We start from the raw sequence: 57,671 nt of genomic DNA, 5'->3' as shown, positions 1-57,671 counted from the left end.
ACTGTTTTCGGGATGCCATAGCGTAGGCTGATGCGACTATATTCTAGAATAAATTTCTGGACTAAAAATACAATGATCTCTTCATGATCGCCTGTGGGTTGCGGCATCTCTACTATTACTCCATCATGCAACTCATAACGTTTTCCTGTGTTGTCAGGATATTTAGCAACGAATTCATCGAATGTAACTAGTTTGCGTAAGGCTTGAATCATAAATTATTGTCTTCTATCGTGTTTGTGAAGTATTCATTTTTCTCAATCCTAACTTAATTCGTAATTGCTACAGGAGAAGAGGCTTTGAGGCTTATTCTCTTCGCTTTTTAAAACCTAGTTTGCTTATGAAGCGCAATATCTCTAGTCCTTCGAGATCGCAGTCTAGGAATTTGAGCGCTTGAGACAGAATAAAAAATATCTCAACTCCAAGTCAGATCATATTGCCAGTAGAACCGAGATCACACTTCAATTATTTTATCTCAGTTAAACTAAATACTGCTATTAAATATAACAAAAAATTACGTAAGCATATAAATTATGGCAATGAAGAGAGGCGATCGCAGAGATTCTAATCATGACAACAATGTTAATAATCCTCGTTCACGGCAGAAGGAACCAACTCCTCCTCGTGAGCTTCAACAGCTATTGATGACTGTTCGTGCCCAACGCGATGAATGGCAACAACGTGCAAAAGAAAATGAGGAAGCTACATCTCAACTGGTTCATATTAAGCAAGAGATTCAAACTTATCAAATCGAGGCTAATGAGCTAAAAGAGCAAGTTACTCAAAATTATCGCTTTTATATTGATGAGCAAGAAAATCATCAAAAGACGCTCTACCTTTATAACGAAGAAAAAGCAAAAATATCCCAGCTAGTTCATGTTCACCAACGAGAGATTCAAACTTATCAAATCGAGGCTAATGAGCTAAAAGAGCAAGTTACTCAAAATTATCGCTTCTATATTGATGAACAACAAAGTCATCAACAAACACTCTGTCTCTACAATGAAGAAAAAGCTAGAGCAACTGAATTTATTACCAAATATGATGCAGCCAACTCTGAACGAGAAATGTATTTGACTTTATACAATGAGGCTAAAGCAGAACTCAAGCATGAGCGTCGTTCCAAAGCTAGTATTAAGGGATGGGAAACTCGCCGGAAAGCCGAGAATGAAAAACTAAAACGAGAAATTGCCCAGATGGTTGTGCTATTGCGTGACTCTTTAACAAGTAAGGATGAAGCAGTAAACAGTCTTTACATTGTCGCAGAGCGTATGGATCGGATTCAGTCTCTAGTTGATTCGGTGGAAGAAGAAACAACTAACAATCCTATGGGTTTGGTACAAAAATTTAAACGCATCTGGCTGGCAATTAAAGATATACTTTCTGAATAAATAAGCATACTCATGAGCAAAAAATCACTCCCAGCTACGCAAAAACAAGGTAAAGCAAGGCTGGGAGATCAAATTCGCAGTATTGCCGATCGCCTTAAACAAGAGACTGATGTACAGATAAAAACAACTTCTAGGATTTTAGGAGCTGCTGCTCAAATTGCCGAAAATCATGACCGACTTATTAATGAAGTAGTTGATATGGTTGAGTCAGACCTGAATGCAGAAAAACAGGTATCTCAGAAGCATATTTATACTGTTGATATTCTGAAACAAGAGTTTAAAACATTACGGGATGCAAAAGCTTACTTTAACTTGAAAGTTAGTAGTTGGGAATCACTAATTAATAAATTAAATGCTCCATCTAACCAAACAAGCATAATACAGCATAAAAATCAATTAAATTATGGCTTGACGGACAAGAATATGATAGTTAGTGAAGACAATTTTAATAATATTGAAAAATTGACAGTTATTTTAGAACCTGATGTTGCAGAAATGTTTCCTAATTCGGAAGCAGTAAATGAAGCTCTGCGTTTTTTAATTAGAGTTACTAGTAAAAATAGCTTTTGAAAGCGAATAGACAATATTTGATATCTGGTGAAGGCTACATGAGAAAGTTCTCATGTAACTTTCATTCTCTTCTCATAAAGCTTTAGTTAAACTTACGTTAAGTTCAAGTTAAACGGTACGCGAAAATTGTGACAAACAAAGTTAGGGTTGGAAGAAAATCAGTATCAGTAAAAACTTTAGTTCTGCCTATAGAGCTACGTTTAAAAGAAGAATTGTATCGATAGCGAAGCGTTAGCGACGTAGGAGCGTCGCAGAAAGTGCCGCGAGATACAAAGCAAAGCCACTGCTGTGGGCAGGTTCCCCGACTTCCCTACGGGAAAGCAAGCTACGCGCTGTCTCCCTTTGAGAGAAGCAACTGCCATCAAATGGCGCTGCTTGCTTCAATTCCACGTTTTTAAATGTGGGTTCCCTTCTGTCTTCTGAATTTTAAAAACTCCATAAATGTGGTGTGTTTTCATGAATTATTTCAGATTGCTAGATAAAAAAGGGGATTAGATTCTGTGGGAAAAATTAGTCAGGAGTGCAAATGAACAACTTGTTATCCCACTCTGGAGAAATCATCAGAACATCGCATAGCATCATGTCTTCGGAGAATAGTAGTTTATCTAGCAATACTCGGAAGTGGCGCATTGCTTTATATTCCCACGACACAATGGGACTAGGACATAAACGCCGTAATTTGTTGATTGCTCAAACTTTAGGATGTTCACCCCTAAAAACTGATGTTTTAATGATTAGTGGCATTCAAGATGCCAGTAATGTACCAACACCTCCAGGGGTAGATTGTTTGACGCTCCCGGCTTTGCACAAAAATATTGATGGGCGATATCAGGCAAGAAGATTGGATCTATCATTGCAGGAAATTATTACACTGCGATCGCAAGTGATACTAACTACTATTAAAACATTTAAACCTGATATTTTTATTGTGGATAATGTACCGCGAGGAGCAGTCAGAGAGCTAGATCCAACCCTAAATTACTTGCGTACTCAAGGAAAAACATACTGCATTTTAGGTTTACGGGATATTTTAGATGAACCTGCTTCTGTGCGTCGAGATTGGAAGGACGGAGGTAATGAAGAGGCGATTCAAGCTTACTACGATCAGGTTTGGGTGTATGGCGATCGCAACATCTATGACCTAGCAAAAGAGTATCACTTCCAGCCAAAAACTGTTGCCAAATTCCGCTACACCGGCTATCTTGACCAACGCAGTCGCCTCAAACATCTGGATTTAGACAGCGTTCAAGCATTTAAATCGCTCAATCTGTCATCTGAACGACTGGTATTGTGCTTAGTGGGAGGCGGACAAGACGGAGCGCAGTTAGCAGAAACATTTGCTCATGCTGAACTACCACCAGAGATGAACGGTATCATCTTGACAGGCCCGTTTATGCCGCGAGAAGTTCGGCAAAAACTCCAGAACTATGCAGTGCAACGTGACAATCTGCGCGTGTTGGAATATTTAGCCGAGCCGACGCTGTTACTAAATCAAGCCGAACGTGTGATTGCAATGGGTGGTTACAACACAACTTGTGAATTGTTGTCATTTGCAAAGCGATCGCTCATTTTACCCCGCATCAAACCCCGACGAGAACAATTAATCCGTGCTGAACGATTACAAGCACTAGGCTTAATCGATGTAATACAACCACGTCAACTGACACCTACTGCATTAAGCAACTGGCTAACCCTTGAGGTAAAACCACCACAAGTCCGTAATTTCGTCGATCTCAAAGGACTTACCCGCATTCCTCAATTCGTTAATGAAATCCTCGTATCAGTTATTTGTCATTAGTCATTGGTCATTTGTCAAAGACAAAAATTTCACCTCATTAATTACGAATTACGAACTTGTACTGAGCGACTTGCCTTGAGCGTTCGCGTAGCGTCTCGTAGAGAAGTCGAAAGGAGTCGAATTATTACGAATTACGAATTATGTCAATCCGTATTGGTTATGTTCTCAAACGTTATCCCCGCTATTCTGAAACCTTTGTTGTCAATGAAATTTTGGCTCATGAAGCGGCTGGCTTAGATATAGAAATTTTTGCCTTACGACCACTATGTGACACTCACTTTCAAAATATTATTTCCCAAGTGCGTGCGCCTGTAAGTTACATTCGGAGGCCAATTCAAGGGCGGATTAGTGAATCACTCAATAGTCTTGCACCAACAGCCGCTAGCTATTTTTGGGCAGAATTACAAGAAGCAAGTAAAGTTATCCCTGACTTTTGGACAAAACTGGCCTTTGCTCAAGGTGAACAAGCTAGTACTGTCTACCAAGCCGCATGGTTAGCACGAGAAGCGCGACTCAAAGGAATTACACATTTACACGCTCATTTTGGTACTGTGGCAACTAGCGTAGCTCGGCTAGCATCCCACTTTACAGGCATTCCCTATACCTTTACGGCTCATGCTAAAGACATATTTCATGAAAGCGTGGAATTTGAAGATATGCAACGTAAACTACAGGATGCAGCTAGTGTAGTAACTGTCAGTGACTATAATCTCAGATATCTGCACAATACATATAACTTAGCCGCAAAGCAAGTTCAGCGCATTTACAACGGGTTAGATTTACGACAATTGCAATATTCTTCTCCGGCTGAACGTCCGCCATTAATTATCTCAGTCGGTCGATTAATCGAGAAGAAAGGGCTATCTGTTTTGATTGATGCTTGTGCCATTCTCAAGCAGAGAAATTATCAGTTTCAGTGTCAAATTGTCGGTACTGGTTCTTTAGAATTTGCCTTGCGTCAGCAAATTATAGATTTAGAACTGCAATCTATTGTGGAAATTGTCGGCCCGCGTCCACAAAATGAGGTGTTTCAATTAGTACAAAAAGCTGCTGTGTTTGCCGCACCTTATGTTATTGGCAAAGATGGTAATCGGGATGGACTACCTACAGTTTTACTCGAAGCTATGGCTTTAGGAACGCCCTGTGTAAGTACTGATGTGACGGGTATTCCTGAATTGGTGCGTGATGGGGAGACTGGGTTAATTGTGCCACAACATGATGCCGAGAAATTAGCCGATGCACTTGGGCAATTCCTGACTAATTCAGCTTTGCGGGTTAAGTTGTCAACCCAGGCTAGGCAATTAATTGAGTCTGAGTTTGATGTTCATCGCAATACTGCAATGTTACGGAAATTATTCTCTACGGGAATCAAACCCCGGCGATTAGAAATCGCGGCTACACAAACAAAGTCCGCCTGCGCGGACTAACGCCAAAATAGGGTTTCAAATTTAATCTGACGAGAGTAATAAAAGAGTGCTAAGGGACTTCCAAGACAAAAATTATCCATCTTGTGGGGTGGGCAACATGAGCGCTCTAAATCTGGGACGGGCAAGATGCCCATCCCACAAGAAAATTTGGGATGTTTTTTTATTTGGTAACTAATTCAGGAGGTGTGAAAATGCGAATTGCATACATTTGTGCTGATCCGGGTATACCTGTATTTGGTCAAAAAGGATGCTCGATTCATGTCCAAGAGGTGATTCGAGCGTTGCAAAAGCAAGGTAGCCAAGTCACATTATTTGCTACTCGGATTGGGGGAGAATTACCCGCAGATTTAGCTAATGTTGTTCATCAACTCCCAGTTATCCCTAAATTAGAACGGGCGGTGCGAGAGCAAGTTGCTTTAGGTATGAATCCTGATTTACGTTTAAATTTGGAAAGATTTGGCCCCTTTGACTTCATTTATGAGCGTTATTCTCTTTGGAGTTATAGCGCGATGGAATATGCCCAAGCTATGGGAATTCCGGGTTTGTTGGAGGTAAATTCGCCTCTGATTACAGAACAAGCACAGCATCGGGGTTTGATCGATCGCCAAAGTGCGGAAGAAGTCGCAAATCGAGTGTTTTCAGCTGCTACAACACTGATTGCTATTTCAGATGCAGTGAAAACTTACTTAATGAATTATGTGGACAGTAGCAAAGTTCATGTCATCCCTAATGGTGTCAATCCTCACCGCTTTTCTACCCTTCGTCCGGTAACTCAACCTGAAACCTTTACAGTGGGATTTGTTGGTACGTTGAAACCGTGGCATGGATTGCCAATTCTCATAGAAGCTTTTAGTTTACTGCATCAACGTGTTCCCAATGCCAAACTTTTAATTGTTGGCGATGGCCCCGAACGCGAAAATCTACAAATGGAATTAGCTGCACGGAGATTAGATGCTCACACTCAATTTACTGGTGCGGTGAATCCTGATGAAGTTCCTCAATTTTTAGCAGCAATGGATGTCGCCGTTGCACCCTACGCCGCGCAATCTGATTTTTACTTCTCACCATTGAAAGTGTATGAATATATGGCGGCTGGTTTGCCTGTAGTTGTGAGTCGGATTGGGCAATTGGCAGACTTAATTGATCCAGGGGTGAATGGTATTCTTTGTCCTCCAGGTGATGCGATCGCTTTAGCAGAGGCATTAGAAAAATTGTGGCGATCGCCTACTCTCCGTCATACTTTAGGACAGGCGGCGCGGCAAACGGTGATCGCACATCATACTTGGGATGCGATCGCTCAAAAAATTCTCTATATAGCATCTCCATTGCTGATGGAGGTGAAACGATAAATGTCAAAAGCTCAAAATGTTTCTGGTTTGTGGGGAATCCTAGTTTATTTCTGGTCTGACATTCGTCCACAGTTCGGACTACTTTTGATTTCTGCGATCGCTTTAGTTGCAGATGTCGGACTCCGCGTATTAGAACCTTGGCCGCTCAAGTTTGTCTTTGATTATGTTCTTCTTCGCAGCGAAAAGCTAAATAATATTCCCGTCATTGCTAGTCTAGAACCGATAACATTACTGACTTTCTCAGCCGTTGCAGTCTTACTCATTACAAGTTTACGCGCCCTTGCTGCCTATTGGAGTACCGTCGGATTAGCAACAGTTGGTAGCCGAGTCATGGCGAAAGTGCGTAATCATTTGTATTGTCATCTGCAAGATTTATCTTTGGCATATCACACCAAAGCACGTAGCGGCGATTTAATTATTCGCGTCAGTAGCGATGCTAGCCGTCTCCAAGAAATTATGATTACGGCAGCATTACCGCTAGTAGTCAGCATTCTGACTCTATTTGGGATGATTGGGGTAATGTTTTGGATCAATCCCAGCCTCACCCTACTTTCACTATTCACGCTACCGTTATTTTGGCTAGTTGCTAACCGACTCAGCCAGCGAATTAAAGATTCCTCATTAAAGCAACGCCAACAAGAAGGTGCTGTGGCGGCGACGGCGGCTGAGTCCATTGCTGCCATTAAATTAGTTAAAGCCTTATCCTTGCAAGACGCTTTTGCACGCGTATTTGCTCAACAAAATCAACGTAGTCTCAAAGAAAACGTCAAAACCCAACGGCTGGCGGCTCACTTAGAACGTACCGTTGATGCTGTGATTGCATTGGGAACAGCGATCGTTTTATGGTATGGTTCTTGGCTGGCGTTGCGGGATGCGTTAACACCTGGGGATGTGCTGGTATTTCTCACCTACCTGAAGAATGCTTTTAAGCCAGTGCAGAACTTTGCTAAGTACACTGGACGACTAGCGAAAGCTGCGGCTTCTAGTGAGCGTATTTTAGATGTATTAAATCAGCAACCTGATGTCTATGATTTGCCGGATGCAATCCCAGCCCCGATTTTCCGAGGTGCAGTGCGTTTTGATCGCGTCCACTTTGGCTATCAATCAGGACAAGTTCTACTGCAAGACATCAACTTAAACATTCAACCAGGACAGCAAGTAGCGATCGTTGGGACTTCTGGTGGTGGTAAATCTACATTAGTCAGCCTATTATTACGGCTTTATGACCCAACAGCAGGGCGCGTAATGATTGATGGGCGGGATATTCGAGAATATACATTGGCATCATTACGTCCACAAATTAGTGTAGTTTTGCAAGATAGTCTTTTATTTGCTGCTAGTATTCGAGAAAATATTAGCTACGGGATTGCAGGGGTTTCTGATGCTGAAATCGAAGATGCAACTCGTTTAGCTAATGCTCATGATTTTATCCAAGCTTTACCACAAGGATACGACACCCTTGTAGGGGAAAGAGGCGCAACTCTTTCTGGAGGACAAAGACAAAGAATTGCGATCGCTCGTGCTGCTATTCGTCAAGCTCCTATCCTGATTTTAGATGAACCTACAACAGGGTTAGATCAGGGTAATGAGAAGGCTGTGATTGATGCGCTGCAACAGTTGTCAGAAAATCGCACTACTTTTTTAATTACTCATGATCTTTATCTGGCAACTCGCGCAGATATGATTCTTTATTTGGAAAATGGGCAGGTGGTGGAACAAGGTACTCATCTGAAATTGATGCAACAGAATGGGCGTTATGCGGCTTTGTATCAAGTGCAGGCTTCTTTGAGGGTTTAGAGTTTTTTAACGCAAAGGGACGCTGAGGTAAGCGCAGAGGTACGCAGAGTATGGGGTTTAGTGATGGGAAGATGCCTTTTTTGGCGGATGCGGTTGATCGGTTGCGGGTGGAAGAGTGTTTTGGGCGGTGTTTAGCGATCGCTGCAAATTGTCGTGTGCAGAAAGTCCGGGTTATTCGTCATAAGTTGGGGCGGCGTTGTTTGATTGAATACGAATTGATTAATGATGATGGACAAATAATTACGCTCATTGGTAAGGTTAGGGCTAAGGGAACGGATTTTCATAGTTATGAGTTACAGAAATCTCTATGGTCTGCGGGATTTGGTGATGATAGTCCTGATGGAATTTCTGTACCTGAACCTGTAGGCGTAATTCCCCAATGGCAAATGTGGTTACAGCGTAAGGTTGAAGGGGTTATTGCTACTCAATTTTTATCACCAACTGACAGTATTTTACCCCCAAAACTAATTGCTGAAGCTGCCCATAAATTGCACCAAGCTAATATTCTTCCTCATCGTTCTCATACTATGTCAGATGAACTGCGAATTTTGCATGAGCGGATTCCATTAGTTACGCAACAATATCCACAATGGGAAGAACGCTTAGAGAGAATATTAGAAGCAAGTAATCATTTAGGAGAAAACACGCCCGAACCAAAACGCTGTGGTATCCACCGTGATTTTTATCCCGATCAAGTGATTATTAATAATTCTCGTTTGTATCTCATTGACCTAGATTTATATTGTGAAGGTAATCCAGCACTTGATATCGGTAATTTCATTGGTCATATTCAAGAATACAGCCTTCGTACTTTTGGTAATTCCCAAGTATTACAAGAGTATGAAAATTTTTTAACTGAAAGATTTATTCAGCTTACAAGCGATAAATTCCTCAGTGCAATTCAATCCTATACAACCCTAACTTTAGTTCGACATATTCATATCAGCACCCAATTTGCAGAACGTCGTCCTTTTACAGAAGCACTATTAAATCTGTGCGAACAGCGACTTGGGGTAATTTGTAATTCGTAAATATAGGGCTTGTGAGTTAAGTGCAATACAATAACCCCCAGTCAATTTAAATACAGTTGAGATAACCCCAAAGCCCTCATATAGAGACGCGATTTATCGCATCTTGAAAGACCAATAACCCCTACCTGAAACGTATTGCAGCTAATTTATAGCGATTCTCAGTTGAGTCTAATACCTACGGTGTACACACAAGTCTGGAGTCGTTTACGAATCTGGTTTTTACCCCACCCTAACCCTCCCTGTATGCATTGGGGAGGGAATTAGATTTCTGGCTTCCCCCCAATGCATCGGGGGGATTGAGGGGGGTAATTCGACTTGTGTGTACACCGTAGCTCCTAAAAGGAGAGAGGTCAAAGTCTATTGTATACAAACGAGAATCGCTATATCTGTCACCCTATTTTTGCGGTAGTATTTTCAGGAGATAGTATTGATGGGTTTGATTTTTTGGCAGAAAATTCGCTTGATTAGTTTAATCATTTTGTTTGCTTTTAGTAACCTAAATAAAGCTAATGCAACGATTAATGCAGCAACAATAGAAAATAATCAATTAAATAATATTACATCAGTCTCTCAATTATCTGATATTAGTGCTGATAGTTGGGAATTTCAAACACTACAAGCTTTAATTAAGCAATATAATTGCGTTAATAATGGTAATATCAATAACAATAAAAGCCTGAACAGATATCAGTTTATTATTAAATTAAATGCTTGCATTGTAAACATAAATGAGCTAACAAGTAATGGTAAACTAAATCGAGAAACGTTAACTAAAATTCAAAAATTACAAGCAAAATTTTCGGCAGAATTAGTAACTTTTAGAAATCGCATCGATTTATTAGAAAACAAAGTGAATGCATTACAAACACAACAGTTTTCGCCCCAAGTTGAATTAGAGGGAGAGATTATTTTTGCTATGACTGGTGTTGCTGGTGGAAAAAAAGCCAATAGTAGAACCAAGCAAATCAATGAGAATTTAGTGTTGAGCGATCGCGTCCGTCTTAGCTTAGAAACAAGTTTTATCGGCAAAGACAACTTACAAATACGTTTGCAAGGTCGAAATACACCAGAATTGTCAGATTTTACTGGAACTAAAATGGTCAATTTGGGATTTGATGGCGACGATGACAATGAGATGGAAGTAGATGAGATAAATTATAAATTTCCACTAGGTAAGCAAACTCGCATAACGTTCTATGCTTTGGGAGGAGGATTAGGCGATTTTGTTCCTACTGTCAATCCTCTTTTTAGCGGTAGTGGAGACGGATCTATTTCTACATTTGGACGAGAAAATCCGATTCGACGACAAGGTGGCGGTGCAGGTATCGGTATTTCTCATAATTTAAATGACTCTCTGAATCTGTCATTGGCATACGTCACCAACGATGCAGCTAATCCAGAGAGGGGAATTTTTGCTAGTCCTCATGGTGCGATCGCTCAAATCACACTTGAACCCACCAAAACAACAGCACTTAGCGTTACCTATATCTACTCTTACAATAATGTGAATACCGGAACCGGCAGCGAATTAACTAACAATCCCTTTAATAATCAGGCAGATGCCATTACTGCGAATTCCTTTGGTGCAGAAGCCGCTTGGCAACTTAACCCAAGTATCACTCTTGGGGGCCGAGTTGGTTTTATTCATGCCAAAGCAGAAGATTTAGCAGCAACCCCAAATGCTTTTATCTCCACATGGGCGTTATTACTATCGATCAAAGATATTAGCAGAGAAGATAGCTTTGCCGGATTTGTGGTGGGTCAACCGCCTAAAGTGATTGATAATAGTTTCGGTAATACCTTTGAAGATGAGGATACATCTTTACATCTAGAAGCTTTTTACCACCTGCAAATCACAGATAATCTAGCGATAACTCCGGGTTTATTTGTCATCACGAATCCCGAAAATGATAATAGTAATGACAAAATTTATGTTGGTACAGTTCGTACAACATTTACCTTTTAACTACAAAAAAGGGTATCTTTTTCTCCTCGCACTGTTAACTGATCAGGCGTAACACCATCAGAGAGCGATCTGTAACTGGTACAGTTTGAGAGCCTGAAACTAATTTTCCCCGCTCTAAAAATCGAGGTTCATTAGTGTCAATTACTATCTCCCATACCTTTTCTTTAAATTCATTGGGCAAAGCAAAGTCAATTAACTCGTAGTGAGCGTTAAAAAATAATAGAAAACTTTCATCAATAATCCGCTCACCACGATCCCCTGGAGTAGCAATTCCCTGCCCATTCAAAAAAATCTCCATTACTTTGGCATAACTAACTAGCCACTGCTTCTCGGTCATTTCACTGCCATCAGAATTAAACCAAGCAATATCATTAATACCTAAACCGTGAATGGGGCGACCTTGAAACCACTTACGCCGCCGAAACACTGGATGTTGATGGCGAAAATTAATTAGTTCGCGTGTAAAGTCTAGTAAATCCGAGTTCGCTTTATGCAAATCCCAATGCCGCCAAGAAATCTCATTGTCTTGGCAATAAACATTATTATTACCCTTTTGACTACAGCCAATTTCATCCCCTTCTAATAGCATTGGGACACCTTGAGATAGCATTAGGGTTGCTAAAAAGTTTCGTCGTTGTCGTTCGCGCAAACGCATCACTTCTGGATCGTCGGTTTCACCTTCTACACCACAATTCCAGGATCTATTATGGCTTTCACCATCTCTACTGTCTTCCCCGTTTGCCTCGTTATGCTTTTCGTTGTAGCTGACTAAATCATTTAACGTAAAACCATCATGAGCAGTGATGAAGTTAATACTTGCATTGGGGTTACGCCCGTTTGTTTGATACAAGTCAGGGCTACCGGTAAAACAGTAAGCAAATTGTCCTAAACTATCGTCTACACCACGCCAAAAATCTCGTACTGTATCCCGATATCTACCATTCCACTCAGACCAACGCAGTGGAAAGTTCCCGACTTGATAACCGCCTTCTCCTAAGTCCCAAGGTTCAGCAATAAGCTTCACATCTGCCAAGATTGGGTCTTGATGAATAATATCAAAGAAAGCTGATAGGTTATCTACCTCATATAATTCCCGCGCCAGCGCCGAGGCCAAATCAAAGCGGAAGCCATCTACATGCATTTCTGTCACCCAATAGCGCAGGCTATCCATGATTAACTTCAGAACTTGAGCATGGCGCACATTCAGAGAGTTACCGCAGCCTGTAAAGTCCATGTAGTAGCGAGGATCATCTTTTACCAAACGGTAATATACAGAATTATCAATGCCTCGCAAAGATAGCGTTGGCCCGAAATGATTTCCTTCGCCAGTGTGGTTGTAGACCACATCTAAAATCACTTCAATTCCGGCAAAATGTAGTGCCTTGACCATTTGCTTGAATTCAGTGACTTGTTGTCCCGCAGTCCCACTAGCACTGTAACTAGAATAGGGAGCAAAATAGTTGATGGAATCGTAGCCCCAGTAATTGCTTAATCCTTTTCCTTCTAAATGTCCCGGATGAGATAGAAAGTGATGTACTGGCAGCAACTCAACTGCTGTAATTCCTAATTGCAGTAAGTGTTGAATTGCAGCCGGATGCGCTAACCCGGCATAAGTGCCGCGCAACTCTTCTGGAATAGCTGGATGTAGTTTAGTAAAACCTTTGACGTGAGTTTCATAAATAACAGTTCTATACCAAGGTGTACCAAGCAGTTGATCGCCTTCCCAATCAAAAGATTGATCGACCACAACACACTTGGGCATTAATTTGGCATCATCTAGTTCAGAAAAAACTAAGTCTTTTTCCTCAGCGTCTAGAGAGTAGCCAAATACAGCCGGATCGTTAGGAAATTCACCGTCAATTGCCTTGGCGTAGGGGTCTATTAATAGTTTGTTGGGATTAAATCGATGACCTACCTCCGGTGCCCACATTCCGTGTACTCTAAACCCATACTTTTGACCTGGGCCAACTCCTGGTAAGTAACCATGCCAAACAAAATTGTTTTTTTCTGTCAAAGGTATACGAATTTCTTCGTCATCGTTATCAAATAAACAAAGCTCTACCCCTGTTGCATTTTCCGAAAATAAAGCAAAGTTTGTTCCTTTGCCATCCCAAGTTGCACCTAAAGGATATACATTCCCCGGCCATAAAGCTACATACATAAGTAAATCTTGAATATTAGTTTTTTGGCAAATATTATTGACTTCGACTTTTTTGAAAAATTAGTTAAAATCTAAGAGTTACTAATAATTCTTTATAATCGGTCACATTAAAACTTAACTTATTAGATAATATTATTTGCTCTATCATTAGTAATAAAATCTCTATTCCTTAAGTTGGAAAAATTAATGTAGAGGGCAACAGACTGAAGAAAAACTGCGCTGTCTGCGACACGCCGCGCAATCTATTTGAGTAAAGCGACTAGAGGGAGTAAAGATTTTAAACCCAAGGACTTATATTTGCGGGAAACTCTGCAACAAAATATACCGTCTGACTTAGAAATCGCTTTAATTTAATTTTTCTACTTACGTAGAATAAAATACAGCTAAAAAATTAGGATTTTTTTTGTAGTTGTGAGTAGTTTTGAATTATGCTATACACAATAGCACTATTAAAATCACTATGTTATTTGCTGCCAATTATAAGCTAGTTGCGCTTACACTGGTGGGGAATTTAAATCAGTTAAAAAATTTTTCTGAAAAACTACATTTAGAAAATAATTGTCAACTAATTGACAATGCTATAAATCGGCTAGAAACAAATTCATTGTCTATTGCAGTTGTCGGAGAATTTAAGCGAGGCAAAAGTACATTTATCAACGCTTTACTAGGACAGGAAATCCTACCATCTGATGTCTTGCCTACAACTGCTACTCTCAACCGTGTGATTTATGGATCGCAACCACTGGTCAAAATAATATTTAAAGATGATGAACAGCGTAAGATAGCGATTAATAAACTGCCTAGTTTTGTGACAAAACTAACACCAGAATGTGAAGCTGTTGCCATGACTGTGAAAGAAGCAGTCATTTATTATCCAGTAAACTGTTGTCGCAATAATGTAGAAATTATCGATACACCAGGCTTGAGTGACGATGAAAATATGACGGCAGTAACCCTTTCAATTATTCAAAAAGTTGATGCTGCTATTATGGTAACATCAGCTTTAGCACCTTTTGCTGAATCTGAAGGAAATTTTATCACTCAAAAGTTATTAACAAATAGCCTTGGTTGTATCATATTTGTAGCAACAGGAATTGACCACTTCAAACGCTCACAGGATGCAGATAAAGTAGTTAAAACTATTGAGAAACGGATCGCATTTTTTGTAGAGAATTGGGCAAAAGAACAGTTTGGTGCAAATTCTCAGGAATATAAATTTTATTTAAATAAGATTGGTAACCCAAAGGTTTTTGGTCTTTCTGCTTACCAAGCATTGTCAGCTAAAGTTAATAACAATGATGCACTTTTAAACCAGAGCCATTTTGGGAAATTTGAATTGGCGCTACAGAAGCTTCTGTTAGAAGATCGGGAAAAAATTATTTTACAAGTGGTTGTTAATCACGTAAGCACTATAGCTACAGAAATTACCAAAATAATTAATAATCAGCAAAATGAATTAGAACGACAACAACAACTTTGTAGTAATAAATATTATCAACTTCAAAATATAATTTTAAATTACAACAAAATAAAAACACAAAAAATATTGTTGGTTAATCATAACAATGACAAAATTAAAAGCCAAGTAAGTTTATTAATAAAACAGTTAGAAAATCGATTGAAACAGACTGTTGAGCAAGTTATTGAATCAATAGAGGTAAATTCTACAGATGGCATAAAATTACAGCAACAATATGCTAAATACATCTCAAATGCTGTGCAAAGCGCTAGCCAAATAATAGTAGAGCAAATTCAAAATGTCATCAAGCAAGAGTTATCAGAAGCAGTATGGCAAATGCAGAGTTTGCTAGAAATAGCGCCTGAAGTGATGCATAGTGTTGAAATACATTTAACTCAAATTGATGATAATTTAGGTTTTCAAACCTCGTCGCTGCAAATAAGTAACTCGCTTAACCAAGCTTTTGAGCAATTCAATCGAGAGCAATATAGTAATTTACTGATTTTATTTACTTGGAGTTCAGAAACATTTATTTTTAAATCTGAATCGAGTGGTTTATCTAGTGTCGTTGGTGATGTAGCTGGTTCTTTATTCGATTCTTTAGGAAAAGCTGTAGGTGTAGGATTTGGCAATTTGCAAAAAGCCAAGAACTTGAAAAGCAATTATAAATCTAAGGTAATTGCAGAGATTGAAAACCAATTGCGATCGCACCAAACTAAACAAGCAGTTGACGAGTACATTTATCAAGTATACAAAAATTTAGAACTCTTCAGAGTTAAAGTAGATCAAGAAATTAATTCATGGATTGAAAACGTTCAGAATACACTTGCTAAAGTCCAGGGAAAACAACAAGCTTTGGCTGAAAATCAGCGAAAAATACTCGATACAATGCGTAACGAAACGCTAACTATTCTAAATAATGCTTTGGTTTTATCTGAGCAACTCTACCAAAGTATCAATCTGGATAAGCACGATAATTTAGAGAAAAAAACTTGTATAAATTGCGGTTATGCGAATGACTCAAGTTGTAGGTTTTGTATTAAATGTGGTACTCGTTTAACTATAAACAATTGATACTATCAAACTGCACCAGCTTTGTAAAGTAGTCTAGAAAATTATCATTTTTGCTGAACAGCAGCAAGCCTTCAATAACATAGGCTTTGGCATTTCTAATAAGATAAAACTGCTAACTATATCAAGAAATACTGACAATAATCTAAAACCTCATCCGAAAACAGTGCATCACGAGATGTATTACTGATCAGACTGCTTGCAAAGGTAGCTAGCGAATAAACTTCGGGTAGTTAAAGCCCGCTGTAGGCATCGTACCAACCAAACAGTGACCAGCAGGCTAAGAGATATTAAGCCCAAGCCACAGCAAATTTTGTTTATTTTGCTCCAGATTTAGAGTCTCTTGGGCATTAACAGACTTAGCGACAAAGACTGGGATTTGATGATTTAAAGCCTAAATATTTATTCAATAAATCACCTAGAGAGGATTGAAAATGGAAGCTGTAAATAATCATAATGCTCCTTTAGCATCACTCACAGATTACAACAAACTAGCGAATAACTTAGTAATTGATTTGAAGAGACTACGATCATTTTCAGAAAAACTTAATCTCCACCAGTCAATTTCATCAATTGATGATGTTTTACAACGAATTGAGGAGAAGACTTTCTGGGTTGCAGTTGTTGGAGAGTTTAAACGCGGCAAGAGTACATTTATTAATGCTCTACTAGGTCAGGAAATTTTACCATCAGATATTGAACCATGTTCTGCTACTCTCAATCGCGTTACTTATAGTTTAAATTCCTATGTGGAAGTGGAATTTATAGATGGCGAAAAAGAGAAGATAGCTATTGACGAACTTGCTAATTATGTGACGAAGTTAACACCAGAAGCTGAAGCAAAGGCGGCAACGGTGAAAGAGGCTGTTGTATATTATCCAGCTACTTATTGTAAAAACAATGTAGATATTATTGACACACCAGGATTGAATGACGACCCTAGCATGACTGGTGTAACACTTTCAGTATTACCTAGAGTTGATGCTGCTATTTTAGTAATCATGGCTCAATCACCTGTTTCAGAAGTCGAACGGGACTTTTTAGAGAACAAACTATTAACAAATGACTTGGGTCGTGTGATTTTTGTGGTTACTGGAATTGACCGCTGCAATCGACCTGGAGATGCTGACAAAGTAATTGCCAGTGTGAAAAAGCGTATTAGAGAATATGTGTTAGAGCGAGCGGCACAACAGTGGGGTGAAAACTCGGCAGAATATGAAGTTTACTTGAAAAAGATTGGAGACCCAAAAGTTTTTGGTCTTTCTGCTTACCAAGCTTTGGAAGCGAAGGATAGCAAAGATGATGAATTGCTTGCTAAAAGCCGTTTTGTTGAATTTGAAAAGGCTTTAGAGCAATTTCTGGTTAGGGAACGGGGAGCAATTGAGTTGCAAGTACCTTTAAATCGAGCGATCGCTACATCTGGAGAAATTTTATCAACAATTAACATTCAAGAAAGTGCCCTCAAAATGAAGTTAGAAGATTTTGAGAAAACCTACGAAACCTCTATTGCAGAAATTGCAGACTTGCGAAGCCGAAAAAAAGACGAAATGCAACTCATTGATAAAGCAGCTGAAAATGTCAGATATAATGTCAGGCCTTTACTCAATAAGCTAGAAGATGATTTGAAGCAAACAGCACTGCAAGTTATTGATTCAACAACAATAACCTCTAAAGAATTGACTAACAAGAAAGCTTTGGCTGAAAAACTGGGTCGCAAAGTTTCTACTAGCTTGCAAAATGCAGGGCAAAAGTTGGCTGATAAAATTCAGATAGAGATTCAACAGGGGTTAGCAGAAGAAGTAGACCGATTAAAAGATTTTGCTAATTCTGTAGTTACAGTCCTAAATCGCATCGAAATGCAGTTTCTTGATGTTGAAGCTAATTCTAATCGTAAAAGAAACGCAGGTGGAGAAGCTATTGCTGCTGCTTTAGCTGTATTCACCGGATTTGGTGGTATCTGGTCAGGTTTTCGCACAGCTGGTGTTAAAGGTGCAGCAGTTGGTGCGGCTGGTAGCGTTGGTACAGCAATTGGTGCTGGAGTATTAGCGGGGTTAATCGGATTCCCAATTACCTGGCCTGCTCTTATTGCTATTAGTGTTGTGTCCGTTTTCACAGGAGGTTGGCTCACCAAATTGGTGTTTGGTGGTGAACAAGTGGAAACCTTTAAGGAAAATTACAAGGAAGCTATTATCAAAGAAATTGAAAAACAACTGAAATCAAATCCGATTAATCATAAAGTTGAGGATCACATTTCTACAAGTTTTGAGCATCTTAAGCAAACACTAAGCCAAGAGGTCGAGGCTTTACTGGATAATACTCAGAATACTCTTTATGAACTGAACCGAAAACGGCAGCAGAATGAAACTCAAACAGAAGCAGAACGTAAGGAACTTGATGAAATTCGGGCAGAAACAGAGAGAATTCTTGGTAGCGCCCAAAGACGCTCTCAAGAACTTGTCGAAATCATGAGTGTTTAAAAATCTTCAAGGCTGTGAGGTTTGAGATTTGATCATACCTCACACTCCATACAACGAATTTTACAGTTTAGATATGAATTATGGAAAATTCATCAGTTCCCAATCCGACTGCGGCTGTTGACCTCAATTTTGGTCATTATTTGGAAATACGCGATCGCCAAATATCTGCTCACTTAGTAGGTGGAATTCCCGACTATGCCTTTTCTCTAGATCAAAAACTACGCCAGCAACTAATGGCTATGGGGCCAGTTAGAGCAATGGTGCAAACGTTAGTTGGTTGGGCGGTTCCTGTTGTCCAGCAACTACATCTTATGGAAAGTATTGCTGTTGGTCCACAGCAGTATCCTAAAATCCACGCCCTTGGTGAAGATTGTGCTCATAGATTGGGTATTGGTGTTCCCCAGATTTTTATTTGCCGAGATTCTACTTCTGATGCATACACGATCGCCACTGATGACGTTGCACCAATTATTGTTCTTTCAAGTCAGATTGTCGAATCTTTTACACCTGAAGAACTCAAGTTTGTGATTGGTCATGAATGCGGTCATATTCACAATTTGCATGGTGTTTATAACACTGTTTGTGAAATTATGACAAACCAATTAGCACAAGGAGTTTTACAAGTAGTTCCAACTCACGGAATGCTGGAACCAATTATTCAAGGCGGACTGACTATATTTTTTAAACGCTGGAGTCGATGTGCAGAAATTACTTGCGATCGCGCTGGATTGATTTGCTCTGGTGATATCAAGCCGGCGGAAAGTGCCCTGATAAAATTGATAACTGGTGGTGGCGATTCCTTGGCAAAAATCAATATTGAGGAATTTCGTAAACAATTGAGTAAAGTTCAATCTACTCCCCTCCATCTGATAGAGCTTTTCAATACTCACCCGTTGATTTCCAAACGAATTGCTGCACTCCATCTGTTTGCTGAGTGTGATATTTTCCATTCCTGGCGCTCGGAATCATCTTTACAAGATGCACGCAGCAAAGAAGAAACTGATAATTTGTGTGAGCAGGTTGTTCGTGTACTACCTAAAGGATATTAAGGCTTTTTATGGAATCACCAACTAAATATATCAGCTATGACTTCAGCTATTTGCACCAAGAGTTTCTAGGAATCATCAATGATTTTTCCGAAGGCTTGCGCCTAGAAAAAGTTCAAAATACTATAGGTAAAAGGCTGCTCAAACAGATACAAATTCAAATTTCCCAAATTCTCACTCGTTTGGAAGCAGACTTTGTTCTCGTTGTTATAGGTGACTTCAAACGAGGTAAATCAACATTAATTAACGCTTTATTAGGGCAATCTGTTGTTACCACAGATGTGACAACAGAAACAGTGACAATTAATCACATCCAGTATGGTTCAGAATCAAAAATTCATGTTTGTTTGAGTGATGGTGGGAAAATTCAGATAGAAGCAGAAGAACTAAAATCAGAGCAACTTAGTTCAATTTTAGAAACTCTTCCTCAGACAGCTAGCCATTTAAAAATTGAGACACCCGTTGAATGGTTGCGAGGGGTACGTCTTGTAGATACTCCTGGAACTGGAGATGTTTTTAAGCGTTTTGATCCTCAAGTTCACACTTATCTTTTACAAGCTGATGCAGTAGTATTCGTAGTATCAGCCCTCTCTCCGTTTGCGGAATCAGAACAAAAATTTTTGCAAATGTCTGTCTTACCTCAAGATTTTCCTAAAGTCTTTTTTACTCTGAATATGATGGATAATATTCAGACAGAACAAGAGGTAGAAAGATTATTAAAGAGTACACAAAAAAAGATTAGCCGCTTGTTTCCTAATCCTCAACTTTTTGGAATCAGTGCTTTCGACGAGTTTTGTCGTCTTGAATCTCTTCCCAGGCCAAATCCTGCTTCTGCACCAAAATTAGAAAAATCCTTCAATGAATTTCGCAAATCTTTAGAAGAAAGTATTCATTTGCAGCGTGATTTAATTCAACTCGACCGAGCCACTGATCATCTAGAGCAGATGTTACAAGAATTTAGTGATAGCTTGTTGCTTCTGCGTAATGCCATGCAAACAGACCGAGAGCGTTTAAGTCGAGCCATCGACCAATGTGAAGATCCAACCTCGGAATTATCCGCTAAGATTGCACAGCATATAAAGGTGATGAAAGATGATATTAATCAAATGTGCGATCAAGCTTGTCAATGGATGAATGAGTTTATGAACCGCCTAGAAACTGAAGCAATTGCTGCCATTGCTAACTTTAAAGTTGAGGAGATTAAACGACATTTCCAGTTATTTCTGACAAATTCACTCAGGGAAGCGATTAATAACTGTCTGAGTGTTCATAAACCCATTCTTTTTGAAACTATTAAAAAAGTTCAGAAAGCAATTGTCAGGGATTTACAACTTTTAACTGATGTCAGTAGCAGTATAGTAGATGGTAAAAGTTCGAGAGAGAAAGTAACTTCTCATGAGCATCCGTGGATAAACTTTGATGCTTTAGAAATATTGGCAGAGTGCGAACCGTCTACTTTTGTCGCTGACCTGATCATCAGGAAAACGCAAGAGTTAAGTCCATCAAAACAGGCAGTTAGTTACCAACAAAAACTACAAATCGCCTTGCCAGATTTTAAGCTAGCTATTATTCAAGAAATTCGTTCTTTGTATAATAGTATTGCAACTAAACTTGAGCAGCAAATCGAAAGTGCTTATCATCAAGATATTGAAATATCAGTCTCAGCAATGCGACAAGCGCAAGAAGTTAGCGCTAAAGAAGTACTGACAGTAAGTGCAGCTAATGAAACGTTGCAAGATACATTATTGCTCTTAAATGACATCCATAGCCGACTCAAGAACCTCAAGCAAAAACTTTGCTCTGAAGATATCCTTTAAAGTATTTATATAGCAATCTAATTTTATTCCTGAATCACTTGTAGAGAGGTAACTCTTAACATAGAAGAAGCAATAAAAGTGTCCTGATTTCTGTGCAAAAATGAAATAGGAGTCCGATATCTACTAGTCAGCACAACTGCCAAATCTTCACTGTCTTGTCATCACTAGCGCTAGCAAAAGTCATACAATCTGAACTAAAAGCGACAGAGTTTACTCCATCGCTATGTCCACTCAAGGTACAAATAAGTTCCCAATTCTCTACATTCCACAGCTTAATAGTATTGTCATAACTACCACTAGCAAGGATTTGACCATTCAGGCTGAAAGTAATGGAATGAATCGGTTTGGAATGGTCGGTGAGGGTGTGCAGCAGTTTCCCAGTATTTAAATTCCACAGTTTAACAGTGTGTTCTTGACTTCCACTAGCGAGAGTTTTGCCATCTGAACTGATAGCGATCGCCCAAATTAAGTTAGAATTGCCAGCAAAAGTTTGCAATAATTCCTTGGTGTCCAGACTAAACAACTTAATAGTACGATCTAAACTGTCGCTGGCAATAGCCTGGCCATTCGGAGTGATTGCTATGGAAGAAGCTGCCCAAGAGTCTTCAGATAGCTTTCCAATCTCTTTTCCCGTCGTTAGATTCCATACCTTGATCGTATGATCCCGACTGCCACTGATCAGAGTCTGACTATCTGGGGTAATTCCGAGAGAATATACTGAGTCTGAATGTGCAGTAGAGAACAAATTTCCCAGGTCGCGAACTAGTTTTCTTGTGTTGAGATTCCAAATTTTGATGGTTTTATCAGCACTACCACTAGCAAGGATTTGACCATTGGGACTGATGACAACACTATTGACTGCATGTGAATGTCTTTTAAAAGTCTCTAAGAGTGTTCCAGTCTTCAGATTCCAAATTTTGATGGTTTTATCAGCGCTACCACTAGCAAGAATTTGACCATCAGGACTGATGGCAACACTATTGACTGTATCTGAATGGTCAGTGAGTGTGTAGATACATCTCCATACTTGAGTTTTATTAGTTGGAGTTTTAACAATTGGAATCCTGAAGCTTTCTTTAGGATTTGGAGCTTTAGCGATCGCAATCTTGTAGCCTTCTTTAAATGTTTGGATTTCTGGCTTCATTGTCGGTCTGATTGCTTGCACTTTCTCCTTGGCATACTCATGCAATTCATCAATAGTAATCCGGCCATTTTTATCTCGATCTGCTGCACCAGTTTCAATCCCCTCTACTATGTAATGAGTATAAATGCCTGCTTCTTCGGCTTCAAAGGATTGTCTTGCAGCAGTAGAAGATGCAAGTAGCGCACACCCTTCACAAGTAGGCTTTGCTTGCCAATCCACAGCAAAAGCTCCACTATAACAACAGTCAAGAATCACAACTTGCTGTCTAGAGGGACTTTTTTTCATAATATCTTGCACAAAATTAGCTGGCACTGCTGTTGAGTGGAAGGCATCTTTCCGAGTGCTACGAGTTGCCAGGTAAAGCCTGCCATCATGGTCATCTGTAATTCCATGACCAGAGAAAAACAAAAAGGTAAAATCCTCCTTTTTACAATCTGCAAATAGCTTTTGAATGGCTATTTGCATTGTCATTAAATCTGGATTTACCAGTGCTTCTACTTTGTCAAAACTACCTAACAGCGGGTTTTCTAACACTCGCTGCATTGCTTTGACATCCTTATCAGCTGTCGGAACTAGCGGTAAGCCAGCTTCGTATTCGCTCACTCCAATCAGCAGTGCGACCTTCTTAGCCATTGGAGTCTCCCTGAACGGTTGCTAGCAGTTCTTTTGCTATTCTCTCGGCCTCTAATAGCTCTTGGCGGCTACTAGCTTCAAGCACAACCTTCTTATTATTGGCTTCTACTGTCACCTTGATTGGTTTGTCACCCAAGCGATCGCCTAAAAAACCCAAAAATCCTTTAATATTCTTTACACTCACTTCTGCTGTCAGCATTCCTACCAAAAAAGAAATCCCTGGTTTGCTTCCCTCTTCTGGATTCAGGTCTTCTGTACGTACAACTCGCTCTACTTCTTCCAGGTTGCTGAGTCGATTCAATAAATTCTGTACTATTTCCTGCTTTTCTTCTGGATCTAACTCTGGATCGTTAAGAGCAATAGTAAAGATTACATTCGATAGTGCAGTCATAATAGCTCCTTAAGTACTATCATCGTTGTTGTAATTAAGTTTATTTATTTCACTTGCTATGGTAGAGATAACAGTGACAAATTCTTCCACTGCTAGTAAGTTGAATAATCTCTTGCCATACTTAACAGATTACCGTACTTTACATACACGCCCGAACGATTATATATTCCCCAGTCAACCCCTTTTTCAAATACGGTTCGGATCGGCAGAGGGCATCGAGAAGTCCCATCTAAGGGAGCCTTAGCTTGAAAGTTCAGAAAGAAGGTGGAGAGAAAAAGAGTTTAATTACCCTTGATTTTGCCTTTTCATACTTGTAGAGACGGTTAGTTGCTGCTTAGAAAAACTATGACAGCGTGTCTTTTGACACGATTTTACTATTACAGCAACAATGCTACGTAGTGACTGTTTTTACTTAGTGTGAAAGAGAACGTGAAAAAGGATTTTTTGTTGCTAACAGTTGCTTTACCTTTACTGATAGCATCTCCTAGTTATGCTGTTGAGAGTGAAATTGAGCAGAGAAATACTAATAAATCAACCGAAGTTATTTCAGATATTCCAAGTTTGAGTGAAATCAAACTACCTGCTACTAATGCCGAATTATTAACTCAACAATCTGTACCGATTCAAGTTAATCCAGAAGAAACTCAGGTAGAAACAGAGTCAGATTCTACAGATGATGCAGATATTTCTATAGAAGCGATCGCAGAACCAGACAACCTACCTCAATCTACTCCAACTTACGTAATTGATAAGGAAGAAATTAAAAAGCAGGGTGCTGCAAGTTTAGCTGATATTTTGAAAAGAATGCCCGGTTTTGCCATCAATGATGTAGGTCATGGTGCAGATATTCACACAGGTACATACTACCGGGGAGCTTCAATTAATCAATCTGTATTTTTGATTAATGGTAGACCGATTAACAACAATATCAACACTTATCATGGTGGAACTGATTTAAATAGTATTCCTGTAGAGGCAATTGAACGAGTGGAATTATATAGCGGTACAGCCTCCGCTTTATTTGGTTCCTCAGCCTTTGGAGGAGTTGTCAATATCATTACCAAAGAAGGTTATGGCAAACCTAAATTCGATGCTAGTGCAGAATTCGGCTCATTAAATTTAAATAATCAACAAGTGACTTATGGTGGTTCATCTGATAAGGTCAAGTACAACTTTAGCTTTGAAAGATTCTTTACAGATAACCGTTACCGCGTCCCTGTAGGTGCAGCAAATCGTGATGAACAAGGATTTTTATTTAATGCAGACACAGCTACAAGTACCTATTTTGGTAGTATTGGAGTAGATTTAGATCAGAAAAATTCTCTGAATTTAGATGTTACTGCACTCAGCAGTCGTCGCGGCTTAATTTATTTTGGGTTTCCTCTGCAAAGAGATAGATTAGACCACGATGGTTTAAATGTTGGCTTATCTTGGAAAACTCGGCTAGGTAATGGCGAAAGCTCTAACCTGACAACCTCAATTGGTTATAACCAAGATTATTTTAGCACTTATGGCCCTACAGGAGCATCATTTTATCGTAGAGGGTCTTTAGATACACAACAACTCACAGCCAGAGTCGATCATGAGTGGAAAATTACTGCCAATAATAAATTGCGTTGGGGATTAGATTTGAAAAACACCGATTTAATCGGTGATGTTTTGAGTACAGATCCTACTAGGATTGCCGAAAACGAAAAGGAAGATCGGAGTTTGTTCAATACAGCTTTATTCGCTGTCAATACTTGGAATATTAGCGATAATTTTCTGATAGATTTAGGGCTAAGACAAAGCTTTGACAGTCAATTTGGAAATTATCTCAACCCTAGTGTTGGTTTACGTTATGCCGTCACACCAATAGTAGCAGTACGTGGAAGTTGGGCAGGTGGACAACGCAATCCTGGGTTAGATCAGTTGTATGTTTATGATACAGTTCATGGTTGGGCACCTAATCCTGATTTAAGACCAGAAATTGGCTCAACTTGGACTGCGGGAGTAGATGTTAATTTTTCGGAAAATCTGATTGGACAGTTTACTTACTTTGGTAGTAGTATAGGCGATCGCTTGGGAGTCATCGCCGGAAGATGGGCAAACATTGGACTAGTAGATACCAATGGTTTAGAGGCTGCATTGCAATTAAAAATTGCCACTGGCTGGTCAACTTTCCTCAACTATACTTATACAGATTCCCAAATAAAAACAGGGACAGAGAAAGGTTTACAATTAGGTTTGATTCCCTACTCTGTACTGCAAACTGGTGTAGGTTATCAAAATTCAGGTTGGCAAGCTAACTTATATGTTACCTACAATAGTGGCGCTCGCAGATCCATCTTCGTTAACTCTACTGACAAGCCTACAGATTTTGCACCGTCTTTTGTAAATTTAGATTTGAGTGGTCGTATACCTCTAACTAATAATTTTGGGCTGACAGTTTACTTAGAAAATCTACTCGGTGAGCAATATGAGCGAGTTAATCGCATATATAGCCCTGGATTTACTTTTCGTGTGGGTTTAAGCGCCAATTTTTAGGTATTCAATGTAGAGATTTTATCATTGCAAAGTCTCTACATTATTATGTCTTTTCACATGATTTGCAAAACCTCACTTTCCCAACCTTATGGAAAAGTGAGGTTTTACAGTATTTTTTGGTCAATACGACGCTCCGCCGTACAACATAGTGCGTTAAACTAAAGCCATAATCAGCCTAATATAATTAAAATTTATTTTTAATTTAAAATCTAAAATCTAAAATTGCTATGAGAGCCAGAATTGAAAATAAAATACTTTTTATCCACCGCGAAGATTTACCAGAGTTTAAGAAGGGTGGTTCGGTGGTGAGAAACTCTTATTTTTGGGCACTACGTTCAATTGCTGGTCAAGCTTCACGTTATCGTGATTGGGAATACGAACCAGAGGTTTGGCTAGCGCTTTCGCGAATGCTTTTGTCGTTTGCAGAATCTGGTTATTTGGGTATTAGAGAAACTTTGCTAGAGTTTCCCTTATCTCAAGGAGAAATTCCTAATTTACTACGAGATGTTTCCACTTGGGAGTAGGGATGTATAGCTGTCATTGTTATTAACAAATTCTTTACCAGTTTCTAGTTAAAAATGATTAAAATTAGAGATATAAAGTGATTGTTTGCCAGAGAGATTTGTATCTTAGAATTTGTAACCACTGATTTTAAAATCTCGAAACATCTCTTCTACATAGATGCGTAGCGGCTTCTTGCAAGGTGCGAGCGATCGCTATATATTTCTATTAAGGATTCAAACAAACAAATGCAAAAATTGGAGGAAGGGTGGGCATCCTGGCAAAAACAGTTAAAATCAGAACATATTTACCCACGAAGCGATAGCTTAAGAGATAGTTAGAGGGAATAAACCTGACTTTTCCCGAACTGAGGTTATGTATCAAAATTCATGTCAAATATACTGGCACGAATGGCACTAAGTTAAACCGTATAGTAGGCAGTGTAAGAGTTGCAGAGGGGAAAGAGTTTGTAACAAAGCACTTTACTCAAGAGTTCCTCATCCTCTTGTTTGCTCCCCTGCCCCCTTGCTGCCTCGATAAATTTACCTTTTCTTAGTGCCATTCAGTACTGACACCTGTGCAACTAACGCTTGTGATGATTTCGCATAGATTTATGAATCTTCTTCCATCTTTCTTTCTCAGCTAATTGCGCCCTCTGGTCTTGTTTGCGGGTCAGGTAGTCGAGTTCTTTTTGTAACTTTTGGTAGCTAAGAAATCTAGAATAATCAAGTTCTCTCTCAGCCAAAGCCTGCTGCACGACACAACCCGGTTCGTTATTGTGCTGACAATTGCGGAAATGGCATTCTTGCGCCAAGGTTTCGATGTCTGCAAAAGTTTCTTGCAAACCTTCATCACCTGCCCAAATTTGGATTTCCCGCATTCCTGGAGTATCAATAATTAATCCGCCAGTAGAGAGCAAAATCAACTCACGATTAGTTGTTGTGTGTCTACCTCGGTCATCACCTTGCCGTACTGGTTGCACAACTTGGACAGATGCACCTTGCAGTTGGTTAGTGATGGTGGATTTACCAACACCAGAAGACCCTAACAAAGCAACTGTTTGTCCTGGTTGCAAGTAAGGTTTTAAGGCATCCAATCCTTGATGATTGGTGGCACTTAAAACTACAATTGGTACACCCAAAGCAACTGTTTCTACTTGGGTTAAATACTCTTCTAGAGAATTGCACAAATCTGCTTTGTTTAACACAATTACCGGATTTGCACCACTTTCCCAAACCAGAATTAGATAACGCTCAACTCTTCTTGGATTAAAATCGCCATCCAGCCCTGAGACTAAGAAGACTGTATCAATATTCGCTGCAACAATTTGTTCTTCTGTTTTACTACCTACTGTCTTGCGAGAAAATTTGCTTTTCCTGGGTAAAATCTCGTTGATAGTGGCTCGTCCTTCAGATTCTCTGACACTAATCGCAACCCAATCTCCAACGGCGGGAAAATCTTGTGGTTGAGAAGCACGATGCCGCAATTTACCTGAAACTTCTGCTGAAAGTTCCCCTTGTTCGCTATAGAGGGTGTAAGTATTTCTGTATTCAATAGCAACCCTAGCAACGCTAAATCCTTGTAAGCGATAGGGTTCAAAGCTGCGAGCAAAAAAGTCACTCCAGCCTAAATAATCCAAATTCATTGATGTTTCCTCGATGTGTGCTACTTGTTTTGCACAAGGTTCCACAGAGGAAGACACTTCTATGCAGGAGAACTCCCCGCACCAGAATGTCTGTGAATTCTAGTTTTCATTCCTGTAGAAAAGAGGACTGAACAGAATCTCTGCGCCTTGCGTTCTTTGAGTTGGGATGGTCAAAGTAACCCGGACTGCTAGCAACTGTGTCATAGTTCGTCCTCCTTATGTACTACACTAAATAATCTACATTATTACATTAGCCTATTCCAGAAAATTCGTTTAAATTATCCAATTTTAACCATAATGTAGAGACGCGATTGATCGCGTCTTGATTTATCGCGGATTGAAAGACCAATGCACAAATTTGTACATTATAAAAACAATTTTGGTAAAAAATATCTGCTCATCTTTCAGCAAGTTCTAGCGAAAGAAAGAGTTTGAGGGTGAGTATCTCTGTAATCATGAATGCGGATAAGTGTTTACCTGCTAAATAACTGATATGCCGCAATATTTCGGAAAATTACCCACCACAAACCAAGCTTGGACAACTGTTAGCAATGTAAAAGCTGTAAGCTGGGAAAATAATATTGTTAATTTTGACTGTGGCGACTCACGCCTGACTATCAGCGTACTTACTCCAAATTTAATCCGCGTACGTTTCGCACCAACTGGGGAATTTATGCCTCGTCGCTCTTGGGCAGTGACGTTGGATGATACAGAATGGGCAATAACACCTTTTGCAGTACGGGAAACTGAAGCAACGGTAGAAATTGAAACAGAACAGATTCGTGTGTGCGTTCAGCGGGAAAAGTGTCGCATCGCCTGTTTTGACAAAGCTAATCGTCCCTTCGCCCAAGATGCGGAGATGGGGATGGGTTGGCGGATGGGCGCAGTTGCAGGGTGGAAAGAAATTGCAGCCGATGAACATTTCTATGGCTTTGGTGAACGTACAGGCTTTCTGGATAAACTCAGCGAAGTAAAAAGTAACTGGACAACGGATGCTCTAGATTATGATTCACTGACTGATGAAATGTACCAGGCAATTCCATTTTTTATGGCTTTGCGTCCGCAGGTAAGCTATGGCATCTTTTTCAATACCACTTTTTGGAGTCAGTTTGATATCGGTGCTGAACAACCAGGTATTTGGAAGATGGAAACTCGTGGCGGTGAATTGGATTATTACATCATCTACGGCCCTGAACCAGCCCAAATCCTGGAGACTTACACTCAGCTAACTGGGAGAATGCCATTACCGCCGAAATGGGCGCTAGGTTATCATCAATGCCGTTGGAGTTACGAATCAGAAAATGTTGTGCGGGAACTGGCAAAGGAATTTCGTCAACGCCGCATTCCCTGCGATGTTATTCACTTGGATATTGATTATATGCGGGGCTATCGAGTGTTTACTTGGAGTCCTCAACGTTTCCCCAATGCGGCAAAACTCATTAGTGATTTAGCAAAGGATGGTTTCAAAACAGTCACAATTATTGATCCTGGTGTGAAGTATGAACCAGAAGGTAATTATCATGTTTTTGACCAAGGGATAGAAAACGACTATTTTGTACGTAAAGCTGATGGTACGTTGTTCCACGGCTATGTTTGGCCTGAGAAAGCTGTTTTTCCTGATTTTTTACGTCCAGATGTGAGTAACTGGTGGGCTGATTTACACAAAAGCCTAACTGATATTGGTGTGGCAGGAATTTGGAATGATATGAATGAACCTGCCATAAACGATCGCCCTTTCGGCGATGATGGTGAAAAGATTTGGTTTCCTCTAGATGCACCGCAGGGGGGAAGGGGAGCAGAGGGGCAGGGGAGCAGAGGGGCAGAGGAGAATTTACCTGCGTCCACTCATATAGAAGTGCATAATTTGTATGGGTTGATGATGGCTAAAGCTTGTTATGAAGGGTTGAAACGGCATCGAAGTTCACAGCGATCTTTTGTGTTAACGCGATCGGGTTATGCTGGTGTGCAACGCTGGTCTTCTGTGTGGATGGGAGATAACCAATCGTTGTGGGAGCATTTAGAAATGTCTCTGCCGATGCTTTGTAATATGGGACTTTCGGGTGTAGGGTTTGTGGGTTGCGATATTGGCGGGTTTGCTGGTAACGCCACAGCTGAACTATTTGCTCGCTGGATGCAAGTAGGAATGCTTTATCCATTGATGCGCGGTCACTCGGCAATGTCTACCGCTCGTCATGAACCTTGGGTATTTGGCGATCGCGTTGAAAATATCTGTCGAGAATACATTAATCTACGTTACCAGTTACTTCCCTATATTTATAGTCTTTTCTGGGAAGCGGCAACAACAGGCGCACCGATTTTAAGACCATTATTATATCACTTCCCCAACGATCCGAAAACCTATAGCCTTTACGATCAAGTGTTGCTAGGTGCATCGCTGATGGCTGCACCAATTTACCGCCCTGGAGTTGAGCATCGAGCTGTCTACTTACCCGCTGGCACTTGGTATGATTGGTGGAGTGGCGATCGCTATGAAGGCCCAATTCACATTCTTGCTCATGCACCATTAGAAAGAATGCCACTGTATGTCCGTAGCGGTGCGATCGTTCCTATGCAACCTGTCAGGCAATACGTTGATGAATCGCCACTCGACGAGCTACGGTTACGAATATGGGCTGGTAACAATGAATATCAGTTATTTGAAGATGATGGACAGACAAGCAAGTATCAAGATAATAACTACTCAATAACTAACATCCGTGTATTTACCCAGGCAAGCCAAACAGTAGTGGAAATTGCAGCAAGACTTGGAAAGTGGACACCTCCACTGCGAGAAGTGATTGTAGAACTTGTAGGTGTTGGAGAGCAACGGTTTCAAGATGATGGTAAGCCACATACTCTGCAATTCTGAAATACTCGCAAAGGTGGTTTTTGAGCCACCATTACTTCCTACTTCAAATTATGCAAAAAAAATATGCATAGAGGTAGATGAAAAATGAACCAAAGTGTAACCTAAAATACAGAGAACATCAATGATTAGCTCGTAAGAAATACGTAAATTTACAACGCTAGATAGATGCGGTTAGAGAACACTCAATGTTAAATATTAACCGCTTGCGACTGCAAGATAGATTAGACATCTCTACAAATGCACTTGTGGCAAGAGTCGCAAGTGCGATCGCTGTTTTTGTTGGTAGCTTGGTATTAGTTGGCTGGTGTCTTGGCATTGAAGTTCTTAAGCGCGGCTTCCCTGGTAGTCCTGCCACAATGAAAGTCAACACAGCGCTTTGTTTTGTGTTGTGTGGTTTGTCACTGTGGCTATTTTTAACAGCAGGGGGGCAGGGGAGCGGGGGGGCAGGGGAGCAGGGGAGCAGGGGAGAAAGAACAATTCAAAATTACCCGCATAGTTCCACAGCCTCTTTGCCCGTACTTACTCTTCTAATGTCCCAGGTCTGTGCAATAGCTGTCACCACAATTGCAGCGCTTACCCTCTGTCAATATCTGTTTGGCTGGAATCTCGGCATTGATGAGCTGGTGTTCCGTGATTCGCAAACTAGTATAGCGACATCGCATCCAGGGCGAATGGGAGCGAACACAGCACTGAACTTTATCCTGGTCAGTGTTGCCCTACAGATTCAAATTCATCTAAAAAGCCACCGCAGTTATTGGTATGCCCAAATTATTGCTCTGATTGCTACTTTAATTTCCTTTCAGGCGCTAATGGGTTATGCCTACAAAGTGAAAGTTCTCTACGGACTTGCCCCTTATACAACATCAATGGCGTTACACACAGCGGTGTTGTTCCTTTTACTAAGTTTAGGTATTCTGTGGGTGCGGGCAGAACATGGCTTAATGAGGGTAGTTACAAGTGATAGTTACGGCGGCTTACTTGCACGTCGTTTACTAGTTGCCGCGATCGCAGTACCTTTTATATTAGGGTGGGTAATTGTCGAAGGTCAACGAGCAGGACAATACGATCCGGCATTTGCAGTATCGGTGTTTGCGATCGTTGTGATTGTAATTTTTACTATTTTGATTTGGCAAAGTGCCAGGGTTATTGAACGCCTCAGCTATCAACGCGACCTTGCTCAAGAAGCACTGAGAACCTACGAAGCGAAACTAGGGAGTTTTGTAGATGCTAATGTCATCGGTATTCTCTTTAGCGATGTGTATGGCAGTATCCAGCAGGCAAACGACGAATTACTGAGGATGATTGGTTACGCGCGGGAGGATTTGTTAGCTGGTAAGTTAAGTTGGCGCAATATCACACCACCAGAGTATTTATATCTAGACGAACAAGGTATCGCTGAAGCACAAGAAAACACCAACGCTGCTTGTACGCCCTACGAGAAAGAATTTATTCGCAAGGATGGTAGCCGTATCCCGGTTTTAGTTGGTTACGTGCTGCTAGGAGAAAACCGCGAAGAGTCAGTAGCCTTTATCCTCGATTTGAGCGAACGCAAACAAGCAGAAGCAGAACAACAAAAATTAGCATTGCTGGTAGAAAATAGCTCTGACTTTATCGGAATTGCCACCCTTGAGGGTCAATTACTCTACATAAATGATGCAGGTCAAAAGTTGGTAGGGTTTGCCAACCTGAATGAAGTGAGGCAAAAAGCAGTATTAGATTACTTCATGCCCAAAGACAAAGCCTATTTTCAAGAATATATACTGCCGACTGTGCTATTAGAAGGGCGCTGGCAGGGTGAATTCTGCTTCCGGCATCTCCAAACAGGTCAACCGATACCAGTTGATTACAACATCTTCACTGTTATAGATAACAAAACAGGTCAGCCAATTGCCTTAGCAACCGTGACTCGTGACATCAGCAAGCAAAAGCAGACCGAGGAACAAATATTACAACTAAACAGGAATCTACAGCGCCGCATTACTGAATTACAAACTTTGTTGGAGGTAATTCCCATTGGAATAGGCATTGCCGAAGATCCAAAATGCAAAAATATCAAGGTCAACCCTGCTTTTGCCAAACAGTTGGGGATATCGTCAGATACAAATGCCTCCCTCAGTGCTGACTTGGACGAAAGACCAACAAGCTTTAAAATCTATCGCCAGGGAAGAGAACTGTCAACAGAAGAACTCCCAATGCAGTACTCTGCTGCTCATGGTGTCGAAGTTCTAGATTGTGAACTTGATGTCGTCCATGAAAATGGCAAAATCGTCAACTTGTTGGAGTACGTTGCACCCTTGTTTGACGAAGAGGGTAAAACCAGAGGCAGCGTTGGCGCATTTTTAGATATTACGGAGCGCAAACAGGCAGAGGAAGTACTTTTAAATCAGCAAAAATGGCTAGAGGATGTGTTAAATCTGATGCCAAGACCATTGCTGTTTATCGAACCAGGAACGGCGCGGGTAACTTTTGCCAATCGCTCTGCTGACGAATTAGCTGGGGGCGAATTTCCCAAAGGTATAGCCGCTGAAGATTATCACACAGTTTACTACTATACAGATGCCGCTGGCGATCGCATCCCCAATGAACTGATGCCAGGAGTACGGGTTGCCCGTGGCGAACGCCTGAATGGATTGGAGGTGGACTGGCATACTCCCGCTGGTGTACGCTCTCTACTAGTATTTGCTGATACCTTGCCAGCAATGCACGGTCATCCGGCTACCTGTATATTAGTGTTCCAAGAAATCAGCAACCTCAAGGCTGCACAAAAAGCCCTCTCATTAAGTTACAAAAGGCTAAAGCTACTATTTGACACAGCCAACGATTTATTATCGAGTCAGCAACCAGTAGCACTAATCGATAGCGTCTACCAAAAACTAAGAGACCAAATTGGTTTAGATATTTACTTTAACTATTTGGTTGAGGATAACTCGCAGTTAATGCGGCTAGAGTCTTACAGCGGCTTTTCCCCAGAACTGGCAAAGCAAATCGAGTCCTTGGAATTTGGTGAAGCGGTTTGTGGGACTGTCGCCCAGGAGCGTTGTGCAATTGCTCTAGAGAATGTGCAGCAATCAATTGACCCGAAAACAGCATTGATTCGTTCTTTAGGAATTACAGCTTATTATTCATACCCATTAATCGCCCAAGGACGGCTATTGGGTACTCTTTCTTTTGGCAGCCGCACTCGGTTAAGCTTCACCGACAATCAAAAAGGGATGATGCAAGCAGTGTGCGACCAAATAGTGATCGCAATGGAACGGGCTAGTTTAATTGCTTCTTTACAGCAACAAACTGAGCAGTTGCAAGAAGCTAACCGGATGAAGGACGAGTTTTTAGGGATATTATCCCACGAATTGCGATCGCCCCTCAATGCCATCCTTGGCTGGGCGCAATTACTGCAACGAAGCAAGCTCAGTGATACCCAAATGGCTAGGGCGACGGAGACAATTGAGCGCAATGCCAAAGCGCAAACCCAGCTAATTGAAGACTTGCTGGATATATCGCGGATGATTAGAGGCAAGTTACGCCTGAATGTCCGTACTTGTAATTTGGTTCCCATCATTGAGTCAGCCATCAAGACTGTTAGTTTAGCCGCCCAATCCAAGGAAATCGATTTGAGATTTTCCCTGATTCCCTCAAAAGAAACGCCAAATTCAGATTGGGAATTAGGAGTTCATCACGAAAATCTCGAATTTCCAAAAACACAATCCCAAACTAATCAACACTCAGAAGACAGCAAGCTGGGCGACAATTCTCAATTTTTAGTTTCCGGGGATTGCGAGCGCTTGCAACAAATCATTTGGAATCTGCTATCCAATGCCATCAAATTCACACCCGTTGGCGGGAGGGTAGAGGTGCAATTGTCAGTAGTTAGTGGACAAGAAAAACAACAGACAACGGATAAATATACCCAAATTCAAGTGATTGATACAGGCATTGGTATCAGTCCTAATTTTCTTCCTTACGTTTTTGATCGCTTTCGTCAAGCTGATAGTTCTAGCACTAGAATCTATGGTGGATTAGGACTAGGATTAGCGATCGTCCGTCATTTAGTAGAATTACATGGCGGTACTGTCCATGCAGATAGCCCAGGCAAAGAACAAGGAGCGACGTTTACCGTCAAACTACCACTTCTGAAGAATGCCCACCTCGGCTCTTTTGCCCCTCTGCCGCCACCCCTCTCCTAAATCATTTGTGAAAATTATATATCTTTTTCTTCCCTTTGCTTCTTTCTGTAGGAGACGCTACGCATTAACATAACGTGAGTTCGACAAGTCTTATTTGACCTCTCCCCCAACCCCTCTCCGTGTCGGAGAGGGGAGCAAAAAGCTGAATTTTTCGTTGCTCCTCCCTTTCCGTTTCGGAGAGGGAGGCTGGGAGGGAGAGGTTCATCGAACTCACGTTAACATAGTGTCTCCTACAGAAGGTGGTTCGTTTCCTTATCTATATTTTTCATGAATCAAATAGGACTGCGATAATGTCCGAATAATCAGTATGATTCCCATAGTAGTTAACCACTTACTTACTACGTACTTGAATTTAAGTAGTCCTTCTACTTATCGAGACTCAGGAGGTTGTTGCAGGCGTAATAGCGTATTGTAAACCTGACTTTTTAAGATAGTATTATTTTGTAGTTCTATAGTAATTTTATTGAACTGTTCAAATTTTAAACCATTATCTTCAACAATTTTTTGAGCGTGGGTACAGTAGTTCACTGCAATATCTTGAGCCTTCTTTGGAAGACCATTTATACTATTGGAATCGTTGCAGACAATATTGGGAATTTCTCCATTACCAATAAGTTTTTTAATTTCTTCAAAGGCATTTTGACGGGCTGGCTCCATTGCTAGCACGGCTTGAGCGTAACTGTTAATTTCCGTATTGTTAACTATTGGTGATGGAGTTTGAGCATCAGCTTTGGAACTCAATGAAAAAGCGTTGAAAATCACACCCACAGTAGCGATCGCGCCGAAACAGAACGATCGCGAAAGGGTTCGCTTTCGGCCAGTTCGAGAAGATAAATCAGAAATTTTTTTCATATAGCGTGTGACACGAAACTACATCAGGGATATTATAAGAACTTTGAATTATTTTCGGAGTTGGAAGTTCCAGGAACTGCTAAATACATAAAGCTTTTATATTTGACTGTCAATTTCCTCGGCATACTTGACAAAGTTCGATTACTTTAGTCTGGAGAGTTGACATTTCTGATGCTCCTTGCTTGAGGCTAACCTCTAATTCCAGCAGTAGGGGTAAGCAAGAGATTAACTGTTGCACAGAAAGCAGCTTGATTTCTTGCTGTAAGAAGTAAATCCGTTTGGGATTACCGATATCAGCAGCATTAGCGATCGCTGATTGATTCCGTTCCCCACTTTCTATCATAATCTTTACCCACAGCCAGGTGCGAAATTGTCCAATCAGCGTCGCAACTATCCGTAATCCCGGCTCAGAAGCATTGCTCAAATCTGCCAGTGTTGTCAAAGCTTTAGCTGTATCTCCTGTTCTAATTGCTGCTGCTAATTGTAAGCTATTTTGAGTAGTATTTCTTACTAACTTCGTAACAGTATCTATGTCTAAAGGCTTATTGCTACCTTGGACATATAGCCGCAATTTCTCTAGCTCATTGTAGAGAAGCCGTGTATCATTGCCAACAGATTCTGCCAACAGATGGGAAGTATTGGCAGTCAGTTTCAGGCCTACTGTCTGAGCTGCTTGATTAACAGATTGCACCAGTAATTCTGTTTTCCAAGGGGGGATGAGGGGAAATTCTCGGAATTCGGTAGCAAACTGTTTTAACAATTTCGTGGATTTGAGCCGTTCATCTGGCTTATTGCGGCTGGTAAGTAATAAAAATGAGTTTTCGGGAATGACTCTTAGCGATCGCCCCAATTCTGCCAACACATTCTCTGGACAGTGCTGACACAGAGTAGTGTTTATCAGCCATACCAAGCGCCCACCAGCGCCAAAAGTAGGCGTCATCACCTGATTTAACCCCTGGATAGCAGCATCAGCTTGATCTGGGGAGAATGCAGTGTAGTTAAAACTTGTCCATTGGGGATCGAGGACGCGATCGCGCAAAAGTGCGATCGCCTTTTCCATCGCAAAATCATCTTCACCCCAGTAAACATAGATTGGCATAGATAAACCTCTTAATAGATGGAGAATCGGGCATTGGGCAAAACAATTCCGGGTGCTGAGTAGGGTATCTGACTTCTTTACTCAGAACTCAGCACGGGCTAAACGCCCCGTTACCGCTAACATAACTCGGCACTATTGAGGGGCATTGAACACAAAAGGCACAGGTGCAAAGAGGAAAACTTACTGCAACTTCTCCCCTGCTTCCTCATCTCCCCACTCCCAAAAATTAAATACTTTTGAAATCATTCTGTTAATCAAGGTAATTTTCCCTAAAATCTATCAAGTGAGAGCGTGAGGCTATGAAGATTGGACGACAACTATCAAACTTACTTAAATCGGTTAGCACGACTGACGCTGCCAGAAGCCTACAGATCCCAAGCCCAGCATATTCAGGAATCTTCTAAGTTTCAGCCACATTCTGGGTTGAGACAAGCAGTATCCTTTCCTGGCTATACGCTAATTACCCCGCCGGCAGAAGAAGAATCACCAAACTCTGCTTTCTATGCCAAATTACAGACTTACCAACAGGAACTTTTGCAGTTGCCTGTAAACCGTAATTTGATTGTACCTGTACCTCCTGCTAGCTTCCATCTGACTTTAGCGGATTTAATTTGGGACAATGCTTACCTTGATGCCTACGAAAAAAATTCCAAATTTGACGAGGAGTTACACTCTTGTTTAGCCGAAATATTCCAGCAATATCAACAATTGATGACAAACGGGAGTCATCCGATTAAATGGCAAATGCTGGGACTGATACTGATGCCAAGAGCTGTAGCCGTGTGTTTAGTACCTCAAGATGAACGCTGCTACGAAGAAATTATTAAATTTCGTCGAACAATTTATCAAAATCCCAAGTTAATTGCCTTGGGTATTGAGCAGCATTATCACTTCACAGCCCATATTACGTTAGCCTATTTTGGGGAGGTTTCATCTGACTTAGATCGCGCAAACTTCAGCACAATGCTTTCTCAATTGAACGAAAAATGGCTGTTTAATCTGCCAGAATTTTTGATTGATCGCGTTGAATTGCGAAAGTTTGACAACATGACACGCTATTATCGTGAACCAGACTGGCCGATTTTAGATTTTTAAGTAATTAGTAATTAGTTAGTAGTTAGTAGTTCACACTCACTGACTACTGACTACTGATTATTAATTAGCTTAAAATTTCGGTTGTTGATAACCAAGGTAAATTGCTTCTAAAAAAACATCAGGCGTAATAGCTTCTGGCAATTTTTCTAAATTAATAATAGCTTGGACTTGCTCGGCTAGCTTTAGAGATAGTGATGCTCTTGCCTTTAATGACATTGCACCACGTCGCTGTAAATACTCACGAATCACAGCAAAATCATCTGGCATCAATTGCGATAAATCAGCAATTTCAATTAACTGTTCGTAAAGTCCTTTTGCCTGTTCTGAAATTATCAATCTGGCAGATGCAGTGGGTGTTTGGGCTTGAATTACAATTGTGCCAGCAGCTAAATCACCTAAGCGCTTTTCGCGACTACCCAACATAATTAAAAAAGCGCCAATATACAAAGTTTCATCAAAGGGTCGCAATAAAGCACGTAGCGTTGCTTGTTGTAGCCCGATCAGTCTACCATCATCTCGAACTACGCGAATTTTCGCAAAGCGTTTACCAGGAGTTTGCCCAAACCATAATGTTTCAAAAAATACAAAATAGCCGATGTAAATTGCAAAGGCGATAATAAAGAAAATTGCGAACAGCCAAATATCTAAACTTGGTAAATTTTTAAAAAAGTATTCAACAAAATTTAACAACTGTATCGAGAAGACACTCCAAGTAAGGACAAACAGAAGTAAAGTTACACCCAACACTGTATAGTCAATCAGGAGTGCCAAAGCTCGATTTCCGATTCCTGCTAGAGTGAATTCCAACTCTACACTTTCTGGAGTCTGGAATGTGATGCGATTAAAAAAGCGCATATAACTAATTCAAAATTAATAGAGTTGGATTAAAGTATTGGGTTAACGAAAATCTTGCGAGGGAGGTTCTCGTAATTGTAAACCTAGACCTTCACGCCGACTACGCAAGTCTAAGTATAAAACAGCTTTTAGTGCTTGCCAGAATGGCATGACTAAAACTCCACCGATCAAGCTTCCAATCAAAGAAATAATATACACAATCGAGTAAATAGCAGTACCAGGCTCAAGCCTGATCAGGAATAAACTAGGTATATAGTTTAATACAAACACCAACGGCAATGTAACGATAAAAGCAACTAAAACAATGCCTTGAATGCGAAATACTGAGGCTTTAGTTAGATCCCAACTTCTGGCAACACTTTCGCCACCATTGATATTTTCCTCAACTGCTAAAGGTACTTCAGCTACTATCCAACGAGAGTAGAACCAGGTTAGTCCTAACAATATAATGCCTGCCGTTACAATTATTGCCAATGTGGTTATGGCTATAATGCCTGAAGTACCTAATATTCCTCCTAATGCTACTCCGATCAAGCCAGCTAGTACACCGCCCACGATCGCTAATCCAATATAAATTACCAGCAAAGATATACCTACTTGCAAACCAACTCTTAAAAATGACCAAAGGCGTGGATTAATATGGCTTGTGGCAGTTTGAACACCTTCAGGCTGGTAAATCAATTCTCCAAAAGCCAAGCGTGAAATTAGTCCAGAGATGGCTGCATATTTTGCCCAACCATACACAGGAACTAGAACCCACAAGTGCGCGATCGCAGCCAGATTAAGATAAGTCTTCAAATGAGAACGATACAACCGTACCGCAGCACTGACAACGTTACCGATACTCAGTGGTTGTATCTGGCCGGAAGATCCAAAGTTTTCAGACATAATGCTAAATTTCCCTTGAAATTACGGAGATGAATTTGAGGCTATCTTAAGCTAAGTTAAACTCAGTGTTCCCAAAATTCATGAATATTCAACGTTGGATTGCACGACGAGAACCGAATTGGCAGCGTTTGGATGCCCTGTTAAGGCAGATAGAAAAAAAAGGGTTAAAGTCCTTACGGGCAGCAGAAATTAGAGAGTTAGCAAGTTTGTATCGTTCAGTGGCGGCAGATTTGGCGCGTGCCCGCACTCAGCAAATCGGCAATACTTTAATCCAAAGTTTACAATCTTTAACAACTCGTGCTTATACGCAGATTTACCAAGGTTCGCGGCGACAAGAATGGCAGGCAATCCTAGAATTTTATCGTTGGGGATTACCATCTGTAGTCCAGAAATCATTTGTATATATTGCTATGGCAACGGCGCTATTTCTACTAGGCGCACTAGTGGCTTGGTGGTATTCTTGGCAAAACCCCAGCTTTATGCCTTTAATCGTACCTGAGAGCTTGATTACCAAGGTACGAGATGAGCATAAATTATGGATGGGTTCAATTGTTGGTGTTGAACCTCTAGCATCCAGCGGCATCGCAATCAATAATTTGTCGGTATCTTTTGGGGCTGTCGCTGGTGGTATAACAGGTGGAGCATACACAGCCTATTTGATGGTATTTAATGGTTTATTAATTGGTGCTGTTAGCACTTTAGTTGGTCAAAATAATTTGGCTTATCCTTTTTGGGCTTTTGTATTTCCGCATGGTTCCTTGGAATTACCCGCGATCTTTTTTGCTGGGGGTGCGGGATTTTTACTAGCAAAAGCAATTTTATTTCCTGGTAAATATCGCCGTGGAGATGCACTGAAATTCTATGGTTATCAGGCAGCGCAGTTAGTATTTGGGATTGTACCAATGTTGATTATTGCTGGTGCAATCGAAGGTTTTTTCTCCCCTAATCCTAATGTACCCGATGCAATTAAATATTTGGCAGGAATAGGATTATTTATACTTTTAGTGCTGTATTGTAAACGCAAGCAAACATAAAATAATAAGGTGACTGCGTAAGACATCCTTCTCAAGAAGAGCGATACGATGAAGGGCAAAATCCTCAAAATCCTGATTCTGTTTAGATGCACAATTACAGGGACTCACCAATAAACATCTGTGTTTATCTCTTTTTTACTGAAGTGATAATTTTTAGATTGCATGATTTACTCACTTTTAATTATTTCAATTAAACTTGAAGTCTTCATTAATTTGTAATCAAATAATTTATTCAAGCAAAATCAATAAGAAAAAACTAATTTAATATTTAAACATATCTTAATTTATTGCTTATCAATTGTTAAATAAGCTTTAACCATACAAAATGTAGCCTATTTAAGATTGGAATTACAGCAGTAACATACTCTTGAATCAGAGATAATATGATTTTTTCGACCGCCATATTGAATCGTGTCGTTGCTACTTCAATGGTGACAACTTCTGTCGCACTTAGCCCATTTTTTGGTGCGATCGCACAAGCTGAAACTCTCAATGGTGCAGGAGCGACTTTCCCGGCTCCGCTTTACGAACGCTATGCTCGTGAAGTGAAGAAGAAATATCCAGACTTAAAAATTAACTACCAAGCAATTGGTAGTGGTGGTGGTATTCGTCAAGTTATCGCTGGAACCGTTGACTTTGGTGGTAGTGATGCTGCAATGAAAGATGATGAAATCGCTAAAGTCAAGAATGGTGCAATCTTAGTACCGACAGCAGGCGGTGCTGTTTCTGTTGTTTACAATCTTCCAGGCGTTAACAATCTCAAATTATCCCGCGCGACACTACCAGCAATTTATTCAGGTCAAATTACCAAATGGAATGACGCAAAAATTAAAGCTGATAATCCAGGCGCTAATCTACCAAATCAAACAATTAAATTTGCTGTTCGTGCCGATGGTAGCGGTACAACTTTCATTTTTACGAATCACTTGAGTGCCATCAGCGGTTATTTTAAAGGCAGGGTTGGAACTAACACCGCTCCAAATTGGAACCTGCCAAATGTCCTCAAAGGCAAAGGGAATCCGGGCGTAGCTGCTATAGTAGCTCGTACTCCTGGTTCTATTGGTTATGTTGAATATAGCTACGCTGTCCAAAATAAGCTGAAATCAGCATTGGTACAAAATAAGAACGGAGAATTTGTTGCTCCTTCTTTAGAATCTGCGAATGCAGCTTTATCAACTGTCACTTTCCCAGACAACTACCGCGTTTTTATAGGAGATCCAGGACAAGGTTATCCCATTGTCGGTCTTACTTGGATGATGGTTTACAAACAGTATGCTAATGCTGCTAAAGCTGATGCAATTAAGAAATGGATTAATTGGGTATTGAAAGACGGTCAACAGTATAACGATGACCTTAACTACACCAAAATTCCATCTAATGTAGCAAATCGAGTGCTTCAGACAGTGAATAGCTCTGTCAAGCCTTAATTTGTAATTTTTAGGACTTACTCACAAGAGTCCCCCAATTCCCTTAAAAAGAGGGGTATTTTAAAAGCCCCCTTTTTAAGGGTAGAAGGATTATTTTATTACTTTTATCCCTTAATAGACTGAGTTAATAACTTGCTCTACTAGTAAGAAAAATCTGTTTTATTAATTTGAAATGGCAAATTTATCAGATAATTCAAATCTAGGCGATGAAAATTTCGATCTAACTACTACTAGCGGTATAAATTTTTGGTTTGACCAAGGTTTTACACGGCTAGTATACTTTTTTGCCGTAATTACCGTTGCAGTACTATTGTTGATGAGTTGGGTAATTTTACACGAAGCTCTACCAGCCATTAAGCAGTTTGGAATGGGGTTTTTGTGGGGACAAGATTGGGATACAGGTAATCAGATTTTTGCTGCATTACCCTATATTTATGGAACTTTAGTAAGCAGTGCGATCGCTATTTTATTCGCTGTTCCAGTGGGAATAGCAGTAGCCTTAGTCACAAGTGAAAATTTTTTACCTACATCGCTGCGAATCACCCTAGCATTTGTTGTTGAATTAATTGCTGCAATTCCCAGTGTAATTATTGGTTTATGGGCGATTTTTATCTTTATTCCAGTTCTAGAACCTCTACAAAAGTGGTTAGCCAGTACTTTTAAATGGATACCACTATTTAATACAGAAGATCCTTCTGGGACTAATATGTTGACTGCTGGGGTTATTCTCGCCATCATGATTTTGCCCACAATGGCAGCAATTAGTCGTGATGTCTTAATAGCTATCCCTAAAGAATTACGTAGTGCATCTATGGCTTTGGGTGGTACTCGTTGGGAAACAATTTTTCGAGTCTTGCTACCATCTGGATTTTCTGGAATAGTAAGTGCAGCAATGCTTGCTTTAGGACGGGCTTTGGGTGAAACAATGGCTGTAACTATGGTGATTGGTAACTCTGCTCAAATCAGCGTTTCTTTACTCGATCCAGCTTATACAATTCCATCTGTATTAGCTAATGAATTTGCCGAAGCTGAACCGGGATTGCATATAGGTGCTTTAAGCTATTTAGCATTAATTTTGTTTGGGTTGACTCTAACTGTAAATATTGGCGCTGTAGTATTGGTGAAGTGGGTTGGCAGAAAAAATCAATAACACTATATCGCTTTGAAACTCCTATAAATATCTCAGTGTAAGAAGACAATTATCAATCAAACTTTTTCAAACTTATGAGTGGTTATGTTCAGTTAGAAACAAATGAATCTTTGGCGGCAGAATTATGCAGTCCTCTGCCAAAAAAGCGAGTCATATTTACATACTTAATGACTGCGATCGCCTTTGGTCTTACAGGTCTAGTACTCGTTCCTTTATTATCAATTTTGTGGGAAATTTTCATCCGGGGTATATCTGGGCTGAAATCAGAAATGTTTGTCAAAGCAGTTATTGATAATGGCTTTGGCAATGCCATTTTGGGAACCATAATCATGGTGGTAATTGGTGCTATTTTCAGCATTCCCACAGGGATCATGACAGGAATTTTTTTAGCAGAATTTAGTCAAACTAACCCAGTTGCTAGTATCGTTCGCTTTGTCACTAGTATTCTTACAGGCGTACCTTCAATTGTTGTCGGCGTTTTTGCTTATGGTGTGATAGTTTTGGTAACTAAAGGATTTAGTGCGATCGCAGGTGGTTTTGCTTTAGCCGTGATTATGCTACCTGTAATAATACTGACAACAGAAGAATCTTTAAAGCTGATTCCCACATCTCAACGCCTTGCCTCTGCTGCTTTAGGCGGAACTCGCTTCCAAACTACTTTTCGCATTGTTGTAACTACTGCAATCCCCGGAATTACTACAGGCATTTTATTAGCTGTAGCTCGTGCGGCTGGTGAAACAGCACCCTTAATTTTTACTGCTTTATTTAGTCTAGATTGGTCAGAAGGATTGTTAAGTCCTACAGCTTCTTTACCAGTATTGATTTTTAACCTCTACAACGACCCCGATCCACAGAAAAGTCAATTAGTCTGGACTACTTCTATAGTTCTACTCGGCTTAATTTTATGTGTCAGTATTCTTTCTCGCTTAGTTATTAGGCAGAGAAAAATAAAATGAGAATTCTATAATATTCATCTGACTCCTGAATTCTGTTTTTATAAATTTTTATTTCGCACCTTGGGCAAGTATGAGTAACCTAATTCCAGCTATCAAAGTTAAAAACATCAGCTTTTACTATGGGACAACAAAAGCTATTGAAAAGGTGTCGATAGATATTTATCAGAACCAAGTAACCGCAATTATTGGCCCTAGTGGTTGTGGTAAATCTACCTTTATCAAAATTCTTAATCGCATTAGCGAATTAGAAGGCCCTGTGAAAGTTGAAGGAGATGTAGAATTTTTTGGTCAGAATATTTATGATCGTCGTGTCAACATCAATCGATTACGCCGCCAAATTGGTATGGTGTTTCAAAAACCAAATCCTTTTGGGATAAGCATTTACGAAAATGTTGCTTACGGTATAAGAATAGCAGGCAGGTATTCAAAATTAGAATTAGATGAAATTGTTGAATCAGCCCTCAAAAGTGCTGCTCTTTGGGATGAAGTCAAAGATAAGCTGGATAAATCAGCTTTAGGGCTTTCTGGTGGTCAGCAACAAAGATTATGTATTGCCCGTGCCTTAGCAGTCAAGCCGAAAGTTCTGCTAATGGATGAACCTTGCTCGGCTCTTGACCCCATCGCCACCATGAAAGTTGAGGAACTACTTCATAGCTTACAGTCTGAGTTGACAATTGCGATCGTTACTCATAATATGCAGCAAGCCGCTCGCGTCTCTGATTTTACGGCTTTCTTTAGTACCGATGAAAGTCGGATTGGTCAAATGGTTGAATTTGGCGCTACAGAGCAAATCTTTAACAACCCATTAGACCCCCGCACCCGCGACTACATTTCAGGACGTTTCGGTTAAGATACTTTCAAACATGACTTATTGATTTTTGTCGATCTAGCTTGCACAATAAAATACTCATAAAATGTAGTTTAAAAAAGTTACTAATTTATCTTTATAAAAAAATAACTCCTCATTATCTATAAGAAATATACAGCAGAATTCAGAACTCCGGAGTAAAATACACTTTATATCTGGTTAACAGACTTTGCTTGCGTACCTCACCAAATTTAAATCTGCTGTATGATATTCATATTTTGATTTCTACCTAGCTATCTCAAATCGAACTAGACCTAATCCTTTTTTATAAGAAAGGATGCTATCTAAGTCAAGGTGCAAAAGATGGGTGTAAAAAGTCCGTAAAAGATAAATTTTGGAACACAGTCTTGATACAAATATCTAATAACACTTTATTTGCTGTATGACTACTGTATAGCTACGTAATTTCCATGAATATCTCATTTTCGCAGTAACATGGTGAAACAGCATTGCTGATTTGTACTGTTTTACTTAATCAAGTTTTGTTTTAGACGTTTTAGGAATATGAGTAAACTAATTCCAGCCATCAGAGTCAAAAACTTCAGCTTCTCTTACGACACTCAAAAGATAGTTGAAGGCGTGTCAATGGATATTTACCAAAACCAAGTCACGGCAATTATTGGTTCTAGTGGTTGTGGGAAGTCTACTTTTCTTAAATCGTTAAATCGCATGAGTGAATTAGAAGCAGAAGTAAAGGTTGAAGGAAGAGTAGAATTTTTTGGGCAGAGTATTTATGAGCGTCGTGTCAACATCAATCGCTTACGTCGCCAAGTTAGTATGGTTTTTCCCAAACCAAATCTTTTTCCCATGAGCGTTTACGATAATGTTGCTTATGGAGTGAAGTTAGTTGGATGGCATCCGAAAGTAGAATTAGATGGAATTGTTGAATCTGCCATCAAAGCTGCCGAACTTTGGGATGAAGTGAAAAATAAACTACACAAATCTGCTTTAGAGCTTTCTGGCGGTCAACAGCAAAGATTATGTATTGCTCGTGCTTTAGCGGTTAAGCCTAATGTTCTTTTGATGGATGAGCCTTGTTCAGGTCTCGATCCTATGGGTAGTATGAAAATCGAGAATTTAATCCATAACTTGCGTTCTGAGTTAACAATTGTGATTGTTACTCACAATATGCAGCAAGTTACTCGCCTATCTGATTTTACGGCTTTCTTTCATAGTAATGAAAATCGTATTACTCAAATGGTTGAATTTGGTACTACCAATAAAATCTTTACTAACCCTGCGGATTCTCGTACCCGCGACTATGTTTTTGCTCGTGTCAGTTGAAGTGTTTTTTAAATTTTAGCTATTCAGAGGGTTAATACATAGTGCAAGCGGAAATGAGGGGTTAAATTGAATTTCTGCTTGCTTTAAGTTTTTCTGGTGTTGGGCAATGCAATCTGATATTGACAGTATTTTTTTATACTATATACTTAAGAAAAGTATTTGCTCTAGACCACCTGAATCACAAAATGAAATGTCCCCGGTGCGAATCTACTTCATATCGTAAAAATGGTCGTCGGAATGACAAGCAGAATTACCTCTGCAAAAATTGTGGTAAACAATTCCTAGAATCTGTATTCTCTCGTTCCTTAGAAACTGACTCGCTTGCTAATAGCAACGGATATACTAAAGTATCTACGGCTGAAACGACGGAACTTTCTTTATTAAAAAACCTGCCCGAAGAAGAAATCACAGAGAAAAGCCTTAGCTCTTTTAGTTTGACATTAGCTGAACAACTGCTGCAAACAATATTATCGCCTAGTTGGTTAGAATCTGCTGCTTTCAGCCAATTTATCCAAAAAATTCAACCAAAAGCTGAAATAAAACATCAATTAGATACAGGAATATCACTTCTACTTTTGGATGCAGAAAACTTAAAATTAGATATTAATTCAGAATTATTTTTAGCTAGTGCCTGCAAGTATCCTCTCCAATTTAAAATGGCATTTGCTAACTGGAAAAATCCAAGTATTGGAAAGCAAGATATTGAACTATATAACCGTGGCTATCAACTTGTCCATGTGCCAGAAGGTAAGGATAGTGCTGATGCAAAAATGATTGCTTTCGGTGCTTGTATTGTACGTTTTTATCCAACCGTTAAAGAAATATTAGTCTGTTCTAGCGATGGAATTTTAATTCACCTCTGTAATGAACTCCAAAACCAAGGATTAATTGTCTATTGGGTACGTAGACAAGGGCAAACTTTGCATATAGAAAACCGGAATACTGGCAAATTCACTCATTATTCTTTAGCAATGGCAACAGAAGTTCCATCTTTAGAAAAAGTGGTTGAGCAAATTCAAGATTTAATTAAAAATGAACAAGATTCAATCAATACTCGATTACACAGGTTAACAACGATTGCAAGTTTGTTTCAAGAAAGATCCAATATCAATAATAAATCTAATTATAAGCAACCAGAAATTGAAGAAATTACCCCTATTATAAATAATTTATCTGCACAATTAATTCAAGAAGATCCTGCGGAAATCCCTAATGAAAAAACATTAGATAAATTATTATTAAAGATTATTCAAGATATACAAACAAAGTCTCCCCAAACTCAAGTGTCTGTGTCCAAACTAGGCTCAGAGTTACGGAGAATAACCGGAGAATCTCCTAATTCAATTATTAAAAAATTAAAGTTAGGTTCCAATTTTACCAAATATCTAAAATCATCTCCCACGTTTACATTAAAAATGAATGGCAAGGAATATGAGGTAATGCCGCTATTCTCCGAATAGATACTTTTTAGATGTCTACGTATAACCTGAGCCTATAATTCAGTATTATGTAAAAAGATGTAAAGAAATGTAAATAATACGATGCAGAATAAAGTTGTTGTTATTGTCGGTGCTACTGGTGGTATTGGTTCAGCTTTAACACAAAAACTTGCGCCTACCGGAGTTCGGTTGGTACTGGCTGCCAGAGATGCGGTGCGTTTAACCACTCTGGCTGCTGATTTACCAGGACAAGTTTTGACTGTTCCCACCGATATTACTGACCCCAAACAGGTAGATACTTTGATAGAAAAGACCATCGCTGAGTTTGGTCAAATTGATATTTTAGTGAATACAGCAGGCGCTGGTATACTCAAGCCCTACAATAGCCTGGAACCTGCTGATTTAGACAAGATGTTAGATGTCAATTTAAAAGGCAGCTTTTACACCACTCAGGCGGCGGCTGAAGAAATGCAAAAGCGCAAGTCTGGTCACATCTGTAATGTCGTTGGAATTTTGGGCAAGCATTCGATGGGGATGGCGGCAGCTTATTCGGCTTCTAAGTTTGGTGTTGTCGGTTTTAGCAAGTGCATGGCAGAAGAACTCAAGCGTTTTGGTATCAAGTTCACGCTATTCTACTTTGGTGGGGTAGATTCTCCTTTTTGGGATAACGTCAACCTAAAAGTAGACCGGAAAAAAATGCTCAGTCCTGAAACTGCTGCCAATGCGATTTTCTTTGCTCTTTCTGCCGAACCGCAAGCTGTGCCAATGGAAATTAACATTCAACCTGATAGTCATTTATTCTTTTAGAGTGGGAGTACGCTTACATAATTCTTGCTTAGGAAAGAAGTGAAAATCTAGCAAAAAAGGCAAAATTTACAGATATATAAACTGTTATGCTTGATTTTCAATATTTATGAAAATTGATCACGTTCATTTCTATGTAGAAGATGCCAAAGTGTGGCGAGATTGGTTTGTACGCCATCTTGGTTTTCAAGCAGTAACCGATCGCATCAGTTCATTTCACACTTGTACAGAAGTGGTGAAAAATGGTAGTGTCTGCTTTTTTCTATCTTCACCCCTGTTACCTACAAGTCCAGTAGCTGAATTTCTGCGTCAATATCCACCTGGTGTGGCAGATGTCGCTTTTGCTGTCGAAGATGTTGAAGGCGCGATCGCACTAGCTCAAAAATACGGTGCGACAATCCTACAACCCATCCAGGAACGCCAGATAGGTACGGCATCCCTCAAGTATGGCAAAATTGCCGCCTGGGGTGGACTGACTCATACGTTAATAGAAAGGTCATTGGTCAGTAGTCATCCGTCATTGGTTTTTGACAAAGGACAAATGATAAATGACAACACTTTTACCGCCATAGATCACATAGTGTTAAACGTGGCAGTTGGTGAATTGGAAAATGCTGTGGCTTGGTACGAAAACATTCTAGATTTTCAACCCCAGCAGGCATTTAAAATTAAAACCAATCGCTCTGCTTTACACAGCCAGGTGATGGTTTCGCGCAACGGTAGCGTCCAATTGCCAATTAATGAACCTGCTTCTAAGAATTCTCAAATTCAGGAATTTCTAGATGTCAATCGGGGGCCAGGAATTCAACATATTGCCTTGCGGACGACTAATCTTGTGAATGCGATCACTAAATTTCGTGCCAGTGGTTTATCCTTACTCTCGGTTCCCCAAAGCTATTACACACAACTAAAACAGCGTCCAGGAATTACGCTATCATCTCTAGAACTAGAAGCGATCGCTCAACAAGAAATTCTCGTAGACTGGCAAGAATATACTTCTTTAGAGGGAGGCAATACTGCACCTTTATTACTGCAAATTTTCACCCAGCCCATTTTTGAACAGCCGACATTTTTCTTTGAGTTTATTGAACGCCGTTTTCAAGCTCAAGGTTTTGGCGAAGGTAACTTTCGCGCCTTATTTGAAGCCATTGAAAGCGAACAAATCAAACGCGGTACTTTGCAATGAGGTCATCGTCGATACTTTCTTAAAAAGAGTTTACAAAAAACCTTTAGCTAGACTTAATACCCTGAAAAAATAGCCATACATCTGAGATAAACTTAATAAAAATTAACTTTTACCGCCGATGCTAAGACTTATTACTGACTTCGACGGCCCAATTATTGATGTTTCCGAACGTTACTACCGTGTTTATCAATTCTGCTTAGATAAAACCCGTCGCCCAGATCAAGTAGTGCAAGAACTTCCGAAAGCGGAATTTTGGCAGTTAAAGCGATCGCGTGTTCCCGAAAAACAAATTGCGCTAAATTCCGGGTTAGACGAAGCCCAAGCCCAAGAATTTGCCCAGCTGCGACGACAAACTGTGCATACAGAACCCTACTTTGACTATGACACCCTCGCGCCTGGTGCTGTGGATGCACTGTTAAAAATTCAACAAGCTGGAATTGATTTAGCAGTTATGACCATGCGCCGATTTCGGGAACTAGATTATGCCTTCCAAAAACACGATTTAGGGAGATTTTTCCCAGAAAATCGTTGTTATTGCTTGAGTAACGACTATGTTAAAACTCGTGATATTGAAGATAAGCCCTTGTTAATGGCTAGGGCATTAAAAGAACTGCCCCCAGCTACTGATACCTGGATGGTGGGAGATACGGAAGCCGACATCACTGCTGCGAAAAATTATGATATTAAGGTGATGGCTGTAGAATCTGGGATTCGCGATCGCACCCAATTAGAACTTTACCACCCCGACTTAATTGTTCAGGATTTCAGCGCTGCTGTAGATATAGTTCTAAAACCTAAATATCTTGTCTAAAAAGGCTCTGTAGAAGCAATTCAGGTTGCAAATTAAAATAGGAGTCAGAATAGCTATTCTGACTCCTGACTTTTTTATCTCAGAAGAACACATAAAAACCATGTCTTCTTTATAGAAACCTGCTTACAGGAGTGGTTTAACGTAGAAAACTACTAACCAACCACAACAATATAAACGTCACTACAGTAGAGAACTGATTAGTTTCCAGATTGATAAATGATATTTGTGGTAGGAGCCAGCTAGCAACTAATCCCCCAGCGATTAGGCCAATTATTAAACTGACCAGGGTGAACAAAACTGCTCGGCCAAATTTGCCTTCCTTGCGATTGAGAAAGTAAATACTAGTGCCTACGCCAACCACCAATGCTAACTGCAAAACCTGATCGCCCCCCTCTGGATAGAACAGGCTAATAGAACTCAAACCGAGAAACCAAGCTCCTGGTAAGAGTATATCCGCAGGCGTTGGCTGATCGAGCATCCGTTGCAGCCATGCAGGTGACTGCTCACGAGGGGTTGGACTTTCTTTAGGAGGCGATTGCACTCGCAACTCTGGAAACCGTATCCGCTCAGGGACTTTAATTTTACCTTCCTGGCGCATCCGTAAGCGATCCATTAAAATCGCATCGTAAGCTGCCTCAATCACTTCTAAATGCTTGGCGTCGCCATTATGTTGATCGAATAGGCGATTACGAGCATCCTGAATTTCATCGAAGCTAGCCTCTTCTGATACCCCAAGTTTTTCGTAGGGATTTTGATCGCTCATGGGAGTTTGTTACTTCAGCCTCAATCAGCGGCAGTCTTTTATCGAAAAAAACAGCTTTAGGTTTTATTTTGATCGAAACTAAAGTCTCGATCTATTTATATGCCCTACCAGGATAGTAGCACGGGTTAGTTTGATCGACTTTGTAATTTCAACTATAGTCACTTTAACATATCGCTATAACTCCGTGTATACCCTCATGTCGTTGTCTAATTCTGGCTCTAATCTAGAATTTGAACGGAGAGTACCTAAAAGTCATGGTTTTTATGAAAAAATCAACTTTAATGTTTCAAATTTGGCAACTTACTGTGCCCTAAAATAGTTTTTTTTAATTATACTGAATAATCGCTTGTGGTATATATCCACATATCGATTTAAAATTGAAACGTTTTAAGTTACCACCTAACAGGGATCGAGAAGGTGCCTTGCTATCAAGAACGGTTGCAGTTCAAGTCAGAGCGCTTATATACTGTTGGCTAACAGAAGTTTCGCCTTCTCATTGCCCACAATCCTGATTAGAGTATTTATTTTAGAACAATCGGGATTGTTATACCGTAGCCATGTAGATTCTTAGTTAGTCCTAAAGTGGCAACTGCGTTTTTACGCAACTCTCTTGTTAATCTTACGAATTTTTGTGCAAAGTAATGGTCATGGCTCCTGCCAAGATTCTTGTAGTTGACGACGACCCTGCGGTTCGGAATTTAATCCAACGCTTTTTGATTAAGCAGAACTATCAGGTGGAGGCTGCCGAAGACGGAAAGACAGCCTTAAATCTATTTGAGCAATTTAACCCTGATTTGGTGATTTTAGATGTGAATTTACCAGATGTCACAGGGTTTAACCTCTGCCAAGAGATGCAAAGTCGTAATGGTGTTTTTGTTTTGATGTTGACTAGCCGTGCTGACGAAGCTGATAAGATTCGCGGTTTTGCTAAAGGTGCTGATGACTATCTCACCAAGCCTTTTGGACTAGGAGAGCTAGAAGTTAGAGTCGGAGCTATTTTGAGGCGTCAGCGAGTGATAACTACTGCCGAGCAGAAACGCTTGGTATTTGAAAAACTTATGATCGATCCGGTGCGACGGGAGGTAGCACTTAATAACCAACCAGTACCCTTAACTGCTCTGGAATTTGACTTGTTGCATTTTTTAGCTAGTCATCCAGGCCGAGTTTGGCGGCGGGCAGAACTAATCCAAGAAGTGTGGGATTATGAATATGTCGGCGACCAGCGGGTTGTAGATGTTCATATCGGCCAAATTCGCAAGAAGATTGAAATTGATGCTAGTCAGCCAGCATTAATTCAAACTGTACGTGGCGTAGGCTATAAGTTTGAATCTGCTGCTCACCCCCAGCAGTTGGAAGGCAAGTCCTGAGTTTATAGTCTAGAGTTAAAAACTCTTGACTGTTAACTCTTGGGGAGCCATTAGTGAATTTCTTTAGTAAAAGACAAATTTAGACAATTAAAATAAGTAGATATTCCTCAAATACACGCCAAACAGTTATTTGAGATATTTATTTATCTATTTAAAATAGTGGGCAGGGGAGAGAGTCCACTGGAAAATATTTCTTGGTATCTAACCGTTTTGGTAGATATAACGGTGCTGAGATTGGAGTTCATAGGGTATATAGCTGTGCATTGGTAGTCAAATGAAGCTAAAGTCCCCTTAAAAGCCCGTTTCTAGCCTCTGTCTGGAAATGCTGCTCATTGAGCTATTGCTGTAAGCCAGGTAAGCGGCAGCCTCAAAATAGATATTTCCAGTTGGAGACTGAGAACAAAGGTAAATTCCGCTCTATTACCAACTACTTTTGGCAATAAGAGAAACTATTAGAACTTTTTTATCGATCGGAATTTACCGATCTTTTTTATTGTAATATTGCCGATCGCTATTAGCTTAAAATCCCGTAAATGGGGCACGGTATGCCGTGTCCCATTTACAGGGGAATAACGCCCTTCATAGCAGTACCTATGGAGTGTCTAGTAAATTAGCTGTTGCTGGTGAGTCGGTACAGGGCATTTCTACTGAGGAGTGGTGGAACAAAGTTTCCAGATAGACTCGTGCAGCACGGCGATCGCTATCTCCATTTTGGAGTAAAAACAATGATAGCGCCGCCGTCAACACTCTGTTTTCATCCCAATCAGGATGGGTTTCTAAGTAGTTTTTTAAGGATTCGTGGAGTGTTTCAGGAATTTCTGTAAAGATGCTAACCGTTGATTTCATAAGATTTTCCTCCTATGAGGATAATCAAGAGGGACAATTTGCTTGCGGTAAACCGGTTTAGGGCTTTACACGCTCTTTCGCTATCCCGACAATCTGCACTTGCATTTGATAGTAATATATTTTACACATTTGATGCCAGCCGATTGAACGGTTTATAAAAGCAAGCCGCATCATTGTGCGCCAAGAGGGGGTGGGTTTGTCAATGCTGCGAAATGTTAAAAACGATTGTATAAAAAATAAATGCGAACGAAATAATCAATATTTCAGCTAGTTTTTTGTTACTTTACTTTACAAAAACTCAGTCTTTAAACTTCTTTGCTACTTGTAATCAACAATCCCCAGTAAGACAGCAAGAAGCCTATTAGCTCGTATAGCACCTGTGGAAAACTGCTAAAATCCCTGTGGAAACCCTGTGGAATGAGTGAGGAAAATAGTAGCCAATGATAAGAATTACAAAAATGTCATCAACCTATGACATTTAAGCTCATGAAATTAGCTTCTCAATCGCAGTTATCATCGTGGTTGCCCTCGATACATCCCCAGGTCTGGATTTTCGCAATTGGTAGATTTCTCTCAGAAGTTGGTACCGGCTGTACCCTGTTTTATGCGCCCATCTTTTTTGTTAATCAACTTGGTTTATCTGCAACCAGTGTTGGGGTAGCCTTGGGTAGCGCCTCGATTTCCGGCATTGTAGGGCGGATTGCGGGTGGTTCTTTGGCTGATTCTGAATATTGGGGACGCCGCCGCACTTTGTTGCTAGCGACGGCGATTTCAGCAATTGCTTCTCTAGTTTTAGCTGCAACCGATAATTTCACTTCTTTGGTAATCGGTAGCTTGATTAGCGGTTTAGGCATAGGTTTCTATTGGCCTGCGGCTGAAGCTGTGGTTGCTGACGCTAGCCAAATTGACAATCGCCGCGAAACTTTTGCGATCGCTAGACTAGCTGATAATCTGGGGTTAGCGATCGGAATTCTGCTGGCTGGGTTTTTGATTGCGATAATTGGGAGTTATCGCTGGTTATTTGTGATTGATGCTATCTCTTTTATGGTGTTTTTTGGAGTTGTCTATTTAGGGATTAGTGAAACTGAACAGCAGATAGAGGAATCTGAAAAAACAGAACTTTTTGTTTCTTGGATGGCAGTATTAAGAGATAGGCGTTTTTTAGTCTACATCGCGGTTAATATATTTTTCACAATCTATATTTCTCAAATCCACAGCACCTTGCCGCTTTACTTCAAAAACTTTGTCCTTGTCGAAAGTACCGCCAAGGGATTTACTGAAACTACCATTAGCGGACTATTTGCTTGGCATCTAGTGTTCGCAATTATTTCTCAGTTGCCTGTCACCAGTATTTTAAAACGCTGCTCTCACACACTCGCACTCACTGTTTCCGCTATTTTCTGGGCAATTGGTTTCGGACTAATTTGGTTTAGCACTACAGTCTCATCTCATCATCTGCTTTGGGTAATATTGGCATTGGGAGTATTTGCTATGGCGATTGTCTCTTACACCCCATCTGCTGCTTCTTTAGTGACTGAGTTAGCCCCGAAAAATCAACGCGGCGTTTATTTTTCTATCAACGCTTTATGCTGGGCTGTTGGCTCTTTTATTGGTCATCCTTTGGGTGGATGGGCATTAGACCAACCACAAATTATTACTAATAGTTACTGGCTAGGCTTCATTTTGAGTGTAGCGATCGCTGTGGTAATTTTACAGTATCTCAATCGAATTTTGACTGAGTAACATAACTCCCCACGGTAAGATGACTTGTTTTTTGCTCTATTGACGACGTTCTTGGAGTTTGCGATATACCGATTTCAAATCCACTTGATGGTGAGCTAGGGCAACCAAAGTATGATATAGCAAATCAGCCACTTCACCTGCGATCGCATCTGCTTCATTATCCTTAAAAGCCATTACCACTTCAGCAGTTTCCTCACCAATCTTTTTTAAAATTTTGTTATCGCCACCTGCGAATAGTTTACAGGTATAAGAGCTTTCAGTAGGATTGTCGCGGCGATCGCATATTATTTGAAACAATTGCGACAATGTATCTCCTGGAGGTGCAGCAATTTTTCCTTCTATTTGGTGAAAACAACTGCGCTCTCCAGTATGGCAGGCAACATCTCCTAATTGTTCCACGCCAATGAGCAGGGCATCACTATCACAGTCATAACGGATACTCTGCACCTTTTGGATATGCCCAGAAGTCGCCCCCTTGTGCCACAATTCTTGCCGGGAACGGCTCCAAAACCAAGTTTCTTCAGTTTCTAAAGTCTTTTGTAACGACTCCTGATTCATCCACGCCATCATCAGGATAGTACCATCTAGATAGTCTTGGACAATTGCAGGCACTAGACCCCGTTCATCGTAGCGAATTTTCTCAACCGGGATAGTGTAATGCAGCGATCGCGAATCGTTAGAAGACATACCAGCTAGTTTGCTCTAATGAGAATAATTTATGGATTCACGATACCATTCAGAATAGGGCAGCTGGTATATTTTTTTGGAATTAAATATCTAAAGTCAAGTCTTCATTGGACTTGCATAACATAATGTTATTTTTTTGGTTCCGCTAATTTTATAGGATAGAAATTCTAAGCAGTGTTTGACCCTATCCTAAGATAGAGCTTTTTATTGCCCACTGTTAGGAGAGAACTTTGGTAAATACCACAATTAAAACAACAAAATCACAAGAAGTCTTCGCCGCTGCTCAAAATCTCATGCCCGGAGGAGTCAGTTCTCCAGTTCGTGCCTTTAAATCTGTGGGCGGACAACCCATCGTTTTTGATCGTGTCAAAGGCGCGTATATTTGGGATGTAGATGGCAATAAATACATAGACTATGTAGGCACATGGGGCCCAGCTATTTGCGGTCATGCTCATCCAGAAGTAATTGCAGCCTTGCATGAAGCTTTAGAAAAAGGCACCAGTTTCGGCGCTCCCTCAGTTTTAGAAAATGTTTTGGCAGAAATGGTCATTGATGCCGTTCCTAGCATCGAAATGGTCAGATTTGTTAACTCTGGAACTGAAGCCTGTATGGGAGTTTTGCGACTGATGCGGGCTTTCACCAACCGAGACAAAATCATCAAATTTGAAGGTTGCTATCACGGACACGCCGATACGTTTTTAGTGAAGGCAGGTTCTGGTGTTGCCACACTTGGCTTACCAGACTCACCAGGAGTTCCTAAATCAGCAACTAGTACCACTCTAACTGCACCTTTCAATGACCTAGAAGCAGTCAAAGCTTTATTTGAAGAAAACCGCGACGAGATTGCTGGTGTCATTCTTGAGCCAGTTGTCGGCAATGCTGGATTTATTGCGCCTGACGCTGGTTTCCTTGAAGGATTACGGGAACTAACTCACGAGTATGGAGCGTTATTAGTATTTGACGAAGTGATGACAGGCTTCCGCATTGCTTACGGTGGCGCTCAAGAAAAATTTGGCGTCACTCCCGATTTAACAACCTTGGGTAAGGTAATTGGTGGTGGTTTGCCAGTAGGGGCTTATGGTGGCCGCCGAGATATTATGTCAATGGTTGCACCTGCCGGTCCCGTATATCAAGCTGGGACTCTTTCTGGTAATCCCTTAGCGATGACTGCTGGGATTAAGACTTTAGAATTGCTGCAAAAGCCAGGTACTTACGAGTCTCTTGAGCGAATTACTAAAAAGCTAGCAGATGGTTTGCTGCAAATTGC

Annotated in this window: 42 protein-coding genes and 1 pseudogene (2 of these 43 running past the window's edge); 30 read left to right on the top strand and 13 right to left on the bottom strand. The window is 40.3% G+C overall.

Going from position 1 to position 57,671, the window contains the following annotated elements:
• Positions 1-212 carry the 5' end (the start) of a Uma2 family endonuclease gene (locus RMY16_RS04490; RefSeq protein ID WP_322735349.1) on the bottom strand. 415 nt of this gene lie to the left of the window's left edge, so 212 of the gene's 627 nt are visible here — the first part of the coding sequence; its start codon is at positions 210-212; the stop codon falls past the left edge of the window.
• Positions 213-530: 318 nt separating this feature from the next.
• Here RMY16_RS04490 and RMY16_RS04485 point away from each other — a divergent pair, with 318 nt between their 5' ends.
• Complete coding sequence (locus tag RMY16_RS04485; RefSeq protein ID WP_322735348.1) at positions 531-1,388, top strand: hypothetical protein; 858 nt, start codon at positions 531-533, stop codon at positions 1,386-1,388.
• A gap of 12 nt (positions 1,389-1,400) precedes the next feature.
• The gene (locus RMY16_RS04480) at positions 1,401-1,958 is read left to right on the top strand and encodes a hypothetical protein (RefSeq protein WP_322735347.1); all 558 of its coding nucleotides are present in this window, start codon (positions 1,401-1,403) and stop codon (positions 1,956-1,958) included.
• Positions 1,959-2,189: 231 nt separating this feature from the next.
• On the opposite strand, the gene RMY16_RS04475 is transcribed toward RMY16_RS04480, so the two are convergent.
• Positions 2,190-2,348, bottom strand: coding sequence for a hypothetical protein (locus RMY16_RS04475; RefSeq protein WP_322662285.1), 159 nt, complete (start codon positions 2,346-2,348; stop codon positions 2,190-2,192).
• 136 nt (positions 2,349-2,484) lie between these two features.
• Between RMY16_RS04475 and RMY16_RS04470 the strand changes: the two genes are divergently transcribed.
• The 6 genes from RMY16_RS04470 to RMY16_RS04445 all read left to right on the top strand — a co-directional run bounded on the left by RMY16_RS04470 (position 2,485) and on the right by RMY16_RS04445 (position 11,326).
• Positions 2,485-3,756, top strand: coding sequence for a glycosyltransferase family protein (locus RMY16_RS04470; protein WP_322735346.1), 1,272 nt, complete (start codon positions 2,485-2,487; stop codon positions 3,754-3,756).
• Between the two features lie 140 nt (positions 3,757-3,896).
• Positions 3,897-5,183, top strand: coding sequence for a glycosyltransferase (locus RMY16_RS04465; protein ID WP_322735345.1), 1,287 nt, complete (start codon positions 3,897-3,899; stop codon positions 5,181-5,183).
• A gap of 191 nt (positions 5,184-5,374) precedes the next feature.
• Positions 5,375-6,532, top strand: coding sequence for a glycosyltransferase family 4 protein (locus RMY16_RS04460; RefSeq protein WP_322735344.1), 1,158 nt, complete (start codon positions 5,375-5,377; stop codon positions 6,530-6,532).
• On the top strand, positions 6,533-8,329 hold the full coding sequence (locus tag RMY16_RS04455) for an ABC transporter ATP-binding protein (RefSeq protein WP_322735343.1): 1,797 nt from the start codon (positions 6,533-6,535) through the stop codon (positions 8,327-8,329).
• Between the two features lie 50 nt (positions 8,330-8,379).
• Positions 8,380-9,360, top strand: coding sequence for a phosphotransferase family protein (locus RMY16_RS04450; protein ID WP_322735342.1), 981 nt, complete (start codon positions 8,380-8,382; stop codon positions 9,358-9,360).
• 430 nt (positions 9,361-9,790) lie between these two features.
• Positions 9,791-11,326, top strand: a complete 1,536-nt coding sequence (locus RMY16_RS04445; RefSeq protein ID WP_322735341.1) for an iron uptake porin — start codon at positions 9,791-9,793, stop codon at positions 11,324-11,326.
• Between the two features lie 34 nt (positions 11,327-11,360).
• Here the strand turns inward: RMY16_RS04445 and glgX are convergent, their stop codons facing one another.
• Positions 11,361-13,487 carry a glycogen debranching protein GlgX gene (gene glgX, locus RMY16_RS04440; protein WP_322735340.1) on the bottom strand — a complete coding sequence of 709 codons (2,127 nt, stop codon included), beginning with the start codon at positions 13,485-13,487 and terminating at the stop codon, positions 11,361-11,363.
• A gap of 460 nt (positions 13,488-13,947) precedes the next feature.
• Between glgX and RMY16_RS04435 the strand changes: the two genes are divergently transcribed.
• The 4 genes from RMY16_RS04435 (at position 13,948) to RMY16_RS04420 (ending at position 21,357) form a co-directional block, all read left to right on the top strand.
• Positions 13,948-16,020 carry a dynamin family protein gene (locus RMY16_RS04435; RefSeq protein ID WP_322735339.1) on the top strand — a complete coding sequence of 691 codons (2,073 nt, stop codon included), beginning with the start codon at positions 13,948-13,950 and terminating at the stop codon, positions 16,018-16,020.
• A 431-nt stretch (positions 16,021-16,451) separates the two neighbouring features.
• A complete protein-coding gene (locus RMY16_RS04430; protein ID WP_322735338.1) occupies positions 16,452-18,494 on the top strand; it encodes a dynamin family protein in 2,043 nt (680 codons plus the stop codon).
• Between the two features lie 80 nt (positions 18,495-18,574).
• Positions 18,575-19,543 (top strand): M48 family metallopeptidase, encoded by a 969-nt coding sequence (locus RMY16_RS04425; RefSeq protein ID WP_322735337.1) that lies wholly within the window; start codon positions 18,575-18,577, stop codon positions 19,541-19,543.
• An 8-nt stretch (positions 19,544-19,551) separates the two neighbouring features.
• Positions 19,552-21,357 carry a dynamin family protein gene (locus tag RMY16_RS04420; protein WP_322735336.1) on the top strand — a complete coding sequence of 602 codons (1,806 nt, stop codon included), beginning with the start codon at positions 19,552-19,554 and terminating at the stop codon, positions 21,355-21,357.
• Between the two features lie 127 nt (positions 21,358-21,484).
• On the opposite strand, the gene RMY16_RS04415 is transcribed toward RMY16_RS04420, so the two are convergent.
• Together RMY16_RS04415 and RMY16_RS04410 are read right to left on the bottom strand one after the other, a co-directional pair.
• Positions 21,485-23,134, bottom strand: a complete 1,650-nt coding sequence (locus RMY16_RS04415; protein ID WP_322735335.1) for a caspase, EACC1-associated type — start codon at positions 23,132-23,134, stop codon at positions 21,485-21,487.
• Positions 23,127-23,525, bottom strand: coding sequence for a hypothetical protein (locus RMY16_RS04410; protein WP_194043766.1), 399 nt, complete (start codon positions 23,523-23,525; stop codon positions 23,127-23,129). The genes RMY16_RS04415 and RMY16_RS04410 overlap by 8 nt, the downstream gene beginning before the upstream one ends.
• A gap of 429 nt (positions 23,526-23,954) precedes the next feature.
• On the opposite strand from RMY16_RS04410, the gene RMY16_RS04405 reads away from it, so the two are divergent.
• Both RMY16_RS04405 and RMY16_RS04400 read left to right on the top strand, forming a co-directional pair.
• Positions 23,955-26,051 carry a TonB-dependent receptor gene (locus RMY16_RS04405; RefSeq protein ID WP_322735334.1) on the top strand — a complete coding sequence of 699 codons (2,097 nt, stop codon included), beginning with the start codon at positions 23,955-23,957 and terminating at the stop codon, positions 26,049-26,051.
• Positions 26,052-26,278: 227 nt separating this feature from the next.
• Positions 26,279-26,575, top strand: a complete 297-nt coding sequence (locus RMY16_RS04400) for a hypothetical protein (RefSeq protein ID WP_322662302.1) — start codon at positions 26,279-26,281, stop codon at positions 26,573-26,575.
• A 560-nt stretch (positions 26,576-27,135) separates the two neighbouring features.
• Here the strand turns inward: RMY16_RS04400 and rsgA are convergent.
• On the bottom strand, positions 27,136-28,197 hold the full coding sequence (gene rsgA / locus RMY16_RS04395; RefSeq protein WP_322735333.1) for a ribosome small subunit-dependent GTPase A: 1,062 nt from the start codon (positions 28,195-28,197) through the stop codon (positions 27,136-27,138).
• Between the two features lie 493 nt (positions 28,198-28,690).
• Between rsgA and RMY16_RS04390 the strand changes: the two genes are divergently transcribed.
• A complete protein-coding gene (locus RMY16_RS04390; RefSeq protein ID WP_322735332.1) occupies positions 28,691-31,066 on the top strand; it encodes a glycoside hydrolase family 31 protein in 2,376 nt (791 codons plus the stop codon).
• A gap of 185 nt (positions 31,067-31,251) precedes the next feature.
• Positions 31,252-35,250, top strand: a complete 3,999-nt coding sequence (locus tag RMY16_RS04385) for a PAS domain S-box protein (protein ID WP_322735331.1) — start codon at positions 31,252-31,254, stop codon at positions 35,248-35,250.
• A gap of 369 nt (positions 35,251-35,619) precedes the next feature.
• Here RMY16_RS04385 and RMY16_RS04380 read toward each other — a convergent pair whose 3' ends face one another.
• Both RMY16_RS04380 and holA read right to left on the bottom strand, forming a co-directional pair.
• The gene (locus RMY16_RS04380; protein WP_322735330.1) at positions 35,620-36,102 is read right to left on the bottom strand and encodes a DUF4168 domain-containing protein; all 483 of its coding nucleotides are present in this window, start codon (positions 36,100-36,102) and stop codon (positions 35,620-35,622) included.
• 109 nt (positions 36,103-36,211) lie between these two features.
• Complete coding sequence (gene holA / locus RMY16_RS04375; RefSeq protein ID WP_322735329.1) at positions 36,212-37,201, bottom strand: DNA polymerase III subunit delta; 990 nt, start codon at positions 37,199-37,201, stop codon at positions 36,212-36,214.
• Between the two features lie 306 nt (positions 37,202-37,507).
• Here holA and RMY16_RS04370 point away from each other — a divergent pair, with 306 nt between their 5' ends.
• The gene (locus tag RMY16_RS04370; RefSeq protein ID WP_322662324.1) at positions 37,508-38,296 is read left to right on the top strand and encodes a DUF1868 domain-containing protein; all 789 of its coding nucleotides are present in this window, start codon (positions 37,508-37,510) and stop codon (positions 38,294-38,296) included.
• Between the two features lie 69 nt (positions 38,297-38,365).
• On the opposite strand, the gene RMY16_RS04365 is transcribed toward RMY16_RS04370, so the two are convergent.
• Both RMY16_RS04365 and RMY16_RS04360 read right to left on the bottom strand, forming a co-directional pair.
• Positions 38,366-39,151 carry an RDD family protein gene (locus RMY16_RS04365; RefSeq protein ID WP_322735328.1) on the bottom strand — a complete coding sequence of 262 codons (786 nt, stop codon included), beginning with the start codon at positions 39,149-39,151 and terminating at the stop codon, positions 38,366-38,368.
• A gap of 42 nt (positions 39,152-39,193) precedes the next feature.
• The gene (locus RMY16_RS04360) at positions 39,194-40,039 is read right to left on the bottom strand and encodes a hypothetical protein (protein ID WP_322735327.1); all 846 of its coding nucleotides are present in this window, start codon (positions 40,037-40,039) and stop codon (positions 39,194-39,196) included.
• Positions 40,040-40,119: 80 nt separating this feature from the next.
• On the opposite strand from RMY16_RS04360, the gene RMY16_RS04355 reads away from it, so the two are divergent.
• The 10 genes from RMY16_RS04355 to RMY16_RS04310 all read left to right on the top strand — a co-directional run bounded on the left by RMY16_RS04355 (position 40,120) and on the right by RMY16_RS04310 (position 50,998).
• A complete protein-coding gene (locus RMY16_RS04355) occupies positions 40,120-41,073 on the top strand; it encodes a stage II sporulation protein M (protein ID WP_322735326.1) in 954 nt (317 codons plus the stop codon).
• A 383-nt stretch (positions 41,074-41,456) separates the two neighbouring features.
• A complete protein-coding gene (pstS, locus tag RMY16_RS04350; protein WP_322662332.1) occupies positions 41,457-42,500 on the top strand; it encodes a phosphate ABC transporter substrate-binding protein PstS in 1,044 nt (347 codons plus the stop codon).
• A gap of 172 nt (positions 42,501-42,672) precedes the next feature.
• Positions 42,673-43,650 (top strand): phosphate ABC transporter permease subunit PstC, encoded by a 978-nt coding sequence (gene pstC / locus RMY16_RS04345; protein ID WP_322735325.1) that lies wholly within the window; start codon positions 42,673-42,675, stop codon positions 43,648-43,650.
• 74 nt (positions 43,651-43,724) lie between these two features.
• Complete coding sequence (gene pstA / locus RMY16_RS04340) at positions 43,725-44,606, top strand: phosphate ABC transporter permease PstA (RefSeq protein WP_322662336.1); 882 nt, start codon at positions 43,725-43,727, stop codon at positions 44,604-44,606.
• A gap of 70 nt (positions 44,607-44,676) precedes the next feature.
• Positions 44,677-45,456 carry a phosphate ABC transporter ATP-binding protein PstB gene (gene pstB, locus RMY16_RS04335; RefSeq protein ID WP_322662338.1) on the top strand — a complete coding sequence of 260 codons (780 nt, stop codon included), beginning with the start codon at positions 44,677-44,679 and terminating at the stop codon, positions 45,454-45,456.
• Between the two features lie 522 nt (positions 45,457-45,978).
• Positions 45,979-46,758, top strand: coding sequence for a phosphate ABC transporter ATP-binding protein (locus RMY16_RS04330; RefSeq protein WP_322662339.1), 780 nt, complete (start codon positions 45,979-45,981; stop codon positions 46,756-46,758).
• Between the two features lie 185 nt (positions 46,759-46,943).
• Positions 46,944-48,218 (top strand): transposase-like zinc-binding domain-containing protein, encoded by a 1,275-nt coding sequence (locus RMY16_RS04325; RefSeq protein ID WP_322735324.1) that lies wholly within the window; start codon positions 46,944-46,946, stop codon positions 48,216-48,218.
• Between the two features lie 81 nt (positions 48,219-48,299).
• Positions 48,300-49,004, top strand: a complete 705-nt coding sequence (locus RMY16_RS04320; protein ID WP_322662343.1) for an SDR family oxidoreductase — start codon at positions 48,300-48,302, stop codon at positions 49,002-49,004.
• A 106-nt stretch (positions 49,005-49,110) separates the two neighbouring features.
• On the top strand, positions 49,111-50,187 hold the full coding sequence (gene hppD, locus RMY16_RS04315) for a 4-hydroxyphenylpyruvate dioxygenase (RefSeq protein WP_322735323.1): 1,077 nt from the start codon (positions 49,111-49,113) through the stop codon (positions 50,185-50,187).
• A gap of 118 nt (positions 50,188-50,305) precedes the next feature.
• On the top strand, positions 50,306-50,998 hold the full coding sequence (locus RMY16_RS04310; protein WP_322735322.1) for an HAD family hydrolase: 693 nt from the start codon (positions 50,306-50,308) through the stop codon (positions 50,996-50,998).
• 136 nt (positions 50,999-51,134) lie between these two features.
• Here RMY16_RS04310 and RMY16_RS04305 read toward each other — a convergent pair whose 3' ends face one another.
• Positions 51,135-51,761 (bottom strand): CPP1-like family protein, encoded by a 627-nt coding sequence (locus RMY16_RS04305; protein WP_322735321.1) that lies wholly within the window; start codon positions 51,759-51,761, stop codon positions 51,135-51,137.
• Positions 51,762-52,408: 647 nt separating this feature from the next.
• On the opposite strand from RMY16_RS04305, the gene RMY16_RS04300 reads away from it, so the two are divergent.
• On the top strand, positions 52,409-53,128 hold the full coding sequence (locus RMY16_RS04300) for a response regulator transcription factor (RefSeq protein ID WP_194040360.1): 720 nt from the start codon (positions 52,409-52,411) through the stop codon (positions 53,126-53,128).
• Positions 53,129-53,782: 654 nt separating this feature from the next.
• Here the strand turns inward: RMY16_RS04300 and RMY16_RS04295 are convergent.
• Positions 53,783-53,974, bottom strand: a pseudogene (locus RMY16_RS04295) (DUF2811 domain-containing protein); the annotation flags it as partial.
• 486 nt (positions 53,975-54,460) lie between these two features.
• On the opposite strand from RMY16_RS04295, the gene RMY16_RS04290 reads away from it, so the two are divergent.
• On the top strand, positions 54,461-55,717 hold the full coding sequence (locus RMY16_RS04290; RefSeq protein ID WP_322735320.1) for an MFS transporter: 1,257 nt from the start codon (positions 54,461-54,463) through the stop codon (positions 55,715-55,717).
• Positions 55,718-55,753: 36 nt separating this feature from the next.
• Here the strand turns inward: RMY16_RS04290 and hisIE are convergent, their stop codons facing one another.
• On the bottom strand, positions 55,754-56,404 hold the full coding sequence (hisIE, locus tag RMY16_RS04285) for a bifunctional phosphoribosyl-AMP cyclohydrolase/phosphoribosyl-ATP diphosphatase HisIE (protein WP_322735319.1): 651 nt from the start codon (positions 56,402-56,404) through the stop codon (positions 55,754-55,756).
• A gap of 230 nt (positions 56,405-56,634) precedes the next feature.
• Here hisIE and hemL point away from each other — a divergent pair, with 230 nt between their 5' ends.
• Positions 56,635-57,671, top strand: the 5' portion of a protein-coding gene (gene hemL / locus RMY16_RS04280; RefSeq protein WP_322735318.1) for a glutamate-1-semialdehyde 2,1-aminomutase. It continues 262 nt past the right edge of the window; the window shows 1,037 of its 1,299 coding nt (coding positions 1-1,037); its start codon is at positions 56,635-56,637; its stop codon lies off the right edge, out of view.

Origin of the sequence: Nostoc sp. DedQUE12b, from assembly GCF_034530835.1 — a bacterium.
Classification (GTDB): domain Bacteria; phylum Cyanobacteriota; class Cyanobacteriia; order Cyanobacteriales; family Nostocaceae; genus Nostoc.
The sequence above is the reverse complement of the archived record's forward strand: the minus strand, read 5'-3'. Positions and strand labels throughout refer to the sequence as shown.

What these genes read in the sequence shown, in the direction of transcription:
- RMY16_RS04310 (WP_322735322.1), top strand. Translation starts at nt 50,306, where the DNA reads ATGCTAAGACTTATTACTGACTTCGACGGCCCAATTATTGATGTTTCC.
- RMY16_RS04355 (WP_322735326.1), top strand. Translation starts at nt 40,120, where the DNA reads ATGAATATTCAACGTTGGATTGCACGACGAGAACCGAATTGGCAGCGT.
- RMY16_RS04305 (WP_322735321.1), bottom strand. Translation starts at nt 51,761, where the DNA reads ATGAGCGATCAAAATCCCTACGAAAAACTTGGGGTATCAGAAGAGGCT.
- RMY16_RS04290 (WP_322735320.1), top strand. Translation starts at nt 54,461, where the DNA reads ATGAAATTAGCTTCTCAATCGCAGTTATCATCGTGGTTGCCCTCGATA.
- RMY16_RS04470 (WP_322735346.1), top strand. Translation starts at nt 2,485, where the DNA reads ATGAACAACTTGTTATCCCACTCTGGAGAAATCATCAGAACATCGCAT.
- RMY16_RS04460 (WP_322735344.1), top strand. Translation starts at nt 5,375, where the DNA reads ATGCGAATTGCATACATTTGTGCTGATCCGGGTATACCTGTATTTGGT.
- RMY16_RS04400 (WP_322662302.1), top strand. Translation starts at nt 26,279, where the DNA reads ATGAGAGCCAGAATTGAAAATAAAATACTTTTTATCCACCGCGAAGAT.
- RMY16_RS04365 (WP_322735328.1), bottom strand. Translation starts at nt 39,151, where the DNA reads ATGCGCTTTTTTAATCGCATCACATTCCAGACTCCAGAAAGTGTAGAG.
- RMY16_RS04445 (WP_322735341.1), top strand. Translation starts at nt 9,791, where the DNA reads ATGGGTTTGATTTTTTGGCAGAAAATTCGCTTGATTAGTTTAATCATT.
- glgX (WP_322735340.1), bottom strand. Translation starts at nt 13,487, where the DNA reads ATGTATGTAGCTTTATGGCCGGGGAATGTATATCCTTTAGGTGCAACT.
- RMY16_RS04330 (WP_322662339.1), top strand. Translation starts at nt 45,979, where the DNA reads ATGAGTAAACTAATTCCAGCCATCAGAGTCAAAAACTTCAGCTTCTCT.
- holA (WP_322735329.1), bottom strand. Translation starts at nt 37,201, where the DNA reads ATGCCAATCTATGTTTACTGGGGTGAAGATGATTTTGCGATGGAAAAG.
- RMY16_RS04480 (WP_322735347.1), top strand. Translation starts at nt 1,401, where the DNA reads ATGAGCAAAAAATCACTCCCAGCTACGCAAAAACAAGGTAAAGCAAGG.
- RMY16_RS04390 (WP_322735332.1), top strand. Translation starts at nt 28,691, where the DNA reads ATGCCGCAATATTTCGGAAAATTACCCACCACAAACCAAGCTTGGACA.
- RMY16_RS04385 (WP_322735331.1), top strand. Translation starts at nt 31,252, where the DNA reads ATGTTAAATATTAACCGCTTGCGACTGCAAGATAGATTAGACATCTCT.
- RMY16_RS04435 (WP_322735339.1), top strand. Translation starts at nt 13,948, where the DNA reads ATGTTATTTGCTGCCAATTATAAGCTAGTTGCGCTTACACTGGTGGGG.
- pstC (WP_322735325.1), top strand. Translation starts at nt 42,673, where the DNA reads ATGGCAAATTTATCAGATAATTCAAATCTAGGCGATGAAAATTTCGAT.
- RMY16_RS04410 (WP_194043766.1), bottom strand. Translation starts at nt 23,525, where the DNA reads ATGACTGCACTATCGAATGTAATCTTTACTATTGCTCTTAACGATCCA.
- RMY16_RS04360 (WP_322735327.1), bottom strand. Translation starts at nt 40,039, where the DNA reads ATGTCTGAAAACTTTGGATCTTCCGGCCAGATACAACCACTGAGTATC.
- hisIE (WP_322735319.1), bottom strand. Translation starts at nt 56,404, where the DNA reads ATGTCTTCTAACGATTCGCGATCGCTGCATTACACTATCCCGGTTGAG.
- RMY16_RS04420 (WP_322735336.1), top strand. Translation starts at nt 19,552, where the DNA reads ATGGAATCACCAACTAAATATATCAGCTATGACTTCAGCTATTTGCAC.
- RMY16_RS04450 (WP_322735342.1), top strand. Translation starts at nt 8,380, where the DNA reads ATGGGGTTTAGTGATGGGAAGATGCCTTTTTTGGCGGATGCGGTTGAT.
- RMY16_RS04425 (WP_322735337.1), top strand. Translation starts at nt 18,575, where the DNA reads ATGGAAAATTCATCAGTTCCCAATCCGACTGCGGCTGTTGACCTCAAT.
- pstB (WP_322662338.1), top strand. Translation starts at nt 44,677, where the DNA reads ATGAGTAACCTAATTCCAGCTATCAAAGTTAAAAACATCAGCTTTTAC.
- RMY16_RS04325 (WP_322735324.1), top strand. Translation starts at nt 46,944, where the DNA reads ATGAAATGTCCCCGGTGCGAATCTACTTCATATCGTAAAAATGGTCGT.
- RMY16_RS04320 (WP_322662343.1), top strand. Translation starts at nt 48,300, where the DNA reads ATGCAGAATAAAGTTGTTGTTATTGTCGGTGCTACTGGTGGTATTGGT.
- hppD (WP_322735323.1), top strand. Translation starts at nt 49,111, where the DNA reads ATGAAAATTGATCACGTTCATTTCTATGTAGAAGATGCCAAAGTGTGG.
- RMY16_RS04300 (WP_194040360.1), top strand. Translation starts at nt 52,409, where the DNA reads ATGGCTCCTGCCAAGATTCTTGTAGTTGACGACGACCCTGCGGTTCGG.
- pstS (WP_322662332.1), top strand. Translation starts at nt 41,457, where the DNA reads ATGATTTTTTCGACCGCCATATTGAATCGTGTCGTTGCTACTTCAATG.
- RMY16_RS04455 (WP_322735343.1), top strand. Translation starts at nt 6,533, where the DNA reads ATGTCAAAAGCTCAAAATGTTTCTGGTTTGTGGGGAATCCTAGTTTAT.
- RMY16_RS04485 (WP_322735348.1), top strand. Translation starts at nt 531, where the DNA reads ATGGCAATGAAGAGAGGCGATCGCAGAGATTCTAATCATGACAACAAT.
- RMY16_RS04430 (WP_322735338.1), top strand. Translation starts at nt 16,452, where the DNA reads ATGGAAGCTGTAAATAATCATAATGCTCCTTTAGCATCACTCACAGAT.
- RMY16_RS04465 (WP_322735345.1), top strand. Translation starts at nt 3,897, where the DNA reads ATGTCAATCCGTATTGGTTATGTTCTCAAACGTTATCCCCGCTATTCT.
- RMY16_RS04415 (WP_322735335.1), bottom strand. Translation starts at nt 23,134, where the DNA reads ATGGCTAAGAAGGTCGCACTGCTGATTGGAGTGAGCGAATACGAAGCT.
- RMY16_RS04380 (WP_322735330.1), bottom strand. Translation starts at nt 36,102, where the DNA reads ATGAAAAAAATTTCTGATTTATCTTCTCGAACTGGCCGAAAGCGAACC.
- rsgA (WP_322735333.1), bottom strand. Translation starts at nt 28,197, where the DNA reads ATGAATTTGGATTATTTAGGCTGGAGTGACTTTTTTGCTCGCAGCTTT.
- pstA (WP_322662336.1), top strand. Translation starts at nt 43,725, where the DNA reads ATGAGTGGTTATGTTCAGTTAGAAACAAATGAATCTTTGGCGGCAGAA.